General features: G+C 55.9%; 53 protein-coding genes and 6 tRNA genes (2 of these 59 running past the window's edge). 28 read left to right on the forward strand and 31 right to left on the reverse strand.

Annotation, left to right across the window (positions count from 1 at the left end; translation table 11 throughout):
- Window positions 1–1674: the 3' portion of a tRNA(Met) cytidine acetyltransferase TmcA gene (locus ACLIBF_RS06060; protein ID WP_425028361.1), read on the forward strand. Its footprint begins 294 nt before the window's first position; the window shows 1674 of its 1968 coding nt (coding positions 295–1968); its start codon lies beyond the left edge, outside the window; it ends in the stop codon at window positions 1672–1674.
- A gap of 73 nt (window positions 1675–1747) precedes the next feature.
- Complete coding sequence (gene ypfH, locus ACLIBF_RS06065; RefSeq protein WP_069728722.1) at window positions 1748–2428, forward strand: esterase; 681 nt, start codon at window positions 1748–1750, stop codon at window positions 2426–2428.
- Window positions 2429–2459: 31 nt separating this feature from the next.
- Here ypfH and ACLIBF_RS06070 read toward each other — a convergent pair whose 3' ends face one another.
- Genes ACLIBF_RS06070 through ACLIBF_RS06080 form a run of 3 tightly spaced genes read right to left on the reverse strand, consistent with a single transcriptional unit; the run spans window position 2460 to window position 4168 of the window.
- Window positions 2460–2648: a YpfN family protein gene (locus tag ACLIBF_RS06070; protein WP_031375834.1), complete on the reverse strand. Its 189-nt coding sequence runs from the start codon at window positions 2646–2648 to the stop codon at window positions 2460–2462.
- A gap of 22 nt (window positions 2649–2670) precedes the next feature.
- Window positions 2671–3798, reverse strand: coding sequence for a succinyl-diaminopimelate desuccinylase (dapE, locus tag ACLIBF_RS06075; protein ID WP_069728723.1), 1128 nt, complete (start codon window positions 3796–3798; stop codon window positions 2671–2673).
- Between the two features lies 1 nt (window position 3799).
- Complete coding sequence (locus ACLIBF_RS06080; protein ID WP_031375836.1) at window positions 3800–4168, reverse strand: ArsC family reductase; 369 nt, start codon at window positions 4166–4168, stop codon at window positions 3800–3802.
- Between the two features lie 402 nt (window positions 4169–4570).
- Here ACLIBF_RS06080 and ypfM point away from each other — a divergent pair, with 402 nt between their 5' ends.
- On the forward strand, window positions 4571–4633 hold the full coding sequence (gene ypfM / locus ACLIBF_RS06085) for a protein YpfM (RefSeq protein ID WP_139015967.1): 63 nt from the start codon (window positions 4571–4573) through the stop codon (window positions 4631–4633).
- A gap of 127 nt (window positions 4634–4760) precedes the next feature.
- Here the strand turns inward: ypfM and acrD are convergent, their stop codons facing one another.
- The 3 genes from acrD to narQ form a co-directional block, all read right to left on the reverse strand.
- Window positions 4761–7877 (reverse strand): multidrug efflux RND transporter permease AcrD, encoded by a 3117-nt coding sequence (gene acrD / locus ACLIBF_RS06090; protein ID WP_031375838.1) that lies wholly within the window; start codon window positions 7875–7877, stop codon window positions 4761–4763.
- Window positions 7878–8048: 171 nt separating this feature from the next.
- Window positions 8049–8681 (reverse strand): response regulator, encoded by a 633-nt coding sequence (locus tag ACLIBF_RS06095; RefSeq protein WP_031375839.1) that lies wholly within the window; start codon window positions 8679–8681, stop codon window positions 8049–8051.
- A 158-nt stretch (window positions 8682–8839) separates the two neighbouring features.
- Entirely contained in the window at window positions 8840–10528 is a 1689-nt protein-coding gene (gene narQ / locus ACLIBF_RS06100) for a nitrate/nitrite two-component system sensor histidine kinase NarQ (protein ID WP_046288179.1), read from the reverse strand.
- 254 nt (window positions 10529–10782) lie between these two features.
- Between narQ and ACLIBF_RS06105 the strand changes: the two genes are divergently transcribed.
- The 4 genes from ACLIBF_RS06105 (at window position 10783) to ACLIBF_RS06120 (ending at window position 14816) form a co-directional block, all read left to right on the forward strand.
- Entirely contained in the window at window positions 10783–11055 is a 273-nt protein-coding gene (locus ACLIBF_RS06105) for a YdgH/BhsA/McbA-like domain containing protein (RefSeq protein WP_031375840.1), read from the forward strand.
- A 281-nt stretch (window positions 11056–11336) separates the two neighbouring features.
- Window positions 11337–12833, forward strand: a complete 1497-nt coding sequence (ansP, locus tag ACLIBF_RS06110; RefSeq protein ID WP_031375841.1) for an L-asparagine permease — start codon at window positions 11337–11339, stop codon at window positions 12831–12833.
- A 143-nt stretch (window positions 12834–12976) separates the two neighbouring features.
- Complete coding sequence (gene nudK / locus ACLIBF_RS06115) at window positions 12977–13555, forward strand: GDP-mannose pyrophosphatase NudK (protein WP_031375842.1); 579 nt, start codon at window positions 12977–12979, stop codon at window positions 13553–13555.
- A 187-nt stretch (window positions 13556–13742) separates the two neighbouring features.
- Complete coding sequence (locus ACLIBF_RS06120; RefSeq protein WP_069728726.1) at window positions 13743–14816, forward strand: DUF1176 domain-containing protein; 1074 nt, start codon at window positions 13743–13745, stop codon at window positions 14814–14816.
- Here ACLIBF_RS06120 and ampH read toward each other — a convergent pair.
- The 3 genes from ampH to tal form a co-directional block, all read right to left on the reverse strand.
- Window positions 14813–15976, reverse strand: a complete 1164-nt coding sequence (ampH, locus tag ACLIBF_RS06125) for a D-alanyl-D-alanine-carboxypeptidase/endopeptidase AmpH (protein WP_031375844.1) — start codon at window positions 15974–15976, stop codon at window positions 14813–14815. The genes ACLIBF_RS06120 and ampH overlap by 4 nt on opposite strands.
- A 253-nt stretch (window positions 15977–16229) precedes the next feature.
- Window positions 16230–18230 carry a transketolase gene (gene tkt, locus ACLIBF_RS06130; protein WP_031375845.1) on the reverse strand — a complete coding sequence of 667 codons (2001 nt, stop codon included), beginning with the start codon at window positions 18228–18230 and terminating at the stop codon, window positions 16230–16232.
- A gap of 58 nt (window positions 18231–18288) precedes the next feature.
- On the reverse strand, window positions 18289–19239 hold the full coding sequence (gene tal, locus ACLIBF_RS06135; RefSeq protein WP_031375846.1) for a transaldolase: 951 nt from the start codon (window positions 19237–19239) through the stop codon (window positions 18289–18291).
- Between the two features lie 322 nt (window positions 19240–19561).
- Between tal and ACLIBF_RS06140 the strand changes: the two genes are divergently transcribed.
- Window positions 19562–19693: a hypothetical protein gene (locus tag ACLIBF_RS06140; protein ID WP_279809770.1), complete on the forward strand. Its 132-nt coding sequence runs from the start codon at window positions 19562–19564 to the stop codon at window positions 19691–19693.
- 130 nt (window positions 19694–19823) lie between these two features.
- On the opposite strand, the gene ACLIBF_RS06145 is transcribed toward ACLIBF_RS06140, so the two are convergent.
- The 3 genes from ACLIBF_RS06145 to amiA form a co-directional block, all read right to left on the reverse strand.
- Window positions 19824–20663 (reverse strand): class I SAM-dependent methyltransferase, encoded by an 840-nt coding sequence (locus ACLIBF_RS06145; RefSeq protein WP_279809769.1) that lies wholly within the window; start codon window positions 20661–20663, stop codon window positions 19824–19826.
- A gap of 212 nt (window positions 20664–20875) precedes the next feature.
- Entirely contained in the window at window positions 20876–21790 is a 915-nt protein-coding gene (gene hemF / locus ACLIBF_RS06150; RefSeq protein ID WP_279809768.1) for an oxygen-dependent coproporphyrinogen oxidase, read from the reverse strand.
- Between the two features lie 100 nt (window positions 21791–21890).
- The gene (gene amiA, locus ACLIBF_RS06155) at window positions 21891–22742 is read right to left on the reverse strand and encodes an N-acetylmuramoyl-L-alanine amidase AmiA (protein ID WP_031375848.1); all 852 of its coding nucleotides are present in this window, start codon (window positions 22740–22742) and stop codon (window positions 21891–21893) included.
- Window positions 22743–22949: 207 nt separating this feature from the next.
- Between amiA and ACLIBF_RS06160 the strand changes: the two genes are divergently transcribed.
- From ACLIBF_RS06160 to ACLIBF_RS06205, 10 genes are all read left to right on the forward strand, one after another.
- Window positions 22950–23375, forward strand: coding sequence for a GNAT family acetyltransferase (locus ACLIBF_RS06160; protein ID WP_031375849.1), 426 nt, complete (start codon window positions 22950–22952; stop codon window positions 23373–23375).
- On the forward strand, window positions 23365–23832 hold the full coding sequence (locus tag ACLIBF_RS06165) for a DUF2919 family protein (RefSeq protein WP_031375850.1): 468 nt from the start codon (window positions 23365–23367) through the stop codon (window positions 23830–23832). The genes ACLIBF_RS06160 and ACLIBF_RS06165 overlap by 11 nt, the downstream gene beginning before the upstream one ends.
- A 65-nt stretch (window positions 23833–23897) precedes the next feature.
- On the forward strand, window positions 23898–24518 hold the full coding sequence (locus tag ACLIBF_RS06170) for an RpoE-regulated lipoprotein (RefSeq protein ID WP_279809766.1): 621 nt from the start codon (window positions 23898–23900) through the stop codon (window positions 24516–24518).
- A 259-nt stretch (window positions 24519–24777) separates the two neighbouring features.
- The gene (locus tag ACLIBF_RS06175; protein ID WP_159223380.1) at window positions 24778–25794 is read left to right on the forward strand and encodes a sulfate ABC transporter substrate-binding protein; all 1017 of its coding nucleotides are present in this window, start codon (window positions 24778–24780) and stop codon (window positions 25792–25794) included.
- The gene (gene cysT / locus ACLIBF_RS06180) at window positions 25794–26627 is read left to right on the forward strand and encodes a sulfate/thiosulfate ABC transporter permease CysT (protein ID WP_031375853.1); all 834 of its coding nucleotides are present in this window, start codon (window positions 25794–25796) and stop codon (window positions 26625–26627) included. The genes ACLIBF_RS06175 and cysT overlap by 1 nt, the downstream gene beginning before the upstream one ends.
- Complete coding sequence (cysW, locus tag ACLIBF_RS06185) at window positions 26627–27502, forward strand: sulfate/thiosulfate ABC transporter permease CysW (RefSeq protein WP_069728733.1); 876 nt, start codon at window positions 26627–26629, stop codon at window positions 27500–27502. The genes cysT and cysW overlap by 1 nt, the downstream gene beginning before the upstream one ends.
- Window positions 27492–28580 carry a sulfate/thiosulfate ABC transporter ATP-binding protein CysA gene (gene cysA, locus ACLIBF_RS06190; RefSeq protein WP_046288180.1) on the forward strand — a complete coding sequence of 363 codons (1089 nt, stop codon included), beginning with the start codon at window positions 27492–27494 and terminating at the stop codon, window positions 28578–28580. Before cysW ends, cysA begins: the two co-directional genes overlap by 11 nt.
- An 84-nt stretch (window positions 28581–28664) precedes the next feature.
- Entirely contained in the window at window positions 28665–29546 is an 882-nt protein-coding gene (gene cysM, locus ACLIBF_RS06195; RefSeq protein ID WP_031375855.1) for a cysteine synthase CysM, read from the forward strand.
- A 170-nt stretch (window positions 29547–29716) separates the two neighbouring features.
- Entirely contained in the window at window positions 29717–30397 is a 681-nt protein-coding gene (locus tag ACLIBF_RS06200; RefSeq protein WP_031375856.1) for a response regulator transcription factor, read from the forward strand.
- Window positions 30394–31746, forward strand: a complete 1353-nt coding sequence (locus tag ACLIBF_RS06205) for an ATP-binding protein (protein WP_069728734.1) — start codon at window positions 30394–30396, stop codon at window positions 31744–31746. The genes ACLIBF_RS06200 and ACLIBF_RS06205 overlap by 4 nt, the downstream gene beginning before the upstream one ends.
- A gap of 64 nt (window positions 31747–31810) precedes the next feature.
- On the opposite strand, the gene crr is transcribed toward ACLIBF_RS06205, so the two are convergent.
- The 6 genes from crr to cysZ form a co-directional block, all read right to left on the reverse strand.
- The gene (gene crr / locus ACLIBF_RS06210; RefSeq protein ID WP_069728735.1) at window positions 31811–32311 is read right to left on the reverse strand and encodes a PTS glucose transporter subunit IIA; all 501 of its coding nucleotides are present in this window, start codon (window positions 32309–32311) and stop codon (window positions 31811–31813) included.
- Between the two features lie 42 nt (window positions 32312–32353).
- Window positions 32354–34081 (reverse strand): phosphoenolpyruvate-protein phosphotransferase PtsI, encoded by a 1728-nt coding sequence (gene ptsI, locus ACLIBF_RS06215; RefSeq protein ID WP_069728736.1) that lies wholly within the window; start codon window positions 34079–34081, stop codon window positions 32354–32356.
- A 161-nt stretch (window positions 34082–34242) separates the two neighbouring features.
- Entirely contained in the window at window positions 34243–34500 is a 258-nt protein-coding gene (gene ptsH, locus ACLIBF_RS06220; RefSeq protein ID WP_003848868.1) for a phosphocarrier protein Hpr, read from the reverse strand.
- Window positions 34501–34673: 173 nt separating this feature from the next.
- A complete protein-coding gene (locus tag ACLIBF_RS06225) occupies window positions 34674–34868 on the reverse strand; it encodes a hypothetical protein (RefSeq protein ID WP_069728737.1) in 195 nt (64 codons plus the stop codon).
- A 17-nt stretch (window positions 34869–34885) separates the two neighbouring features.
- Entirely contained in the window at window positions 34886–35857 is a 972-nt protein-coding gene (gene cysK, locus ACLIBF_RS06230) for a cysteine synthase A (RefSeq protein ID WP_448309482.1), read from the reverse strand.
- A 141-nt stretch (window positions 35858–35998) separates the two neighbouring features.
- On the reverse strand, window positions 35999–36766 hold the full coding sequence (gene cysZ / locus ACLIBF_RS06235) for a sulfate transporter CysZ (protein WP_031375860.1): 768 nt from the start codon (window positions 36764–36766) through the stop codon (window positions 35999–36001).
- Window positions 36767–36984: 218 nt separating this feature from the next.
- Between cysZ and zipA the strand changes: the two genes are divergently transcribed.
- The 3 genes from zipA (at window position 36985) to ACLIBF_RS06250 (ending at window position 40291) form a co-directional block, all read left to right on the forward strand.
- Entirely contained in the window at window positions 36985–37977 is a 993-nt protein-coding gene (zipA, locus tag ACLIBF_RS06240; RefSeq protein WP_031375861.1) for a cell division protein ZipA, read from the forward strand.
- Between the two features lie 75 nt (window positions 37978–38052).
- Window positions 38053–40071 carry an NAD-dependent DNA ligase LigA gene (gene ligA / locus ACLIBF_RS06245; protein ID WP_448309483.1) on the forward strand — a complete coding sequence of 673 codons (2019 nt, stop codon included), beginning with the start codon at window positions 38053–38055 and terminating at the stop codon, window positions 40069–40071.
- A gap of 1 nt (window position 40072) precedes the next feature.
- Complete coding sequence (locus ACLIBF_RS06250; RefSeq protein ID WP_031375863.1) at window positions 40073–40291, forward strand: DUF3820 family protein; 219 nt, start codon at window positions 40073–40075, stop codon at window positions 40289–40291.
- Between the two features lie 27 nt (window positions 40292–40318).
- Here ACLIBF_RS06250 and ACLIBF_RS06255 read toward each other — a convergent pair whose 3' ends face one another.
- Window positions 40319–41329 carry a bile acid:sodium symporter family protein gene (locus tag ACLIBF_RS06255; protein ID WP_031375864.1) on the reverse strand — a complete coding sequence of 337 codons (1011 nt, stop codon included), beginning with the start codon at window positions 41327–41329 and terminating at the stop codon, window positions 40319–40321.
- A gap of 96 nt (window positions 41330–41425) precedes the next feature.
- On the opposite strand from ACLIBF_RS06255, the gene ACLIBF_RS06260 reads away from it, so the two are divergent.
- Window positions 41426–42346, forward strand: a complete 921-nt coding sequence (locus tag ACLIBF_RS06260; RefSeq protein WP_279809763.1) for a LysR family transcriptional regulator — start codon at window positions 41426–41428, stop codon at window positions 42344–42346.
- Here the strand turns inward: ACLIBF_RS06260 and ACLIBF_RS06265 are convergent.
- The 5 genes from ACLIBF_RS06265 to ACLIBF_RS06285 all read right to left on the reverse strand — a co-directional run bounded on the left by ACLIBF_RS06265 (window position 42343) and on the right by ACLIBF_RS06285 (window position 43625).
- Complete coding sequence (locus tag ACLIBF_RS06265) at window positions 42343–42690, reverse strand: FlxA-like family protein (RefSeq protein ID WP_031375866.1); 348 nt, start codon at window positions 42688–42690, stop codon at window positions 42343–42345. The two genes, ACLIBF_RS06260 and ACLIBF_RS06265, sit on opposite strands and share 4 nt — an antisense overlap.
- A 548-nt stretch (window positions 42691–43238) precedes the next feature.
- Window positions 43239–43314, reverse strand: a tRNA-Lys gene (locus ACLIBF_RS06270).
- A gap of 4 nt (window positions 43315–43318) precedes the next feature.
- Window positions 43319–43394, reverse strand: a tRNA-Val gene (locus tag ACLIBF_RS06275).
- Between the two features lie 39 nt (window positions 43395–43433).
- Window positions 43434–43509: transfer RNA gene (locus tag ACLIBF_RS06280), tRNA-Val, on the reverse strand.
- Window positions 43510–43549: 40 nt separating this feature from the next.
- A tRNA-Val gene (locus ACLIBF_RS06285) sits at window positions 43550–43625 on the reverse strand.
- A gap of 269 nt (window positions 43626–43894) precedes the next feature.
- Between ACLIBF_RS06285 and gltX the strand changes: the two genes are divergently transcribed.
- Window positions 43895–45310, forward strand: coding sequence for a glutamate--tRNA ligase (gene gltX, locus ACLIBF_RS06290; protein ID WP_089561696.1), 1416 nt, complete (start codon window positions 43895–43897; stop codon window positions 45308–45310).
- Between the two features lie 36 nt (window positions 45311–45346).
- On the opposite strand, the gene ACLIBF_RS06295 is transcribed toward gltX, so the two are convergent.
- A complete protein-coding gene (locus tag ACLIBF_RS06295) occupies window positions 45347–45700 on the reverse strand; it encodes a YfeC-like transcriptional regulator (RefSeq protein WP_031375868.1) in 354 nt (117 codons plus the stop codon).
- Between the two features lie 112 nt (window positions 45701–45812).
- Window positions 45813–46601: a formate/nitrite transporter family protein gene (locus tag ACLIBF_RS06300; protein ID WP_279809762.1), complete on the reverse strand. Its 789-nt coding sequence runs from the start codon at window positions 46599–46601 to the stop codon at window positions 45813–45815.
- A 355-nt stretch (window positions 46602–46956) separates the two neighbouring features.
- Between ACLIBF_RS06300 and ACLIBF_RS06305 the strand changes: the two genes are divergently transcribed.
- Both ACLIBF_RS06305 and ACLIBF_RS06310 read left to right on the forward strand, forming a co-directional pair.
- A tRNA-Ala gene (locus ACLIBF_RS06305) sits at window positions 46957–47032 on the forward strand.
- A gap of 44 nt (window positions 47033–47076) precedes the next feature.
- Window positions 47077–47152 (forward strand) — tRNA-Ala (locus tag ACLIBF_RS06310).
- A gap of 352 nt (window positions 47153–47504) precedes the next feature.
- Here the strand turns inward: ACLIBF_RS06310 and ACLIBF_RS06315 are convergent.
- Entirely contained in the window at window positions 47505–48695 is a 1191-nt protein-coding gene (locus ACLIBF_RS06315; RefSeq protein ID WP_031375870.1) for a NupC/NupG family nucleoside CNT transporter, read from the reverse strand.
- Between the two features lie 370 nt (window positions 48696–49065).
- Here ACLIBF_RS06315 and ACLIBF_RS06320 point away from each other — a divergent pair, with 370 nt between their 5' ends.
- Window positions 49066–50307 (forward strand): Nramp family divalent metal transporter, encoded by a 1242-nt coding sequence (locus ACLIBF_RS06320; RefSeq protein WP_089561698.1) that lies wholly within the window; start codon window positions 49066–49068, stop codon window positions 50305–50307.
- Between the two features lie 46 nt (window positions 50308–50353).
- Here ACLIBF_RS06320 and ACLIBF_RS06325 read toward each other — a convergent pair whose 3' ends face one another.
- Together ACLIBF_RS06325 and mgrA are read right to left on the reverse strand one after the other, a co-directional pair.
- Window positions 50354–50725 (reverse strand): DUF2502 domain-containing protein, encoded by a 372-nt coding sequence (locus ACLIBF_RS06325; protein ID WP_279809761.1) that lies wholly within the window; start codon window positions 50723–50725, stop codon window positions 50354–50356.
- A 170-nt stretch (window positions 50726–50895) separates the two neighbouring features.
- Entirely contained in the window at window positions 50896–51885 is a 990-nt protein-coding gene (mgrA, locus tag ACLIBF_RS06330; protein ID WP_448309484.1) for an L-glyceraldehyde 3-phosphate reductase, read from the reverse strand.
- A gap of 219 nt (window positions 51886–52104) precedes the next feature.
- Between mgrA and ipdC the strand changes: the two genes are divergently transcribed.
- Together ipdC and glk are read left to right on the forward strand one after the other, a co-directional pair.
- The gene (ipdC, locus tag ACLIBF_RS06335; protein WP_279809759.1) at window positions 52105–53757 is read left to right on the forward strand and encodes an indolepyruvate decarboxylase; all 1653 of its coding nucleotides are present in this window, start codon (window positions 52105–52107) and stop codon (window positions 53755–53757) included.
- Window positions 53758–53916: 159 nt separating this feature from the next.
- On the forward strand, window positions 53917–54882 hold the full coding sequence (glk, locus tag ACLIBF_RS06340) for a glucokinase (protein WP_031375875.1): 966 nt from the start codon (window positions 53917–53919) through the stop codon (window positions 54880–54882).
- Between the two features lie 91 nt (window positions 54883–54973).
- Here glk and ACLIBF_RS06345 read toward each other — a convergent pair whose 3' ends face one another.
- Window positions 54974–55702, reverse strand: a complete 729-nt coding sequence (locus tag ACLIBF_RS06345) for a LytR/AlgR family response regulator transcription factor (RefSeq protein WP_031375876.1) — start codon at window positions 55700–55702, stop codon at window positions 54974–54976.
- Window positions 55699–57028, reverse strand: partial view of a sensor histidine kinase gene (locus tag ACLIBF_RS06350; protein ID WP_031375877.1) — the 3' portion only. The gene runs 341 nt beyond the window's last position; 1330 of the gene's 1671 nt are visible here — the last part of the coding sequence; its start codon lies off the right edge, out of view; its stop codon occupies window positions 55699–55701. Before ACLIBF_RS06350 ends, ACLIBF_RS06345 begins: the two co-directional genes overlap by 4 nt.

Below are 57028 nucleotides of genomic sequence, written 5' to 3' on the forward strand. Positions count from 1 at the left end.
CTGCTGCTGCTGGTCCCGCCCTGGGACCGGTGGCTGCAACAACCTGATGCTGATAGCCTGCGCTGGGCGGACGTCGCCGAGCCGATCGCCACGCCACGCTTCGTTGATCATCTGCAACAGCAGATTCTGAACGATGCAGAAGTGCTGCTGGAGCAGCAGCATCAGCCTTGTCGTTTTCCGCCGCACACAGACTGGCCACAGTGGCAGTGTCGGGCACCGCAACAGCAGCAGGCGGTGCTGGCGCAGTTGCTGGCGCTGCCGTCAGGCGTGGCGGTGCTGACTGCCGCCCGCGGACGCGGAAAGTCGGCACTGGCGGGCATGCTGGCGGGCCAGCAGGGAAACTGTCTGGTGACCGCGCCGGCCAGGGCGTCCACCGGGGTACTGGCCGCGTTTGCCGGCGTTCATTTTCATTTTATGGCCCCGGATGCGCTACTGGCGCTGATGCCGCCGCCGCCCGCTGCCTGGCTGATTATTGATGAAGCCGCCGCCATTCCCGCGCCGTTGTTGCAGGCGCTGATCAGTCGTTTTCCCCGGGTATTACTCACCACCACGGTGCAGGGTTACGAAGGCAGCGGACGCGGTTTTATCCTGAAATTTTGCGCCGGACTGCCGCAGGTTCGCTATTTCACCCTCGATGAACCACTCCGCTGGTCGCGCAGCGATCCGCTGGAACGCTGGCTCAACCAGGCGCTGCTGTTTGACGATGCTGCTGCCGTCGCGCCGTCATCCTCAGCCATTCCGCATCGGGCGTCGCGCAACGATTTTACGGCGTTGCAGGCGGCCTATCGGCTGCTGACCAGCGCCCATTACCGCACCTCTCCGCTTGATTTACGCCGTCTGCTGGATGCGCCCGGCATGCAGCTGTGGCTGGCGGGTGACGCGTTAGCGTTGCAGGGCGCGTTATGGCTGGTGGAAGAGGGCGGGCTTGATGCTTCCCTGGCAGAGGCGGTATGGGCCGGCACCCGTCGGCCGCGTGGCAATCTGGTGGCTCAGTCGCTGGCGGCGCACGCCGGATTCGCTGAAGCGGCAACGTTACGCTCACTGCGCATCAGCCGCATTGCCGTGGCGGCGGAGAGTCGTCGTCGTGGCATCGGTCAGCAGCTGGTGGCGGCAGCCCGTCACGCCGCCGCGGATTACGACTATCTTTCTGTCAGCTTCGGCTACACTGAATCTCTTTGGGCTTTCTGGCGCAGCTGTGGTTTTACCCTGGTGCGCATCGGCAGCCAGCGTGAAGCCAGTAGCGGCTGCTACGCCGCAATGGCAATGCTGGCCAGTTCTGATGCCGGTGAGACGTTACAGCGGCGGGCTGCACACCAGCTGGCCCGTGACTGGCCGGTGCTGCGTCAGCATATCGCGCTGGAGCCGGACATCACTGCGTGCCGTGTGGCAGGTTTCACGCCGCAGGATGCCCGACTGGCGGCCGGTTTTGCCTGGGCGCAGCGGCCACTGGAGGCCAGTTTGCCGGTGTTGCAGCGACTGGCTGGGGTCTCTGCTCAGCCGCTACCGCTGATCGAGGCTGCTATCGCTGCTCCTGATGCGCTGACTGCACTGGCGCGGCAGGCGGGGCTGAGCGGCCGTAAAGCGTTAATTGCCGCACTGCGTCAGCAAGCCGCTATCGCACTTGAAACGCTGCAGGACGTTGATGCCGACGTCTTACGTCAGTCGTTGAAATAATTCGACCGGCGGCTTCAAATATTCCTCATATCATTCCGCGCCCGGCGGCGTAGAGTGACAACAGGAGGTCAACATGACACTGAAATATGTAATCGTTCAACAGCCTGCTACGGCGGCCCAGCTGTTCCTGCTTTATCACGGCGTGGGCGACAATCCGGATTCAATGGGCGAGATCGGCAGCTGGTTTGCCCGCACTTTTCCTGAAGCGCTGGTGGTTTCGGTAGGATCGCCTGCCGCTGGTCGTCAGTGGTTTACTGAAGCGGAATTACACGACCAGACGGTCCAGCAGCGGGTAGATGCCGCCATGCCGCAGTTTGTCGAGTCGGTCCGTCACTGGCAGCAGCAGAGTGGTGTCCGGGCGGAAGCTACGGCGCTGATCGGCTTTTCGCAGGGTGGCAGCATGGTGCTGGAAGGGGTAAAAGCCCATGCCGACCTGGCGGGGCGCGCGGTGGTGTTTAATGGCCGTTTCGTTACCCTGCCAGAGAAAGCCAGCACCCGTACCACGGTGCATCTGATCCACGGCGATTATGATGAGCAGATCCCGCTGCATCATGCGCAACAGGCAGAGCAACGACTGACGGCATTAGGCGGTGATGTGACGCTGGATATTGTCGATGATTTAGCCCACGCGATTGACCATCGCAGCATGGAGCTGGCGCTTAATCATCTGCGCTATACGGTACCGAAACGCTACTTTGATGAAGCGTTAAGCGGGGCGAAACCCGGTGATGATGATGTGATTGTGATGATGTAAAAATGCCCTCGCACGGCGAGGGCATCCGCGATTACTTTTTTTTCGGCCAGTCGTCGTCATCGTCCCATTTATCGTTAAAATCACGATGCGGCGGCAGGTCCGGTTTGTTATCCATAAATTTTTTGTGATCGATGCGTTTCAGATCTTTATACACATTCATCAGCACGCCAACCATCAGCAGGATCACCAGGATCCACCAGTAGTCTTTAATAAACTCCATTTCCCGCTCCTTAATATCGCACTCAGGCGATCAGTTGTTCCATGATGCGTTGATACATCCGGCTCAGCATCTGCAGGTCGGAGGCTTTCACACACTCATTGATTTTATGAATGGTGGCATTCACCGGACCCAGTTCTACTACCTGCGCACCCATCCGGGCGATAAACCGGCCATCAGAGGTGCCGCCGGTCGTCAGCAGCTGCGGCTTAATCTCATTATAGTGCGCCACCGCTTTTACGACGGCATCGACCAGCTTACCGCGATCGGTCAGGAACGGCTGACCCGAGAGTTTCCACTCAATGGTGTAGCGCAGCTGATGACGATCCAGCAGTTCTGCAACCCGCTGACGGATCATCTCATCGGTCAGCTCAGTGCTGAAACGGAAGTTGAACTGCACGAACAGCTCGCCGGGGATGACGTTGTTGCTGCCGGTTCCGGCCTGTACGTTGGCAATCTGCATGCTGGTCGCCGGAAAGAAGGCATTGCCCTGGTCCCACTCGACGGCCACCAGTTCATTCAGCGCCGGCATCGCCCGATGCACCGGGTTATCGGCCAGATGGGGATAGGCGACATGACCCTGAACCCCATGCACCGTCAGATTCGCGGTGATCGAGCCGCGCCGGCCATTTTTCACTACGTCGCCCACCACTTCGGTACTGGACGGTTCGCCAACCAGGCAGTAATCAAGCCGTTCCTGGCGTGCCATCAGGCGCTCAACCACTTTAACGGTACCGTTAGCACCGCTGGCCTCTTCATCGGAAGTAATCAGAAACGCCAGCCGGCCTTTATGGTGAGGATGGACGGCGACAAAACGTTCGGCGGCCACCACCATCGCCGCCAGCGAGCCTTTCATATCGGCCGCGCCACGGCCAAACAGCATGCCGTCACGGATGGTGGGTTCAAAAGGAGGATTGATCCAGCGGCTGGCATCGCCCGCCGGGACCACATCGGTATGACCGGCAAACGCCAGCGTTTCGCCTTCACCACGGGTCGCCCAGAAATTCAGGGTGTCACCGATGTTCATGGTCTCGATGTGAAAGCCAATCGCCTGTAAGCGGGCGATCAGCAGAGCCTGACAGCCGGCATCATCGGGGCTGAGAGAGGGGCGACGAATAAGCTGTTGCGTCAGCTCAATGACCGGGCAAAACATATTATGACTTCTCCTGGATAGCATTCTGATAGGTCGTCTCACTAAAGCCGGCAAGCAAAGTGCCATCCGGAGTGCGTAACAGTGGGCGTTTAATCATCGCAGGCTGGGCCAGCATCAGCGCTTTGGCGCTGTCTGCATCGGTGACGGCCTCGCGCTCTGCCTCGGGCAATTTGCGCCAGGTGGTGCCGCGGGTGTTGAGCAGGGTGGTATAGCCCAGTGCATCAATAAATTCCTGCAGCTGCGCGTCACTCAGGCCATCAGCACGGTAGTCATGGAACCGATAGTCGATGCCAGCAGCCGTTAAAAAGCCCCGGGCTTTTTTTATCGTGTCGCAATTTTTAATCCCGTACATCACCCACTGCGCGCTCATTGCCTGATCCTTATTGTCCTGTGAAACGTTGAAGCTGAAAAAAGCAGCCAAAGCGCGAGTTTAGCATAGTGCGATCCGTTGCGGCATCTCACCAGGCGGGCCAGAGCTGTCAATAATCGTTACCGGCAGGCATCAGGTAAACGTTATCAATTTCAGCCGTAATCATTACCTGGCTTATCATTGGATAATTAAGAATTTCGCCATGTTGAGAAAATAAGCTACCGCTGGGGTTATCAATTAATAATTGCAGGCGGGTTAAGCAGTTGCTGAAATGTGCGTCAGCTACCAAATCCGATAAAACTCAGGTTTTATTCACCGCTGCCGATAGTGATAACAGGTGTAAACGTATTCACCTGATGAAAAAAAACGCGTAACATTGCCATCACAATAAGAGAGGGCATTATGATTGACACTGAAATGGGGAACTGGAAAGAATTTATCGAAGCGATGTTACGCAACAAGTAACACGTGACGAGAAAAGCAGGGCGCTTCCCCTCTTGCTGCAATTCTTACCACACACAGAAATAAGGCGGTCACTGATATCAGTGGCCGCTTTTTATTTCTGGCGCGACTCTCCGCTGAGTCAGCCTGCTTAATCGTGCGGTTTCTCTTTCAGCGGGAAACGACGGCGTACCAGCACGAAGAACAACGGTACGAAGAAGATCGCCAGCAGCGTGGCGGAGATCATGCCACCCATCACGCCGGTACCGACCGCATGCTGACTGCCGGAGCCGGCACCGCTGCTGATCGCCATCGGCAGTACCCCGAAGATAAAGGCCAGCGAGGTCATCAGAATCGGCCGCAGGCGCTGGCGGGCGGCCTCCAGCGTTGATGCCACCAGTTCGCCGCCTTTGCTGTTGATCTCATTGGCAAACTCAACAATCAGAATGGCGTTCTTGGCGGAGAGGCCCACCACCGTCAGCAACCCGACCTGGAAATAGACGTCATTCTCCAGCCCGCGCAGCCAGGTGGCAATCAGCGCGCCGACCACGCCGAGCGGGACCACCAGCATCACCGAGAACGGAATCGACCAGCTCTCATACAGCGCGGCGAGGCAGAGGAACACCACCAGCAGCGAAATAGCATACAGCGCCGGTGCCTGCGAGCCGGACAGACGCTCCTGGTACGAAGCGCCGCTCCACTGGAAGCCGACGCCCAGCGGTAAGGCGTTGACCAGTTTTTCCATCTCATCCATCGCGGTGCCGCTGCTGACGCCGTTGGCGGCTTCACCGACAATCTCCAGCGAGGAGTAACCGTTGTAGCGCTCAAGCCGGGGGGAACCGGTCTCCCAGTGGCTGGTGGCGAACGCGGAGAAGGGCACCATGCCGCCGCTGCTGTTGCGCACGTACCACTTATTGATATCGCCCGGCAGCATGCGGAATTCGGCTGCCGCCTGGACATAGACTTTTTTCACCCGGCCACGATCGAGGAAGTCATTCACATAGCTTGAGCCCCACGCGGTGGTCAGGGTGTCGTTGATGGTATCGAGCGAGACGCCCAGCGCCTGCGCTTTGCGCTCATCGACATCAATCTGTAACTGTGGGCTGTCATCGAGTCCGTTGTGGCGCACCCGCGATAACGATTTATCGCTGGCGGCCATCTCCAGTAGCTTATCGCGCATCGCCATTAACCGGGCATGGCCGAGCCCGGCATGATCCTGCAGCTGCAGGTCAAAGCCCGACGAACTGCCCATGCCAGTAATGGCCGGCGGACTGCTGGCGATCACCCGACCCTCTTTAATCTTCTGAAACGCTTTTGTGGCGCGATCGATAATCGCGAACGAGGTGCGATCGGCACCGGGACGATCTTCCCAGTTTTTCAGTCGGACAAACAGCCGCGCCACGTTCTGACCGTTACCGCCAGGCCCGGCGCCGATGGTCGAGAACACCGACAGCACATTGGCCTGTTCTTCGGTCAGATAGTAATTTTCGACTTTTGCCACCACGGCGGCAGTCTGCTCTAAGGTGGCACCGGCCGGAAGCTGGACCTGGGTCAGAAACACGCCGCGATCTTCCAGCGGCAGGAACGAAGTGGGCAGACGCAGAAACAGAAAGGCCATCAGGCCGATAAGCGCAAGATAGAGCAGCAGCCAGCGGCCGCCCTTACGCAGAATACCTGCCACGCCGTGCTGGTAGCGGTCCGCGTTTTTATTGAAGTGACGGTTGAACCAGCCGAAGAAGCCGCCACGCCCGTGCGACTCGCCGGGCTTCACCGGCTTGAGCAGCGTGGCGCACAGCGCGGGCGTCAGGATCATCGCCACCAGTACCGACAACACCATTGCCGACACAATGGTGATTGAGAACTGGCGATAAATGGCCCCGACCGTGCCGCCAAAAAAGGCCATCGGCACGAAGACTGCCGACAGCACCAGTGCGATACCGACCAGCGCGCCCTGAATCTGGCCCATCGATTTGCGTGTCGCGGCACGCGGCGACAATCCCTCTTCACTCATCAGGCGTTCAACGTTTTCCACCACCACGATGGCGTCATCCACCAGCAGGCCGATCGCCAGCACCATGGCGAACATCGTCAGGGTATTGATACTGAAACCGCAGGCGTAGAGCACGCTGAAGGTGCCAAACAGCACCACCGGGACGGCGATGGTGGGGATCAGCGTGGCGCGGAAGTTCTGCATAAACAGGTACATCACACCAAACACCAGCACAATCGCTTCCAGCAGCGTCTTCACCACATCGGTAATTGACGCTTTGACGAATGGCGAAGTTTCATAGGCGATTTTGGCTTCCAGCCCGTGCGGGAAATAGTGGGATAACTCCTCAATACGCGCCCGCACCAGCTTGTCGGTATTCATCTCATTGGCACCCGAGGCCAGTTTGACCCCCAGACCGGAAGCGGGCTGGCCATTATAGCGGCTGAGGTAGTCATATTTTTCGGCACCGAGCGCCACGCTGGCAACATCACCCAGCGTGACCACCGAGCCATCAGGATTGTTCTTCAGGGTAATCGCCCGGAACTGCTCCGGCGTCTGCAGCATCGACTGGGCATTCACCGTGGCGTTAAGCGCCTGCTTGTCTACCGATGGCAGGCCGCCAACCTGGCCGACGGCGACCTGGGCATTCTGCGATTCGATGGCGCTGACCACATCATCGGTGGTCAGGGAGTAGGCGATCAGCTTGTTGGGATCGAGCCAGATGCGCATCGCGTATTGTGAACCATAAGCATCTACCTGACCGACGCCATCAATGCGGCTTAGCGGATCCTGGATGTTACTGGCGACATAATCTGCAATATCCTGCTTATCCATGCTGCCGTCGGTCGAGACAAAGGCCACCATCAGAATGTTGCTGTCACCGGTTTTGTTGACCGTCACGCCCTGTGACTGCACTGCCTGGGGTAATTTACGCAGCGCGGATTGCAGCTGGTTTTGTACCTGCTGGCGCGCTTCATCCGGATCGGTGCCAGCGGTGAAGGTGAGGGTGATCTGCGCCTGGCCGGTGTTGCTGCTGTTGGATGACATGTACATCAGGTTATCGATGCCAGTCATATTCTGCTCGATCACCTGGGTAACGGTGTTCTCCAGCGTTTCGGCAGAGGCGCCAGGATAATTAGCGGTGATCCGCACGTTGGGCGGTGCCAGGTCGGGATACTGTTCAATAGGCAGCGAAATAATGGAAAGGGTGCCGCAAAGACACAGCAAAATCGCCAGAACCCATGCAAAGATGGGTCGGTCGATAAAGAAATTCGACATTAAATCGACACTCCTCAGTGCTTTTTTATCAGGAATGAGAGCCCAGGAAAGGGTGCACCGGCAGAGCAACCGGATGATCTCTTCCACGATTTCCTGCCGACACTTACTCTACGTGCGGTCAATTAGAGAATCGTGGAGAAATTGTGGAGAAAGTGTAAATTCTCCGATTATTTAGCGATGGCGGCTTTCAAGCCAGAGCACGGTCGCGGCAACGCGCGAGCGCACATCCAGTTTACGCAACAGGTTGCGGATATGCACTTTTACCGTCTCTTCTGAGATATGCAGAATGGTGCCAATCTCTTTATTCGACAGACCGCGCGCCACCTCCTGCAGCACATCACGCTCACGCTCAGTCAGCTGGCGTAAAGGATCGGCGCTGTGCTGGCGATTGGCAAGATAACGGGCGACGCCTTCGCTGAACACTTTTTCGCCCTGGGAAGCTTGCAGAATCTGTCCCAGCAGGATCTCCGGCTCGCTGTCTTTCAGCAGATACCCATCGGCACCGGCATCCACCATGGTGAAAATATCACTGTGGGCGTCAGAGACGGTCAGCACCAGAATGCGCGAACTGATGCCTTCGTGGCGCAGGGCTTTAAGGGTATCCAGTCCCGACATGCCTTTCATATTCAGGTCGAGCAGGATCACATCCGGCTCATGCTGGCGAGCCTCTGCCAGCGCTTCCGTGCCGTTGTTGGCTTCTGCGATCACGACCAGCCGGGGATCGAGCGCCAGTAGCTGACGAATCCCCCGGCGCATCAGCGGATGATCGTCAACAATCATCAAAGTTAATGTGGGCTGTTGCATGTTCTTTTCCTTTCCCCGAACTGTTTCAGGCTGTTATGCGTGAAAGATGTCACCTGCTGCTGACACAGAATTCTGCGCCGCAGCGGCTCTGCTGTCGCCATTCGCCTGAAGCAGGCTGGCGATCGCTTATCAATAATCTGTTAACCCGCACCGGCACGCTATTCGAACTGACGCGCCGGACGCGGTGGAAATCGCAGTGCGACCTGGGTGCCGCGTGGCTGGGCGCTGATGCTGAGCTTGCCGTCTAAGCGCTGCGCGCGCTCCGCCATAATGGTCAGTCCGTAGTGGCCTGGCGGTTCATCGGTGTTGCTGATGCCAACGCCGTCATCGGTAATCGTCAGTAAGTGCTCACCCTGTTCGGTGTGCTGATAATCAATGCTGATGCACTGCGCGCTGGCGTGACGAATCGCATTCAGCAACGCTTCGCGGGCGATCTGTAAAACATGGACCTGCTGCTGCGCTTCGAGACTCTCTAAGCCTGGCTGATAGTTGAAGAGAATCTGCGCGCCGGTCTGTTCCTGCAGCGAGGCGATCATCGCCTGCATCGCCGCCACCAGATCCGCCTGTTCGATGGTCAGGCGAAAGGTAGTCAGCAGTTCCCGTAACTGGCGATAGGCATCGGCCAGCGCCTGATCAAAGTCGGCAATGATGCCGTGGGCGGCGTGGTCAGATTTATCGACGGTCCGTCGCAGCAGCGTAAGCTGAATGCGCAAAAATGACAGCGACTGCGCCAGCGAATCGTGCAGTTCGCGAGCGATAGTGGTGCGTTCCTCAATCAGCAGCATCTGCTGATGCTGCTTCTGGGCCTGCCAGATCCAGATGGCGCGTCCCAGCATCGCCGCCAGGCTGCGCATTAACTCATCCGCCGGGGCAGGGGCGCGCGCCCGCCAGCGCAGTTCGCCAATCTGCTGGTCGCCCTGCTGCAACGGCAGTCGTTGCCAGTCCGTGGTGGCATCACATTCACCGGCATGAAAATGAAACTGGTCGCTGTCGAGCCGAATCGCCGTCAGTTTCTCGCGGGTCAGGACATTATTGAGCACCGCTTCAAACAGGGCCGGATGCAGCGGGCTGGCGGTCAGCATCTGTGAGCTGTCGTACAGCAGCGACAGTGTGCGGTTGGCCTGAGTAAGATCTTCGGTTTTGGCGCGCACCGTGCTTTCCAGCAGCTGATAGTGTGAATGCAGACGGGTCGCCATGCCGCTAAACGCTTGCGACAGCACCTTTAGTTCGTTCTGCTGCTCCACCCTGAGCGGCGGAAAATCAAAATTGCCGCTCTCAACATAGCGGCTGGCGGTGACCAGCGCATTGAGCGGGCGCACCACCTGCTGCCGGGTGAACCGAATAGTCAGCAGCGCCAGCGCCACAATGGCGATGACCCCGGCCAGGCTGCTGGCCGCTACCAGCCGCATTTTCAGTTCAGCATAGCGCTGCAAGCCCAGCACGAAACGGTCGATCTCGCCGACGTAAAGCGGTACCTGCTGTTGATAAGCCAGCGCATCACCCTGTTCCAGCCGCTGCTGCAATGACGGCCAGCCTGCGCGTAACCGCTGGTAGAGCAGCTTAACTTCGCGCGGCACCCAGGGGCGATCCAGCTTTTGCAGCACCGGAGCGTCGAGCGTCTGCCGGAACAGCACCAGATGTTGAGGCAGCTGCTGTGGCTGACTGCTGGCATCCCAGGCCATACGGTAACTTTGCATCCGCAGCGATCCCGCCAGATTGATCGCTTCGGCATCACGCTGGCTACTGAAGAGGGTGACCAGCGCCAGACCGGTGGTCAGCAGTGAAAGCAGCACGATGGCGCTTAACGCCTGCGCAATGCTGTGGGTAACGGAACGTTTAACAATCACATCAATAGCCCTGTAGGGAGTGCGGGATTATAAGAGAGCGGTGGCACAACGCAAAGTCCCAATACCCTGTTTATTACACAAGCCGTTACATAATGTACATAAAATGACCGCAACTGACCGTTCCCAGGAACGCACAGACAAAGGCGTTTAAAAAATAACCAGCTTTACGCCCGGCAGAGGTTGCCTTTCATTGCAGCGTTAATAATTCATCCAGTCATTAAAACACTCGCGGATCACATTTTAAGGAGCATCTGATGAAAAGACTGAATGCAGTTCTGGCTGGTGCCCTGCTGGCTACCGCCTCATTTTCAACCTTCGCTGCGCTGCCGGTTGACCGTGACCAGGCGCAGAGTATGCAGAGCATCGGCAACGTTTCCGTCTCTAATGTCCGTGGCTCACTGGATGATGCGAATCGCCAGCTGTCACAAAAAGCGGAAGAGATGGGCGCCAGCCACTATCGCGTTATCGGTGTCGACAACCCGGGTGACTCCAGCCTGTGGACCGGTACCGCAGAAATCTACCGCTAATCCCACCCTCCCGGTTTCCATCCCTGTAGCTTTTACCGGCCCGTTTGCGGCCGGTTTTTTTGTTTTTGTGCATCAGAACCGATTCTTACAAATCAACCCGTGCAGCCTCCCACTATATTTTGCTTCGTTCTTGCAGAACGGGTAGGATTCATCGCCGTTAATTCCCGCGCTGCTTTCGCTAACTCACAGGCAGACGCACAGAGGAAAATACCCCATTTCGCATGGCATAACGCAATCGTTTGGATGTACTGCGACTGATGGTCAGGACAAACAGGAAAGCTATGAAATCGAATAAAAAATCTGCGGCCGAGATGCGCGCTGCAAAAAGACGCTGGCTTAATTCGCACGACAGCGGCTATCAAAAGGCGATGGGCAACCGTCACGTACAGATGATTGCTATCGGCGGCGCCATCGGCACCGGTCTGTTCCTGGGGGCCGGTGGCCGTCTGCAGGCGGCCGGACCGGCGCTGGCTATCATCTATCTGGTGTGCGGCATCTTCTCCTTCTTTATCCTGCGTGCCCTGGGCGAACTGGTATTACATCGCCCCAGCAGCGGCAGCTTCGTCTCCTATGCCCGTGAATTCCTCGGTGAAAAAGCGTCATACGTCGCAGGCTGGATGTATTTCGTGAACTGGGCCATGACCGGTATCGTCGACATCACCGCCGTCGCGCTCTACATGCACTACTGGGGCGCGTTTGGCGATGTGCCACAGTGGGTCTTCGCGCTTGGCGCGCTGGCCATCGTAGGCACCATGAACATGATTGGCGTGAAGTGGTTCGCCGAGATGGAGTTCTGGTTCGCGCTGGTCAAAGTGCTGGCGATTGTGCTGTTTCTGGTGGTGGGCGTGGTGTTCCTCGGCACCGGCAAACCGCTGGATGGCAACAGTACCGGTTTCCATCTGATTAGTGACAACGGCGGCCTGTTCCCGCATGGCTTACTGCCGGCGCTGGTACTGATTCAGGGGGTGGTATTTGCCTTCGCCTCGATTGAGCTGGTCGGCACTGCGGCCGGCGAATGTAAAGACCCGAAAACCATGCTGCCAAAAGCGATCAATAGCGTGATCTGGCGTATCGGCCTGTTCTATGTCGGGTCGGTGGTGCTGCTGGTGATGCTGCTGCCGTGGAATGCCTATCAGGCAGGTCAGAGTCCGTTTGTGACCTTCTTCTCGAAGCTGGGCGTGCCTTACATTGGCAGCATCATGAATATCGTGGTACTGAGCGCGGCGCTCTCCAGCCTGAACTCCGGCCTTTACTCGACCGGACGTATTCTGCGTTCCATGTCGATGGGCGGATCGGCACCAAAATTCATGTCAAAGATGAACGGTCAGCAGGTGCCTTATGCCGGTATTCTGGTCACCATCGGCGTCTACGTGATTGGCGTGGTGCTTAACTACTATGTGCCTTCGCAGGTATTCGAGATTGTCCTGAACGTCGCTTCGCTGGGAATTATCTCTTCCTGGGCATTTATTGTGGTATGCCAGCTGCGCCTACGTAAGGCGATCAAAGAAGGCAAAGCGGATGACGTCAGCTTTAAGCTGCCAGGCGCGCCGTTTACCTCGTGGCTGACGCTGCTGTTCCTGTTCAGCGTGCTGGTGTTGATGGCGTTTGATTATCCGAACGGCACCTACACTATCGCCTCAATCCCGCTGATTGCGGTGATTCTGGTGCTGGGCTGGTTTGGGGTCCGTAAGCGCGTCAGCGCTATTGCGGAAACCGAACACGATCACCATGAAGAAGAGCCGAAGCCAGCCCGACTGGCAGATGAAAGCTCGCACTAATCTCAGCGCGTCGTGAATAAGCCAGCCTGCGGGCTGGCTTTTTATTGCCGTTTATCCAGCGCGGCGGCAGGCGAATTCAGATAGTTTTCCCGGCGGCTTCATCCTATGATGGCAGACTCCCTTTATGCTGTAGCGGAGCGCGCATGTCGTTTAAGATCAATGTCATCAAAGATAAGTTGCTGTCTGATAACTGGTTTGTGCTACGCAACTTCACCTATGAAATCACCGACCGGCGTGACAAAGTGATTCGCCACAAACGCGAAGTCTACGATCGCGGCAACGGGGCGACTATCCTGCTGTATAACCGCGAAAAGAACAACGTGGTGCTGACGCGTCAGTTCCGCATCGCCACCTACGTCAACGGTAACCACAGCGGCATGCTGATCGAAGCCTGCGCTGGCTTACTCGACGACGATTCACCCGAAGATTGCATTCGCAAAGAGGCGATTGAAGAGACCGGTTATGCGGTAGGCGAGGTAGAAAAACTCTATGCCTGCTACATGTCGCCGGGCGGAGTGACCGAGCTTATCCACTTTTTCGCTGCTGAGTATAATGAATCGCTGCGCGACAATGCGGGCGGCGGGGTTGAGGATGAATCGATCGAGGTGCTGGAGATCGCTTTTCCTGAGGCGCTGGCGATGGTCAAAGATGGCCGCATCTGCGACGGTAAAACCGTGATGTTGTTACAGCATGCGCAGTTAGCGGGCTGGTTAAAGCCGTAACGCGCGCAGCGAACCGATCCGATTTTATCCTGAGTAGCGGTGGCTGATGCGTTACTTTTCACTGAACCATGGCTGCTTTTTAAGCAGTTAATCGCGCTTTCTGGACGGGTTCACAGAATGCGGCCGCCGTCGGGCCCGTTGATGCGCTATCATCTCCACTCTGAGTATTCGGGGATCGATTTTCTTAATGTCGTATTGGATGAAATCGCTGTGGCTGTCGTCTTCGCTGTTGGTTGCCTCTGTGCAGGCCGAACCGTTGCAGAAGTCGTTTAACGACTGGCAAATGACCTGTAACAACGCGGCATTCTGCGTGGCACGCAATATTCCGGGCGACAAAGGATTAGTAATGACGATTTCGCGTCATGCGGGGGTCAATGACCGCCCGCTGCTGCGTATCGACTATGGCAGCGCCTACAGCGGTGAGCTGAAGGGCGGGCCGCTGCAGGATAATCTGTTGCTCGACCAGCGTCGCCTCAAACCCGATCTGAAACACTGGACGGTAGAACCCCATCATCTCGCCACCAGCAACGCCATCGCCATCGATGAATTCCTTGATTTGGTACTGGACGCAAAAACCGTGCAGCTCACCTACGATCCCAATGCCCTGATCTCGCTGCGCGGCATGAAAGCGGCACTGCTGCTGATGGATGATGTGCAGGGCAGGGTGAATGGCATGAGTGCCTGGGTTAAGCGCGGCGACCGGGCCAGCTGGGATGTGCCGCCGTCACCGACTCTGCCGCCATTACCGCCCGCGCCGCCTCAGCCTGCTGCGCTGACCCGCGAAGAGACCAGCGGACTGATCGATTACGGCACCTGGCGCATCAATACCGACTCCTGTTCGCTGGACCCGATGCGGCGCGAAGTGAGCGTGGCGCCGCTGACCGATCAGAAAGCGCTGCTGCTGGTGAGTTGCGAAATGGGCGCTTACAACGTGATCGATCTGGCGTTTGAAGTGACGCGCAGTCAGCCTTACGTGGCGAGAGGGGTGACGCTGACCCTGCCATTTACGCCACCGGGTACCAGCGAACGCCAGCTTGAGTTGATCAATGCGGATTACGATGCGGCTACCGGCCAGCTCTATACCTTTGGCAAAGGACGCGGATTAGGCGACTGCGGCAGAGCGACACGCTGGCAGTTTGACGGCACGCGTTTTGTGCTGGCGGAGTATGCTGAAGAATCGACCTGTGACGCCTGGCACAGCAGCGATGACTGGCCCACCCTGTGGGTAAGCCAGTCCGCCAGTACGGTGCAGCAACGTTAACGAATCGCCTGCACCATCATCGGTGATCCCAGCTGGTTACCGACCAGTTCAGCCAGCATGTTGTTCACGCCATCGCTCATCGGTGTAAAGCGGGTGAGCGGTGAGCGGGTGACGACCACAAACACTCCCACATTATGCTGCGGCACCATCGCCATATAGGTAATGAAGCCGCCGCCACCGCCGGTTTTCTGAATGATGCCAGGACGTCCGGATTTTGGTCCCATATAGACCCAGCCCATTCCCAGCGCGTCGGCTTTACCCGGCACATCCATGCCTTCAACTTTATGCAACTGCTCGCGGCGATAGATCAGCGTCTGCAGCCGATCGATCTGCGGCGTGCGCTGGTTGACCGATGAATTAAGGAACTGCTGCATCCAGCGACCCATATCATCCGGCGTGGAGTAGACGCCGCCGCTGCCAATCGCGGCCAGCGTATTGTTACAAGGGCTGGCGCCTTTCTCGGCCACCATTAACCGGCTGCACTGCTCTGGCGACGGGGTAAACGTGGTGTCTTTCATGCCGAGCGGTCGGGTAATCAGTTGCTGAAACAGCGCCGGATAAGGCGTACCCGCTGCCCGCGACAACGCATCGCTCAGCAGATCGTATCCCAGGTTGGAATAGGCGGCATCGCTGCCCGGTGCTGATTTAAGCGTGGCACCAGAGAGCCAGTCCCAGCGCTCAGCGCGTGTGGGCCAGACAAAGACCGGACGATGAGGTTTACCGCCGGGCTGCTCACGCGGCAGACCGCTGGTATGAGTCGACAGGTTAATCAGACGAATCGGCTGGCCGTTGTAGCCCGGTACCCGCGCGCCCGGCGGCGCATATTTACTGAGCGGATCGTCGAGGCGGATCTGGCCGCGCTCCGCCAGCTTTACCATCACTTCGCTGGTCATGAGCTTACTGAGTGAGGCGATGCGAATCAGCGAATCTTTTTGCGGACGCACATTGTTGCCTGGCCGGGTTTCACCAAAGCTGGCGAACACCCGCTGATTACCATCAATGGCCACCAGCGCCATGCCGGTCGCGCCGCTGCCGTAAAAGATATGTTCCGCATAGCGATCGACAATCTGTGACGCCAGCAATGGATCGGGCGCGACCTGCGCCATGCTTTTTAATGGAAGCAGAGAAACCATTAAGGCCAGTAAATATGATGTGCGCATGTTCAACGGAGAGGGCTTCGCTATTAAATCGGCGGAAAATGGCTGCCTTAATACTTCAGGAAGTCGCCGACAGCAAACCGCAACATTCCATCAGACAGGAAGAGGCGGGCGGCCAGCGGACAGGCAGCGTAAAATAGGACGAGTCTATAGTAATCAGTTTGCGCGAGGCGGGAAGAGGGGTAAGCAGATTTTTTTCTGTTTCAGGCTATGAGCAGAAATGGCCCTTCCCGATCGGCCGGGAAGGGCAAAACCATTAAACTGGCTTGAGTAATGCTTCAGCGTGGCTGACGATGTTTTCAATCGTGAAGCCAAACTCAGGGAACAACTTACCGGCCGGCGCTGATTCGCCAAAGGTGGTCATCCCGACAATCGCACCATCCAGTCCGACATACTTGAACCAGTAATCAGCGATACCGGCTTCAACCGCCACGCGCGCTTTCACGCCGCTCGGCAGTACCGATTCACGGTAAGCGGCATCCTGTGCATCAAACAGGTCAGTAGATGGCAGAGAAACCACCCGGACTTTATGGCCACCGGTGGTCAGTTTCTCCGCGGCGCCAAGGGTGATCTCAATCTCTGAACCGGTCGCGATCAGAATCACTTCTGGCGTACCGTCGCAGTCTTTCAGCACATAACCGCCGCGCTTGATGTTCTCAATCTGCTCTGGCGTGCGCTCCGGTTGCAGCAGGTTCTGACGTGACAGGATCAGCGCCGTCGGGCCGTGATGGCGTTCTACCGCCGCTTTCCATGCCACCGCCGTCTCAACCTGATCGCACGGACGCCAGACGCTCATGTTCGGCGTCAGGCGCAGGCTGGCGATCTGCTCAACCGGCTGGTGCGTCGGGCCATCTTCACCCAGACCAATCGAGTCATGGGTATAGACCAGAATCTGCCGCGCTTTCATCAGTGCCGCCATACGCGCCGCATTACGCGCGTACTCAACGAACATCAGGAAGGTCGCGGTGTAAGGCACGAAGCCACCATGGTGAGCGATACCGTTACCAATCGCTGTCATGCCGAATTCACGCACGCCGTAGTGGATGTAGTTACCGGCCGGATCGTCTTTAATCGACTTCGAGCCTGACCAGATGGTGAGGTTACTCGGGGCCAGGTCAGCCGATCCGCCGAGGAACTCGGGCAGTAATTTACCGTAGGCTTCCAGCGAGTTTTGCGACGCTTTACGGCTGGCAATTTTCTGTGGATTGGCCTGCAGATCGTTGATGAATTTGGTGGCTTCCGCTTCCCAGGTAGACGGCATTTCGCCATTCATCCGGCGCTCATATTCCAGAGCCAGCTCAGGATGGGCCTGCTTATAGGCGGCAAATTTAGCATCCCAGGCTTTTTCGCGTTCCGCACCGGCGGCTTTGGCATCCCACTGCTGGTAGATCTCTGCCGGAATTTCAAACGGCGGATAGTTCCAGCCGAGCTGCTTACGCGTCAGCGCCACTTCTTCCTCACCCAGCGCCGCACCGTGTGACTCTTCTTTACCGGCTTTGTTCGGCGAACCGAAACCGATAATAGTGCGGCAGATAATCAGTGACGGCTTGTCAGTCACGCTCTGCGCTTCTTTGATCGCCTGGCTGACTGCTTCCGGATCGTGTCCGTCAATGTCGCCAATCACATGCCAGTTGTAGGATTCAAAGCGTTTATGGGTGTCGTCGGTAAACCAGCCTTCGGTCTCGCCATCAATCGAAATACCATTGTGGTCGTAGAAGCCGATCAGTTTGCCGAGGCCCAACGTACCGGCCAGCGAACAGACTTCGTGCGAGATCCCTTCCATCAGACAGCCATCGCCCATGAAGACATAGGTGAAGTGGTCAACGATGTCGTGATCCGGGCGGTTAAACTGCGCCGCCAGGGTGCGTTCGGCAATGGCTAAGCCGACAGCATTCGCCAGTCCCTGACCCAGCGGGCCGGTGGTGGTTTCAACGCCAGGGGTGTAGCCGATCTCCGGGTGGCCCGGGGTTTTTGAATGCAGCTGACGGAAATTCTTGAGCTCTTCAATCGGCAGATCATAACCGGTCAGGTGCAGCAGGCTGTAAAGCAGCATTGAGCCGTGACCGTTGGAGAGAATAAACCGGTCGCGGTCGAGCCAGGCGGGATTGGTCGGATTGTGTTTGAGGAAGTCGCGCCATAAGACTTCAGCGATATCTGCCATGCCCATTGGCGCACCCGGGTGACCTGAGTTTGCTTTCTGTACCGCATCCATACTCAGTGCACGAATCGCGTTTGCCAACTCTCTGCGTGAGGACATAAAGTTCTCCCTTGTTAAGAATCAGGGCGGGAAATTCCCGCCCGACTAAAAATGAACACTACAGGCGTGCGGCGAGCACATCTTCCAGCTTCTGCTGGTCAACCGCGAACTGACGGATACCGTCAGAGAGTTTTTCCACCGCCATCGGATCCTGGTTATGCTCCCAGCGGAACTCAGCTTCAGAGAGCGGCGACGGCTGATGGAAGCCTTCGGTTGATGGCTCCAGTTTACGTTCCAGCGGCGCATCGCTGTTCTGTAACTCTTCCAGCAGGTTAGGCGAAATGGTCAGACGGTCGCAGCCGGCCAGTGCCACAATCTGCTCCACTTTACGGAAGCTGGCACCCATGATGATGGTGCTGTAGCGATGCTTTTTGTAGTAGTCGTAGATGCGACGAACGGATTTCACGCCCGGATCTTCATCGACCACATAAGGGTCCATCGGTTTGCGGCTGTTGTACCAGTCATAAATACGGCCAACAAATGGCGAGATCAGGAACACGCCCGCCTCGGCACAGGCTCGCGCCTGGGCAAAGGAGAACAGCAGCGTCAGGTTACAGTTGATGCCATTTTTCTCCAGCTCTTCTGCCGCGCGGATGCCTTCCCAGGTTGAGGCCAGCTTGATCAGAATACGTGAGCGGTCGATACCATGCTCTTCGTACAGGCGAACCAGTTTCTCTGCTTTAGTCACACACATGCCACGATCGAAAGAGAGGCGCGCATCCACTTCGGTCGAGACACGGCCCGGTACGCTTTTCAGAATCTCCATACCGAGGTTAATCGCCACTTTGTCGCTGGCGTTGATGATCTGCGTCTCTTTGCTGCCGCCCTGTTTTTTGGCGTAGTCGATCGCATCATCAATCAGGTGTTTATAGGCATCAAGACTGGAGGCTTTGAGGATCAGTGACGGGTTGGTGGTGGCGTCTTCCGGATGGTAATTGCGAATTGATTCGATATCACCACTGTCCGCCACCACGGTGGTGAACTGTTTTAGGGCTTCTAGCTGGTTCATTTCTAAACTCCTTGAAAAGAAAACATGAAAGCGAAAAGGGAGCACCTCAGGCCTCGTAGCCAATCTGTGGCGTGCTCTGCTACCGGGAACGCGAACCCATAACATTGCAACAGACACTTTCCGATGAAAATGCGGTTTCTCTGATTGTTGCGCTGCGAGGCGGTGCGAAGGAGCCGTCATGCGGTGTTAACCGTGGGGTGCGCCATATTCCACCTCTAAGCATAGCAGCCAGGATAAATGACGCAGGCAACACTGTAGCAATCCGTGCCGTATCAGCGACACTGGCAGCGTCAGCGGGTGGCGCACGACGGTTGAGGCGGGAGTGGCACGCGTAAGCATTGCCGTCAGTCAGGCGGCAATAAAGGAAGCGTCGGCGAAGGGCGACAGCAGCGGCTGGTCCGCTAAGTTGATCTGTAATCGGGACCGGGGTTTTGATGTGGTGAGTGCAGAGTAAGTGCGTTGTGGAAAGACGGCGGGAAATCGGCCTCTTCCCCGGAGGGGAATAGCCGATAACCGTTGAGTGGCGTGTTATATCATCAGGATGAATACGGGCTGCCAGGGAAACTTATTGAATCGGAGCGCAGTTAAACACTTTCAAAAAATTCTGAGAACCCGATTTTTGGATGAGGATAGTGAAACTTGTTATGGCTCAGTGGAATATACATTCCTTCAGGCTCGCCGGGCATGAAGTAATTACCTTGCCATTTATTAGGTTCGCAAAGTCGGCTGTCATTATAAACGCTGCCGATAGGCGCGTAGGTGACATCCCGTCCGAAAATGGAATACACTGCCGCATCAACAAAATTAAAATACTTAGGTACGCCGCGCAAATGGGTATCCTGAATCAGGATGCTGTGCAGTTTATCTTTTAAATAATAGAGGCTGCCGAGATCACGAATCACCTGTTCAAACGAGTGTGAACCATCATGATGAATAATGATTTTGACATTCTCTTCGCCCATCAGCACATCTCTGACATATTCCGGCAGCGTACCGTGAAACATTCTGACCCGGCTTTCAACGGCTTCAGGGTAGCTTCTTCTGGCGCGCTCGTGGGCAAACTGTAAAAAATTACGGTTGATATCGATTAAGTCGAGTTCAATACCCAGATAATGGGCACACCCCGCTAAAATTGAGGTACTTCCGCCCATGAATACCCCGACTTCAACGATTCTGTTTGCTTCGCCCAGAGACGATTTAATCGTATTGAAAATGTCATAGTAATATTTTGCTGAACATTGATCTTCATAATGGTCGTTACTGTGATCTCTTTTAGCAACGATATCGTCGAAGAGAATATTTTTACCCAGCCACGGGGTCAGGTTGGGTTTAAAACCACTTTTTAATGCAATATTGAGTTGCTCAGCAACGTCAGTAAAGCTAAGTGATTTAAGTGTTTCATCTGGATCAATAAAAAGGGCCATTGCCGTTATCCTTGTCGCGGGGCTTTTATTATATCAATCAAACGAGAAGCGCAAACGGATGAGCATCAAACGGAAGTGAAGGCTATTTTGGTTTTATTCGGACAGGAGAACCGGTAACAGGATGGCTTTATTGTTGGTCGCGGTAAAACAGCGTATTCAACGCTGCAACGGTGATTTAACCGCAGCGCAGGCCGCGCTGCGGAGTCATGCGATCAGGCGGGAAGATTCAGCCAGTTCTTTACCGGCAGGAAATCGCGGTAGAGCGCGGCTTCAGGCGAATCCTTAGCCGGCTGGTAAGCATATTCCCAGCGCACCAGCGGCGGCATCGACATCAGGATCGATTCGGTACGGCCGCCGGTCTGCAGACCAAACAGCGTGCCGCGATCCCACACCAGATTGAACTCCACATAGCGGCCGCGACGATAGAGCTGGAACTGTCGTTCACGGTCGCCCCACGGATGATCTTTACGTCGTGCCACAATCGGTAGATAGGCATCAATAAAGCCGCGGCCCACCGCCTGCATAAAGCTGAAGCAGTGCTCAAAGTCAGGGGTATTAAGATCGTCAAAAAACAGGCCGCCAATGCCGCGCTGCTCATCGCGATGTTTGAGATAGAAGTAGTCGTCGCACCACTTTTTATAACGTGGATAGATATCGTCGCCAAACGGCTGGCAAATATCGAAGGCGGTCTGATGCCAGTGCAGCGCATCCTCTTCAAAGCCGTAAAACGGCGTCAGGTCAAAACCGCCGCCAAACCACCACACCGGATCGGCTCCCGGTTTCTCAGCAATAAAGAAACGGACGTTAGCATGGCTGGTGGGCACGTAAGGATTATGTGGGTGAATCACCAGCGAGACGCCCATCGCTTCAAAGCTGCGACCCGCCAGCTCTGGCCGGTGCGCGGTTGCCGAGGCCGGCATTTGATCGCCATGCACATGCGAAAAGTTGACGCCCGCCTGTTCAAATACCGCCCCGTTGCGCAGCACACGGCTCTGCCCGCCGCCGCCGCCGGGACGCTGCCAGCTATCTTCGGCAAACTGTGCGCCGCCATCTTCTGCCGCCAGGCGGCTACAAATCTCATCCTGCAGGGATAGCAGGAATGCTTTTACGCGGGAAATATCAGCCATCTCTTCGCTTATTGTTGGTCAAAGTCTGCCGCGATTATACGCAAAATCTGGCGTCTTGCATGGCTGCGGCGGTGTTAGTGCGCTGAACAGCTGGCCACAATCAGGCGTTGTGGCGATCGAATTCATCGAAGTAGTTGACGATACCGCTGGCAATGGCAGCGGCAATCTTCTGGCGGAACGCGCTGGTGCCGAGCAACTGTTCTTCACGCGGATTGGTAATAAACGAGGTTTCGACCAGCACCGAAGGAATCGACGGCGACTTCAGTACCGCAAACGCCGCCTGTTCGGTGTGCTGGCTGTGCAGATGGTGCACCGGCCGGATCTGGTCCAGCACGTGCTTACCGAGCGTCAGGCTGTTTTTGATGGTGTCGGTCTGCACCAGATCGAACAGAATTTGCTGCAGATAGTGATCCTGTTGCTGCACCTTCACGCCGCCCAGTTTGTCGGCATCGTTTTCCCGCTGCGACAGATAGCGTGCCATTGAACTGCTGGCGCCGCGATTGGAGAGCGCAAACACCGAAGCGCCATTAGCGTCCGGGCTGGTGAACCCATCGGCATGGATCGACATAAACAGATGCGCGCCGTGCTGATGGGCAATCTCGACCCGCTGATACAGCGGAATGAAATGGTCGCTGTCGCGCGTCAGCCGTACTTCAATGCGCGGATGGCTCTGTAACTGACGCTGCACATTGCCGGCGATCTCCAGCACGATGTGCTTCTCTTCCGATCCCTCTTCGCCCACCGCGCCAGAGTCAACGCCGCCGTGGCCGGGATCAAGCATGACGATGTGCTTGCCATTTTTGGCTGGTGGAGCAGGGCGCGGATGACGCGTACTGTTCTGCAGCCCAGCAGACGCCTCTTTGGCCTGAACGGCACGCGGCGATAAAATGGCCAGCGCCAGCCCGGAAAGCAGTAACTGGCGACGGTGGATCAAACGTTTAAGCAAATGCATGTGCGGGTCCGTTCAGAAGAATGTTGCCGATGTTATAGCGTAACGCTATGCCGGCTGCGATCTCTGAAACATTTCAGGGCATTACTTTGTATTTCAGTCCGCGAACAGAAAATTTGCGTTTTTTGTTTGTCGCCAGCGTGGCGAGGGTTGCGTGTGTCGAAGAATGCGTGATAATCAGCAAATTGTGGTTAGTTGCAGGTAAAGAAGATGGAAATCCGCGCCTTCCGCCAGGAAGATTTTGAAGAAGTGATCACCTTATGGGAACGTTGCGATTTGTTACGGCCATGGAACGATCCGGAGCTGGATATCGAACGTAAGATGCATCACGACCCCGATCTTTTTCTGGTCGCTGAAGTGGGCGGTGTGGTAGTGGGCACGCTGATGGGGGGCTACGATGGCCACCGCGGTGCCGCTTACTATCTGGCGGTCCATCCAGATTATCAGGGCCGCGGCTTTGCCAATGCCCTGATGAACCGGCTGGAGAAGAAGCTGATTGCCCGCGGCTGTCCGAAACTGCATCTGATGATCCGGGAAGAGAACGATCAGGTGGTAGCGTTTTACGAGAAGCTCGATTACGAGCCGGTTGATGCGCTGCTGTACGGCAAGCGTCTGATTGAAGATCGTGAATATTAATCCGTCACCCGACTATCTGCCGGATGAATATGATGGCAAAGGGCAGCTGCGGCTGCCATTTCTTTTTTGGTTGATCCTGCTGCTACAGGCACGCACCTGGCTGCTGCTGGTGATGGCCGGGGCTTCACGTCAGCAGGGCAACGATCTGCTCGCGCTGTTCTATCCTGACCAGCAGGCGTTCTGGATCGGTCTCGCGCTCGGGTTACCGGCGCTGGCGGGGCTGCTGCTGACCGGCTACCGGACGCGCTGGCCGCGTCTGTGGCAACACTGGCGCAGCGTGCTGGCGCTTTCACTGCTGGTGAATTTACTCTGGCAGGGCGTGCAGTTTATTCAGGGCGATCTGCTCAGCTCGCCGCTGCCGCTGTTACTGACGCTGTTTGACCTGCTGGCGTTGATCTGGCTGCAAAGTAACCGGCGTCTGCGCGACTGCTTTCTGCCCGAACACCATCTTAAATAAACTTTTTGCCGCTTTGCGACTCCAATCAGTTCCGCCTTTCCGGCATCGCATTAACAGGAGTTTTCATGAAAGCTGTTCGTTCCACGCTACTGATGGCCGCCGTTGTGTTGAGCGGCTGCGCCAGCAACGCCGGTTCCGGCGCTGACAGCAGCCAGCAGGTAAGCTGGTGGAATCCGCTGAGTTATCACTGGTCATCAACGCTGCCGTGGAACTGGTTTGGTTCTTCGCTGACCGTGACCGAGCAGGGCGTGGGCGGCTTAAGCGCCTCAACTGCCATGAGCGAAAGCGCCATTAATGACGGACTGAACGGCGACTATAGCCTGCGTCAGGGGATGCGCAGTCAGAACGGCCAGGTGGTTTCTTTCTGGCAGGCGCTGAAGGATGGCGAGGTTAAAGTGGTGGTGTACGGTCAGTCACAGCCAGAACGCATTGAAGTGATGGACAGCAATATTGTCAGCGCTGACGGCAGCAAAGTTGGCGATCTGTTCAGCAATAAATTCACGAAAGCCTTCGATAACTGCGCGCTGGCCAGCGGAACCGATACCCGCGACGTCGCCTGCCGCGTGCCCGGCAGTCAGCATCTGACTTACGTTTACCACGGCGACTGGCACGGTCCGGAAGGGTTAATGCCTTCTGACGACACGCTGAAAAACTGGAAAATCAGCAAGATAGTCTGGCAGCGTTAAGACTGTCAGCGGCGCGTGCGGCGGGCTGTCCGGCAAGCCCGCCGTTGTCCCGTACGTCTCTCTCAATCACGCAGCGGACGCGACCTGCCGTCCGCCTCGTCTTTTGCTGAAAACAGCATAAACTTCGCCGCCGTCTTATGCTTTTTTCGACTTTGAAATCATCAAACGATATATAAAACCGTTACTGGTTTTCACACAGTTATAAATAAACTGGTGCCTCAGCGGGTGAGATCCGCATCAAACTTTTTCAGGGTGCCAAATGACATTACAAGCGATGAAAAAAATCGTGAGCGGTATCGCCTTGTCGCTGAGCGTGGCCGGCGCAGTCCATGCTACTGAATTACTTAATAGCTCCTACGATGTGTCGCGTGAGCTGTTTGTTGCCCTGAATGCACCGTTTATTAAACAGTGGGATGCCAGCCATCCGGCCGATCCCCTGACCATTAAGATGTCACATGCCGGCTCTTCGAAGCAGGCACTGGCGATTCTGCAGGGGCTGCGCGCGGATGTGGTCACCTACAATCAGGTGACTGACGTGCAGGTGCTGCATGATAAAGGCAACCTGATTGCGGCGGACTGGAAAAACCGACTGCCTAACAACAGTTCGCCGTTTTACTCCACCATGGCGTTCCTGGTGCGTAAGGGCAATCCAAAGCAGATTCATGACTGGTCAGATCTGGCCCGCAACGACGTGAAGCTGATTTTCCCCAATCCAAAAACCTCCGGTAATGGCCGTTACACTTATCTGGCTGCCTGGGGCGCTGCGGACAAAGCCGATGGCGGCGATCAGGCCAAAACCCGCGCCTTTATGACCCGGTTTTTGAAAAATGTTGAAGTGTTCGATACCGGCGGCCGCGGCGCAACTACCACCTTTGCTGAGCGTGGCCTCGGCGATGTGCTAATCAGCTTTGAGTCGGAAGTTAACAACATCCGCAATCAGTACGGTAAAGACCAGTATGAAGTGGTGGTGCCAAAGACCGACATTCTGGCGGAGTTTCCGGTGGCGTGGGTGGATAAAAATGTCGCCCACAACAACACCACTGACGCGGCCAGCGCTTACCTCAATTATCTCTATACCCCGGCTGCTCAGGCGATCATTACCCATTACTACTACCGGGTGAATAATCCGCAACTGATGGCGGAGCAGAAAGATCGCTTCCCGCAAACCACGCTGTTCCGGGTTGAAGACGCCTTTGGCGGCTGGGATAAAGTGATGCAGACCCATTTCGTCAGCGGCGGTGAGCTCGACAAATTGTTAGCGGCGGGGCGTGGATAATGTTTGCAGCCAGCCAGAAACGCGTATTGCCCGGCTTTGGTATCAGCCTTGGCACCAGTCTGCTGTTTACCTGTTTAATTCTGCTGCTGCCAATCAGTGCAGTGCTCATGCAGCTGTCGCAGATGACGCTGCAACAGTACTGGGATGTGATCACCAATCCGCAGCTGATTGCCGCCTATAAGGTGACGCTGCTCTCTGCGGGCGTGGCTTCGCTGTTTAACGCGGTGTTCGGCATGCTGATGGCGTGGATCCTTACCCGTTACCGTTTTCCTGGTCGTACATTGCTGGATGGCCTGATGGATCTGCCGTTCGCCCTGCCGACGGCCGTGGCGGGCTTGACGCTGGCCGGTCTGTTTTCAGTCAACGGCTGGTATGGACAGTGGTTTGCCCATTTTGATATCAAAATTTCCTACACCTGGATCGGCATTGCCATCGCGATGGCGTTCACCAGTATCCCGTTTGTGGTGCGAACCGTACAGCCGGTGCTGGAGGAGTTAGGCCCGGAGTATGAAGAAGCCGCCGAAACGCTGGGTGCCACGCCTTGGCAGAGTTTCCGCCGCGTGGTGCTGCCGGAAGTCGCGCCCGCGCTGCTGGCAGGCACCGCCTTGTCGTTTACCCGCAGCCTGGGTGAGTTTGGTGCGGTGATCTTCATTGCCGGCAACATCGCCTGGAAAACCGAAGTGACTTCACTGATGATTTTCGTCCGGCTGCAGGAGTTTGATTATCCGGCTGCCAGCGCTATCGCCTCGGTGATTCTGGCCGCCTCGTTGATTCTGTTGTTCGCGATTAACACATTACAGAGCCGCTTTGGCCGTCGTCTGGGAGGCCACTAATGGCAGAGGTTTCGCAACTTAATCATGCTGCCCGCCAGCCGGTAAACTGGGGCAAATGGCTGCTGATTGGTATCGGGGCGCTGGTGTCGGTCCTGCTGCTGGTGGTGCCGATGGCCTCGATCTTCTGGGAAGCACTGAACCAGGGATTAGGCGTGGCGCTCGGCAATCTGGCGGATGGCGACATGCTGCATGCGATCTGGCTGACGGTGCTGGTCGCGCTGATCACTGTGCCGGTCAACCTGGTGTTCGGTACGCTGCTCGCCTGGCTGGTGACGCGTTTTACCTTCCCGGGACGACAGCTGCTGCTGACGCTGTTTGATATTCCGTTTGCCGTCTCGCCGGTGGTGGCCGGTCTGATGTATCTGCTGTTCTGGGGCGTTAACGGCCCGGCTGGCGGCTGGCTGGATGCACATAACATCCAGATTATGTTTGCCTGGCCCGGCATGGTGCTGGCGACGGTGTTTGTTACCTGTCCGTTTGTCGTCCGTGAACTGGTGCCGGTGATGCTGAGCCAGGGCAGTCACGAAGATGAAGCGGCGGTTCTGCTGGGCGCTTCTGGCTGGCAGATGTTCCGTCGGGTCACGCTGCCGAATATCCGCTGGGCGCTGCTGTACGGCGTGGTGCTGACCAACGCCCGCGCGATTGGTGAATTTGGTGCGGTCTCGGTGGTATCGGGATCGATTCGCGGTGAGACCTATACCTTACCGCTTCAGGTTGAATTACTGCATCAGGATTACAACACCGTTGGCGCGTTTACCGCCGCTGCGCTGTTGACGCTGATGGCAATTGTCACGCTGTTTCTGAAGAGCATTGTGCAATGGCGCTTAGCGCATCAGCACAACCGCTTGCAACAGGAGGGAAATCATGAGCATTGAGATTAACAAGATCAACAAATCCTTTGGTCGCACGTCGGTGCTGAACGATATCTCTCTTGATATTGCCTCGGGCGAAATGGTGGCGCTGCTGGGCCCGTCTGGCTCGGGAAAAACCACGCTGCTGCGTATTATTGCCGGACTGGAGCATCAGAACAGCGGTCAGATTCGGTTTCATAACCATGACGTCAGTCGCCTGCACGCCCGCGACCGTCAGGTAGGGTTTGTGTTTCAGCACTATGCGCTGTTCCGTCATATGACGGTATTCGACAACATCGCCTTTGGCCTGACGGTGCTGCCGCGTCGTGAGCGTCCGTCCACGGCGGAAATTAAACAGCGCGTGACCCGCCTGCTGGAGATGGTGCAGCTGGCGCACCTGGCGAATCGTTTTCCGGCGCAGCTGTCGGGCGGACAGAAACAGCGTGTGGCGCTGGCGCGTGCTTTAGCGGTTGAACCGCAAATCCTGCTGCTGGATGAGCCGTTTGGCGCGCTGGATGCGCAGGTGCGTAAAGAGCTGCGCCGCTGGCTGCGTCAGCTGCATGAAGAGCTGAAGTTTACCAGCGTATTCGTCACCCACGACCAGGAAGAGGCGATGGAAGTGGCCGATCGCGTTGTGGTAATGAGTCAGGGCAATATCGAACAGGTTGGTACGCCAGATGACGTCTGGCGCGATCCGGCGACCCGCTTCGTGCTGGAGTTCCTTGGTGAAGTAAACCGCTTTGACGGCGAAATCCAGGGTTCACAGTTCCATGTAGGTGCACATCACTGGCCGCTGGGCTACACCTCGGCGCATCAGGGCGCGGTGGAACTGTTCCTGCGCCCGTGGGAGATTGATGTTTCGCGCCGAAGCAGCCTGGAAACGCCGCTGCCGGTTCAGGTGCTGGAGATCAGTCCGCGCGGACATTTCTGGCAGCTGGTGGTGCAGCCTGCCGGCTGGCAGAGCGAGCCGTTCTCGCTGGTGTTTGAAGGCGAGCAGACCGCACCGATTCGCGGCGAACGCCTGTTTGTCGGCCTGCAGCAGGCGCGTCTCTATCAGGGCGACACCCCGCTGCGCGCAGTTGCCTTTGCGCAGAGCGCCTGATATTTTCTCATCAACACCGGGCGGGAGTGTGACTCCCGCCTTTTTTTTGCCATTTTTCTTTTGCACTACGCCAGGAACGACACCGTGACGACTCTCGAAGATACCATCGGCAATACCCCGCTGATTAAGCTGCAGCGCCTGACGCCCGCCAACGGCAGTGAGGTGTGGCTCAAGCTGGAAGGCAATAATCCGGCGGGTTCGGTCAAGGATCGCGCGGCCTGGTCGATGATCCATCAGGCAGAGTTGCGCGGCGAAATCACTCCCGGCGATCAGCTGATTGAAGCCACCAGTGGCAATACCGGCATTGCGCTGGCGATGATCGCCGCGCTGAAAGGCTACCGGATGCGTCTGCTGATGCCCGATAACATGAGTCAGGAGCGGCAGGATGCGATGCGCGCTTACGGCGCGGAACTGGTGCTGGTGTCGCGCGATCAGGGAATGGAGGGTGCCCGCGACCTGGCGCAGGCGATGGCAGCGCGTGGCGAAGGCCGGGTACTCGACCAGTTCAATAATCCGGATAATCCGCTGGGCCATTATCAGACCACCGGCCCCGAGTTATGGCAGCAGTCAAACCAGCGGATGACCCATTTTGTCTCCAGTATGGGCACCACCGGTACCATTACCGGCGTCGGGCGTTACCTGAAAGAGCACAATACCGGGGTGCAGGTGATCGGTTTGCAGCCCAGTGAGGGCAGCAGCATTCCGGGGATCCGTCGCTGGCCGCTGGCCTATCTGCCGGGCATTTACCGACCCAATCTGGTCGATGACGTGATTGATATGTCACAACAGGAAGCGGAAGAGACGATGCGCGCGCTGGCGCGACGTGAAGGGATTTTCTGCGGCGTAAGCTCCGGTGGCGCGGTGGCGGGCGCCTTGCGGATCGCCGCTGCCCATCCCGGCAGCGTAGTGGTGGCGATCGCCTGCGATCGCGGCGATCGTTATCTCTCGACCGGCCTCTATCAGTAACTTCATCTCCGCCTGAACCGGCCTGCGTGCGCGTTATTGCTGCCCGCAGGCTTTTTTTTTGCGTGGCCTTATGCCGTCGGCAGTGCTAAATCTGTAAGGATCGCGTAAATCAGGCTGCGCCCTGGTGCGGCTCAGGACAAAATAGCGGCAATTTTGTACGAGAGATAAAAATGAAAATCCTGCTTGTTGATGATGATGTTGAATTAGGCACCATGTTAAGCCAGTACCTGATCGCTGAAGGGTTCGATGCGCAGCTGGTGTTAACCGGTAGCGCCGGGATTCAGGGGGCGCTGTCCGGACAATACACCGCAATGATTCTGGATATCATGCTGCCCGATATGAGCGGTATTGATGTGCTGCGTCAGGTGCGGCAGAACAGCCGTTTGCCGGTGATTATGCTGACCGCGAAAGGCGACAATATTGATCGGGTCATCGGACTGGAGATGGGCGCGGATGATTACATGCCAAAACCCTGCTATCCACGTGAACTGGTGGCCCGTCTGCGTGCGGTGCTGCGCCGGTTTGAAGAGCAGGCGCCGCAGCCGGATACCAAAGAGCCGCTGCGCTGGCGCGAGCTGACGCTCAATCCTGCCACCCGCATTACCGAATGGCAGGGCAAAGCATTTGATCTGACCGCCTCGGAATTTAACCTGCTGGATCTGCTGCTGCGCGCGCCGGATCGGGTGGTATCGAAAGATGAGCTGTCAGAAAAGGGGCTCGGTCGTCCTCGCGAAGCCTATGATCGCAGCGTCGATGTCCACATCAGTAATATCCGCCAGAAGTTAAGCGCCTTAACCGCTGACAGTGTGAATATCGAAACCGTGCGCAGCATTGGTTACCGTATTCGATGAAGCAAAGCTACCGTGGACGGATGTTCTGGAAGATTCTGATCGGCTTCTGGATAGTGTTCGTCATCATGAGCCAGTTACTCTGGCTGGGCTTTTCGCTCTCCGGTAAACGCCATGAGCCGCCTGAAATCGTCGCCATCCGGCGGACCGTCGATTTGCAAATGGCCTCTGCGGTGTCGGTGCTGGAGCGGGGCGGTCCGGCGGCGCTGGAGGATATGATGGCGGGCTGGGAGCCTAACGATCGCCAGTTTTTTACCGTGATACAGCATGCGCGGCCGGCCGGTCAGCCCAGTCTGCCCGAGCGGCTAAATTCACCGTTTGAAGGCCGGATCCCCGACCAGATTGTGCGCTGGGTGCGCGGCGCAGATAACAAAGAGTATGAGCTGCGCTACAACATTAAAGGCATGCGGGAAGACAGCAGCATGAACATGATGCCGCGCAAATTTCTCAATATTCCCGAGCCGATGTTCGTGTTTGCCGGATCGGTCGGCCTGTTGTTCAGCCTGTTGCTGGCCTGGAATCTGACTCGGCCGATGCGTCAGTTACGCGAAGGCTTTTCCCGGGTCGCCGAGGGCGATTTAAGCGTGCGGCTGTTTCCAATGATGCGTAAACGCCACGATGAGATTTCCAACGTGGCGGAAGCCTTTGACGCGATGGTTGAACGGCTGGAAACGCTGGTGCGGGCGCGCGAAGAGCTGCTGCACGATATCTCCCATGAGCTGCGCTCCCCGCTGGCGCGGCTGCAGCTGGCCACCGGACTGGCGCGCCAGACGCCGGAAAGCGTCGGCAGTTCACTCGATCGGATTGATGAAGAGGCGCGCCGGCTGGACAAAATGATCGGCGAATTGTTAACCCTGTCGCGCGCCGAACATGAAAGCATTCCGGATGAGCAATATTTTGACCTGACCGGATTACTTGAGGCGGTGGTCACCGATGTCCGCTATGAAGCGCAGATCCCCGGCGTCAGGGTTGAGTTTCTGGTGGATCAACAGGCCGACTACACGGTGCGCGGTAATGCGGAGCTGATACGGCGTGGCGTCGAGAACGTGCTGCGCAATGCGCTGCGCTTTTCGCTGCCCGGTCAGCAGATTGAGGTACGCTTAAGTGTGGAACAGCAGTGGCTGGCGATTCGGGTGCGGGATCAGGGGCCGGGTGTCGATGAAGAGAAGTTATCCAGCATCTTTGACCCGTTTGTGCGGGTCAATTCGCCGCTGATGGGCAAAGGCTATGGCCTTGGGTTGGCTATCGTGCGCAAAGTAGTGCTGGCGCATCATGGCGAGGTCAAAGCGATCAACCGTCCTGATGGTGGGCTTGAGCTGACGCTGCGTTTACCGCGCTGGCAGCAGCCCTGAGCCTTGCCGGCTGGCAGAAACAATAACGGCACCCGAAGGTGCCGTTATGTTTAATCATTGACGCTTACTTTTTGATGCGAATCACCGGCGTTTCGCCGACGGTCACCTGGCCAGACAGCTTGATCAATTCCTTGATTTCATCCATGTTGGAGATGACAACCGGTGTCAGGGTTGATTTTGCTTTCTCTTCCAGCAGCGGCAGATCGAACTCGATGACCACGTCGCCTTTTTTGACCTTCTGGCCTTCTTCAGCGATGCGTTTGAAGCCTTCACCTTTCAGTTCAACCGTATCGATGCCGAAGTGGACAAACAGCTCAATGCCGTTATCAGACTCGATTGAAAAAGCGTGGTTGGTTTCAAAAATCTTGCCGATAGTGCCATCAACAGGCGCGACCATTTTGTTGCCGCTCGGTTTGATCGCAATACCGTCGCCCACGATTTTTTCTGCAAACACCACATCTGGTACGTCTTCAATATTCACGATTTCGCCTGACAGAGGCGCTACGATGTCAATTGTCCCAGCGCTATCTGTTTTTTCGCCAAAAAGTTTAGAAAACAAACCCATGATCTTCTCCTAAGCAGTAATTTGGGGCCAGCATCTCGCAGATTAGCAGAGCGTTTTTTCTTTGATGAACTTGTTAACCAGATTCATCAAATCATCCGCTGTCGGTTGAGCCAGTGCCTGCTCCGCCAATGCCTTCGCATCTTCGAAATTAGTATTACGAATGATTTTCTTGATGCCAGGGATAGAAATGGCACTCATGCTGAACTCGTCCAGCCCCATTCCCAGTAACAGTAGTGTAGCACGTTCATCACCTGCCAGCTCACCACACATGCCGGTCCATTTGCCTTCAGCGTGAGATGCATCAATGACTTGCTTGATTAAATTCAGCACTGATGGCGTCATTGGGTTGTACAGGTGCGAGATCAAATCATTACCACGATCGACCGCCAGAGTATACTGCGTCAGGTCGTTGGTCCCAATACTGAAGAAGTCGACTTCCTTCGCCAGATGGTGCGCGATGACGGCAGAAGCTGGGGTTTCCACCATGATGCCGACTTCAATGCTCTCATCAAACGCTTTACCTTCTTCGCGCAGCTGGGCTTTTAGCAGCTCCAGTTCCGCTTTCAGGCTGCGCACTTCTTCAACCGAAATAATCATCGGGAACATGATGCGCAGTTTGCCGAATGATGAGGCACGCAGGATGGCACGCAGCTGGGCATGCAGGATCTCTTTGCGGTCCATGGCGATACGAATCGCGCGCCAGCCGAGGAACGGGTTCTCTTCTTTCGGCAGGTTCATGTACGGCAGATCTTTGTCGCCGCCAATGTCCATGGTACGCACGATTACAGCCTGCGAACCCATCGCTTCAGCGACGGCTTTATAAGCCTGGAACTGCTCTTCTTCGCTTGGCAGCGAATCACGGTCCATGAACAGGAATTCAGTACGGTAGAGGCCTACGCCTTCAGCGCCGTTGCGCTCAGCGCCGGCGATATCACGCACGGTACCGATGTTAGCGCACACTTCTACCTGATGACCGTCCAGCGTCACCGCCGGCAGATCTTTCAGCTTGGCTAATTCATGTTTTTCAGACAGATACTGTGTCTGTACGGCTTTCAGCTCTTCCTGAATCGCTTCAGAAGGATTGACGTAAATGGTGTTGTTAACGCCATCCAGAATCAGGAAGTCGCCATTTTTGATAGTGGCGGTGACGTTACCGGTTCCGACAATTGCCGGGATCTCAAGGGAACGCGCCATGATTGAGGTGTGCGAGGTGCGCCCGCCTAAATCGGTAATAAAGCCCAGCACCTTTTTCAGGTTCAGCTGTGCGGTTTCTGACGGCGTTAAGTCTTTGGCCACCAGAATGGATTCGTCCTGAATTGCGCTCAGGTCAACGATATGCAGACCTAAAATGTTCTGCAGCAGACGTTTACCGATGTCACGTACGTCAGCCGCACGCTCTTTCAGGTATTCGTCATCTAACTCTTCCAGCGCTTTCGCCTGGCCATCGATAACAGAGTAGGCAGCGGCGTCAGCAGAGGCGTGATCTTTTTTGATCAGGTCGATGATTTCCTGCTCCAGCTCTTCATCTTCCAGCAACATGATGTGGCCTTCGAAGATGGCGGCTTTCTCTTCACCGAGGGTTTCACCCGCTTTGACGCGAATCGCTTCCAGTTGTACTGCCGCCTTACTGCGGCCATCGAGGAAGCGCTGAACTTCCTGCTCAACCTGGTCATCAGAAATTTTCTTGCGGTTGATGACGATCTCGTCTTCTTTCAGCAGCAGTGCTTTGCCGAAAGCGATACCTGGTGATGCTAAAATGCCTGAAATCATAACCTTACCTTTTAATCACGATGGCTGATTGGACTCTTTGCGGTGCCATTGTCGCGGGACACGTACTTTACGAAAGCAATAACGCGGACAGATTGTCCGCGATCAAGATGTTTGCACTCAATGGCGCAGAGGAGTCGATTTGCTGGAAAGCTGAGCGGAAATTACTCCAGTTCAGCCATCAGTTTGACCAGATGCTCAACTGCTTTTTGCTCGTCTTCACCTTCCGCGGAAAGGGTCACGACAGTCCCCTGGGTTAAACCCAGCGTCTGCAGTTTGAACAGGCTTTTTGCGCTCGCTGATTTACCGTTAGAGGTCACGGTAATTTCTGACTGGAAAGCTTTGGCTTCTTTTACGAATTGCGCAGCTGGGCGAGTGTGCAGACCGTTTGGTGCGGTAATGGTAACTTCTTGCTGGAACATTCTATTTCCCCAACGTTATCAGGATGAGTGTTTTGGATCTAAAGTCTAGCCTGGAGCCGTCACTTTAGCCTGTGTAGGTGCGCGGGTATAGCATCATGCTGGCTAACGACGCGCATGAATGAATTTTTCAATTCCGTTGCGTGTCAAAAACGATTCTACACGTCACCGGGTAATTATGCCGTTAATCGCCGTTTCGCCAAATCCGTAAATCGATTCAGCTTGATCCACTTCAAAGAGGGATTAATTTCAGGCATCGAAATAATTGGCAGTCTAAATACCAGAGCCGCGTCACTGAAATCAATCTGCAGGGTGGTGAAAGTGAGATCTGCACCACAAAAAAGCACCCAATCGGGTGCTTTTTTCGACATTTTCAGACTTTCAGCCGTTACTGCTGCAGCTCTTTTTCAGTGAACAGGTCGGCAAAAAGGGCGGTACTGAGATAGCGCTCACCGGAAGAGGGAAGGATCACCACAATGTTCTTATTGGCGAAGGCTTCATCTTCCTGCAGCTTCAGCGCTGCAGCGACCGCGGCACCGGATGAGATACCGGCCAGGATACCTTCTTCTTCCATCAGCTGACGGGCAGTGCTGATGGCTTCTTCATTGCTGATGGCAATGACCCGGTCAATCAGATTCAGATCAAGGTTGCCTGGAATAAAGCCGGCACCGATACCCTGAATCTTATGCGGGCCTGGCTTGATTTCATCGCCAGCCAGCGCCTGGGCAATCACCGGTGAATCAGTCGGCTCAACGGCGACCGAAATCAAATCTTTCTTGCCTTTGGTGTTCTTGATATAGCGACTTACGCCGGTCAGCGTACCGCCAGTGCCGACGCCAGCAATAAACACGTCTACTTCACCGTCGGTATCTTCCCAGATTTCCGGACCGGTGGTTTTTTCGTGGATTTCCGGGTTGGCCGGGTTGCTGAACTGCTGTAACAGCACATATTTATCCGGGTTACTGGCGACAATCTCTTCCGCTTTCACGATAGCGCCTTTCATGCCTTTGGCGCCTTCGGTCAGTACCAGCTGTGCGCCCAGCGCTTTTAGCAGCTTACGACGCTCAACCGACATGGTCTCCGGCATGGTCAGCGTCAGTTTGTAACCGCGCGCTGCCGCCACATAGGCCAGCGCGATACCGGTATTACCGCTGGTTGGTTCAACCAGCTCAACGCCCGGCTTCAGAATGCCGCGTTTCTCTGCGTCCCAAATCATATTGGCACCGATACGGCATTTCACGCTGAAGCTCGGGTTACGGGATTCAACTTTCGCAAGGATGCGGCCGTTACCGATGCGGTTCAGTCGAACCAGTGGCGTATGACCAATTGTCAAAGAGTTGTCTTCATAGATCTTACTCATAGCCTGCCCTTAACTGTATGAATTATTGGGAACCCTCTGAGCATACCTGTTCTGCCTGGGTGCGGAAGGAAAGAAATCGCATATCTATATGTCAGCCGGCAATAAGCCTCGTTAAAAAGAGCATAAGGCTGGCTGATGGTTCTAACGCAGCTCGGTACGCGCCAGGTTCTGTCGATAGCGATCGACCCACATCGCCGTGGCACCGCAAACAGCAACCGGCATGATGGCAAGGTTCAGAATCGGAATCATGGTGAACAGACTAATCAGTGCGCCAAACTGCATGTTAGCGGTTTTGTGCTGTCGCAGGGCGTTGCGCATCTGCTGAAAAGGGACTTTATGGTTATCAAACGGGTAGTCGCAATACTGCACCGACAGCATCCAGGCGCTGAACAGGAACCACAGCACCGGCGCGACGGTCTGGCCAAAGCCGGGAATAAAGTAGAGCAGCAGCAGCCCGATGGCGCGCGGCAGATAGTAACCCAGCTTTTGCAGCTCACGCTTCATGATGCGCGGCACATCCTTAATCAACCCCATCCAACCGCTGTCGGGCAAGGGCTTGCCGGTCAGACGACCTTCGAGCTGCTCGGCCAGCAGTCCGCAGAAGGGCGCGGCGATCCAGTTCGCCAGCGTGGAGAAGAAGTAGCTAAACACCAGCACAATCGCTATCACCGACAGCGGCCACAGCAGATAGCTCAGCCACTGCAGCCAGTCCGGGATATGGGCCAGCAGGCGGGGGATCCAGTCGCCCAGCCGGTAAAACAGCCAGATAAATGCGCCGCCCAGCATCACGATGTTAATCAGCAGTGGCATCACCACAAAACGCCGGATGCCCGGCAAACGCACCAGTTTCCAGCCCTGGCTGAAATAGTGCACACCGTTAAAATTTGAGACGGATTTCTCAAGGGCCATAAAGCCAATTCTCCTGAAGATGTTGAGCCGCGCCCACTATAACCTGGCTTTTTCCACTGACCAGCTGCCGTTTGGGTAAAAAAACAGCGAAAAAGCGTGGGTCGCCTATCTTATTTGTCAGAAAATAGTGCACAGACTTGCACTTGTGTAGCAGGGCAAATACAGTTAGAGGATAAAGTTTGCCGCGGTGGCAAGGTATTGGAACAACAGAGAATACAATGATGCAGGATTTGCGTCTGATATTAATCGTTGTTGGCGCGATCGCCATTATAGCGCTCCTTCTTCACGGGCTGTGGACCAGCCGAAAAGAGCGCTCGTCAGTGTTCCGCGATCGCCCGCACAAACGTCTTAAACAACGTGATGAACATGATGAGCAGGACCTGATTGACGACGAGGACGACGGCGTCGGTGAGGTTCGTGTACGCCCTGAGCGTCATACTCATCAGGAACCGCGTTTCGATGAAGTTCGCGATCCACAGCCACAAGCGCCGCGTCAACCCGCGACCGCTGAGCCTGTGCGTCAGCCCGCGCCGCGACCTGCACCGCAGTCAGAACCTGAAAGCGATCCGCTGTTCGACACGGCCCCACAGCCTAAGCCGCAGCCGCGTTCTGAGCCGGTCCGTCAGCAGCAACCTGCGCCGACGTTTGTCGCGCCGCCGGTGCAGGCCGATCCGCTGCTCGATTTAGATCCGCTCGAGTCGGTACAGCCGGAACCGCAGTATCAGGCTGAGCCTGAACCGCAGTCTGAGGTGATTACCGCACCTGCGCCTGAAGCCAAAGCGCCAGCAGAGAAGCCGAAAGAGGCGGTGCTGGTACTGCATGTGGCCGCGCACTCCGGTGGCGAGCTGAATGGTGAAGCGCTGCTGCAGGGGATTCTGCAGGCGGGCTTCCAGTTTGGCGAAATGAACATTTTCCACCGTCATCTCAGCCCGGCAGGCAGCGGTCCGGTGTTGTTTAGCCTGGCCAATATGGTTAAGCCGGGTTCATTCAATCCTGACCTGATGACTGACTTCAGCACGCCTGGCATCTCTATCTTTATGATGGTGCCTTCCTACGGTGATGCGAATCAGAACTTCAAGCTGATGTTACAGTCGGCGCAGCGTATCGCGGATGATGTCGGCGGTGTGGTGCTGGATGATGAGCGCCGCATGATGACACCACAGAAGCTGGAAACCTACAAAGCGCGCATTCGCGATGTGGTCGGCGTCTGAGACCTGCGCTAACGGTTATCTGAATTGTTAAAACAAACCCCCGCCTGTCGGGGGTTTTTTATCTGATGGGGCTTTATGAAATCCGTTCAGGATCAAATCACCGAACTGCGCACAACGTTGCGTCATCATGAATATCTCTACCACGTTATGGATGCGCCGGAAGTCCCCGACGCCGAATATGATCGTCTGATGCGTGAGCTGCGTGAGATGGAAGCGGCACATCCCGAGCTGATCACCCCGGACTCGCCTACTCAGCGTGTCGGTGCTGCGCCGCTGACGGTTTTCGAGCAGGTGCGTCATGAAGTCCCGATGCTGTCGCTGGATAACGCTTTTGATGAAGCCACCTTTCTGGCCTTCAACAAGCGGGTGCAGGATCGGCTGAAAAACAGTGAAGACATCACCTACTGCTGCGAACTGAAACTGGATGGCCTGGCGGTCAGCCTGCTGTACGAAAACGGCCTGCTGGTGCGGGCGGCGACCCGTGGTGACGGCACCACCGGCGAGAACATTACCGCCAATGTCCGCACCATTCGTGCCATTCCGCTGCGGCTGAAGGGTGACAACATTCCGGCGCGACTGGAAGTGCGCGGCGAAGTGTTTATGACCCAGCGCGGCTTTGAAAAACTGAATGAGGAAGCGCGGCGTACCGACGGCAAGGTGTTTGCCAATCCGCGCAATGCGGCGGCCGGTTCGCTGCGTCAGCTTGATCCCCGCATCACCGCTAAGCGTCCGCTGACCTTTTTCTGCTACGGTTTCGGCCTGCTGGAAGGCGGCGAGATCCCACACAGCCACATGGCGCGACTGCAACAGTTCAAAGCCTGGGGACTGCCGGTCAGCGATCGGATCCGTCTGGCGCATAATGCGGAAGAGGCGCTGGCTTTTTATCGTGAGATTGAGCAGCAGCGTCCCACGCTCGGTTTTGATATCGACGGTGTGGTAATCAAAGTCGATTCACAGGCGCTGCAGGAGCAGCTGGGCTTCGTGGCTCGCGCACCACGCTGGGCTATCGCCTTTAAATTCCCGGCTCAGGAGCAGATGACCTGGGTGCGCGACGTCGAGTTTCAGGTCGGACGCACCGGCGCGATTACACCGGTGGCGCGGCTCGAACCGGTTCAGGTGGCCGGCGTTATCGTCAGCAATGCCACGCTGCACAATGCCGATGAAATTGAGCGCCTCGGCTTGCGCATCGGCGATCGGGTAGTGATTCGCCGTGCGGGCGATGTCATTCCGCAGGTGGTCAATGTCGTAACGACAGAGCGCCCCGATGACGCCCGTGAAGTGGTGTTTCCGCAACATTGTCCGGTCTGTGGTTCGGATGTTGAGCGGGTGGAAGGGGAATCGGTTACGCGCTGCACCGGCGGGCTGATCTGTGGTGCTCAGCGCAAAGAAGCGCTGAAGCACTTTGTGTCGCGCCGGGCGATGGATGTGGACGGCATGGGCGATAAGATTATCGACCAGCTGGTGGAAAAAGAGTATGTCAAAACCCCGGCTGACCTGTTCCGCCTGACCGCCGGTGTGCTGACCGGCCTCGATCGTATGGGGCCGAAATCGGCGCAAAACGTGGTGGATGCGCTGCAAAAGGCGAAATCAACCACCCTGGCGCGCTTTCTCTATGCGCTCGGCATTCGCGAAGTCGGTGAAGCGACCGCCGCTAATCTGGCTAACCATTTTGGTGAACTGGAAAAAGTGATGGATGCCGATCTGGAGGCGCTGATTGCGGTGCCGGATGTCGGCAAGGTGGTGGCGACTCACGTGCGTAACTTCATGGAAGAGGAGAGTAACCGCGAGGTTATCCGTCAGCTGGTTGAGGAGATCGGCATTCACTGGCCAGCGGTGGTGGTGGTGAGAGCCGAGGAGATCGACAGTCCGTTTGCGGGTAAAACGGTGGTGCTGACCGGTTCGCTGTCGCAGATGAACCGTGATGATGCCAAAGCGCAGTTAATTGCGCTGGGCGCAAAGGTAAGCGGCAGCGTTTCGAAGAAAACCGATCTGCTGATTGCTGGTGAAGCGGCCGGTTCCAAGCTGGCAAAAGCGCAGGAGCTGGGGATTGAGGTGATCGATGAAGCGGAAATGATCCGTCTGCTGGGTGCCTGAGATGGAGAAACATCAGCTGGTAGCGATCGCCAATACCGCGATGCCCTTTGGTAAGTACAAAGGGCGGATGCTGATCGATCTGCCCGAGCCTTACCTGCTGTGGTTTGCCCGCAGCGGGGATTTTCCGTCAGGCCAGCTGGGTGATCTGATGCAACTGACGCTGGCAATCAAAATTGAAGGCCTTGAAGGGTTGGTTAAACCGCTTAAGGCCGGCAATTAATTCTGCCCGCGCTGGCGGGCAGTATCTCTACTTTTGCGACTCCATCACCGGCGCTTTAACCTGCTGCGCCTGCAGCTTCTCGCCACTCTTTTTGTAGCGCCCGGCGATAAATGAACAAACCATCAGCTGAACCTGATGGAAGATCATTAAGGGCAGCACAATCATCCCTACACTGCTGGCGGGAAACAGAATATTCGCCATCGGCACGCCGTTCGCCAGGCTCTTCTTCGAGCCACAAAAAAGCACCACAATTTCATCGGCACGTTTAAAGCGGAACAGACGTGATGCCAGCAGGTTGATCAGCAACACTGCGGTCAGCAGCAGTACGCATCCTGCCAGAATCCATAACAGCGTATCGACGCCCACGCGATGCCAGATGCCGTTGATGACCGCTTCACTGAAGGCGGAATAAACCACCAGCAGAATGGAAGTCTGATCGGTTTTGCCAATCAGACTGCGATGTTTCTCCACCCAGGCACCAATCCAGCGGCGGGAGAGATGACCCAGCACAAAAGGCACCAGCAGCTGCAGCATAATCTTACCGATTTGCTCCAGGCCATCTGATGGCGCATTGCTGTGCACATCCATCACCAGATTAACCAGCAGTGGGGAGATAAATACCCCCAACAGGCTCGACGCTGAGGCGCTACAGACCGCCGCTGCGACGTTACCGCCCGCCATTGAGGTGAAGGCGATGGCTGATTGCACCGTCGCAGGCAGAATGCAGAGGTAGATAAAGCCGGTATAGATTTCGGGGCCGACATTCACCGGATGCCACCAGACCAGCAGCAGACCGAGCAGCGGGAACAGCACAAAGGTACTGAACATAATCCACAGATGCAGCTGCCAGTGACTGCTGCCGGCGATGATCTTTTCACGTGATAACTTGGCACCGTGCATGAAAAACAGCAGGGCGATGGCGGCCGTGGTCAGATAGCTAAAGATATCGACGAAAATGCCTTTTGCAGGCAGGAAAGACGCCAGCAACACGGTGATGATGAGTTTGACCATCATCGGATCGAGCCGTAAAAATCCCATTGTTAAAATCCGGTTAAATATTGAATAGCAATGATTGTGCGCGAAGCGGGTTTAGAAATAAAATTGATTTATTGAATTAATCTATGAGCTGAATCGATGAATTATACCCTACGACAGTTGCGAACCTTTATCGCGGTGGCGCATTACGGCGGATTCAGTCAGGCCGGGCAGGCGATCGGTCTGAGTCAGTCGGCGGTCAGCCACAGCATAAAAGAGCTGGAGGCGGAGACCGGCGTACGCCTGCTGGACCGTACCACGCGGGAAGTGATGCTGACTGAAGCCGGACAGCAACTGGCGTCGCGCATGGAGCGATTGCTGGAAGAGATCAACACCACGTTGCTGGATATCCGCAGTTACGGCGAGCAGCGCAGCGGTACGGTGCGGCTGGCAGCCAGCCAGACTATTTCAGCCCATCTGATGCCACAATGCCTGGCGGCTAGTCAGAACCATTTTCCCGACATTAAAGTCATCCTCCACGATCGCGCCCAGCAGTGGGTACTGCAAAGCGTGCGCAACGCCGAGGTCGATTTCGGTATCATCATCGGTCCGCTCAGCGATACCGATTTCGATTGTCTCGCCATTCTGGATGAGCCATTTCTTCTATTGTGCCGCGATGACGATCCGCTGGCGCAGGTGGAACAGGCGCAGTGGTCGATGCTGGCGGGGCGTACCATGGTGCTACAGGATTACGCTTCAGGTAGTCGGGTGTTGATTGATGCGGCGATGCAGCAGCAGCAGATTCAGGTCGACGTGGTGCAGGATATCGGGCATCCCGCCACGCTGTTCCCGATGGTGGATGCGGGGATTGGCATCAGCATTTTGCCGGCGCTGGCCTTGCCGCTGCCGGCCGGGCGAGCGCTCACGGTGAGGCGCTTATATCCGGAGATAAATCGCAGCCTGATGCTGATTAAGCGCAAAAATCGCTCGCTGACGCCAGCCGCCGAAGCGATCTGGCAGGAGGTGCGCCAGCAGGCCGCGCTGCTGGCGCAACAACGCGCGGTCAGTCCACCGTTTTAGATATAGACATCAAGCTGGTTCGTGTCGGTTGGACGGTTGACGCCGTCCGCTTTGATTTCGCCTGGCAGTTTGCTGTCGTCATTTTTCTGCTCAGCCTGTTCAGCCTGCTTCTGCTCTAACTGGGCAATCTGCGCTTCCAGCATGGTGATTTGCGACTCATACATCTGCTGCATCTCAGCTTTTTGTTTGTCCGTCAGATCTGCATTGCTGGACAACTCTTTAAGCTGGGTTGTGATGTTCTGAATCTGTTTGCTTAGCGCGGCCACCTGCGACGCAACACTGCCGCCGCCGCTGCTGTCACCGCTACTGACTGCACTGCTTAAAATTCCGGATATAGATGACATCATTTTCTCCCTGCAAATAGTCATTAACGATTATCGGCCTGCGGAAAAATCACTTGAGAAGAAAAATGTTAAGAAGGCGAAAAGAGCGGTGAGGGCAAAATGGCCCGAATGATGAAGTGCGGAGGTGGGGGAGGAGGAAGGGGGGGCAGCAGAAACGAAAAAAGCGCCTTAAAGGCGCTTTATTCTGAATGGGTGGGTCGTGCAGGCTAAGCCGCGGCCCGTCCGGGGCCACGCCCTGCGGGTGATGCTGGCGCATCAGCCTGAACCGCTCCCGGCGCTTCAGTCGAACCTGCGCAGTTTCTCATCCGGCACGTTCAACTCAGTGCAGCAGAAACGAAAAAAGCGCCTTAAAGGCGCTTTATTCTGAATGGGTGGGTCGTGCAGGATAAGCCGCGGCCCGTCCGGGGCCACGCCCTGCGGGTGATGCTGGCGCATCAGCCTGAACCGCTCCCGGCGCTTCAGTCGAACCTGCGCAGGTTCTCATCCGGCACGTTCAGCTCTGTGCAGCAGAAACGAAAAAAGCGCCTTTAAGGCGCTTTATTCTGAATTGGTGGGTCGTGCAGGATTCGAACCTGCGACCAATTGATTAAAAGTCAACTGCTCTACCAACTGAGCTAACGACCCGAAGTGGTGGGTGATGACGGGTTCGAACCGCCGACCCCCTCCTTGTAAGGGAGATGCTCTACCAACTGAGCTAATCACCCACTTCGTACTGCTTAACAGGTGTGTATCACACTAAGATATGGTGGGTGATGACGGGCTCGAACCGCCGACCCCCTCCTTGTAAGGGAGATGCTCTACCAACTGAGCTAATCACCCATATCTTATAACCTGTTCACTGCGGGCCACCGGATTAGAGTGGTGGGTGATGACGGGTTCGAACCGCCGACCCCCTCCTTGTAAGGGAGATGCTCTACCAACTGAGCTAATCACCCCCGCTGTGTGGAGTCGCATTATAGGGATAGTTGATTTTGAGTCAACGCTTTTTAAAACATAAATGTGCGTTCGGTTTATTTTTAAACATCCTGTGGCGCTTTTAGCCAATGTGCTGGTTTTACTGGCAGAAAAGGCCCTTTTCCTCGGGCGCAGCCAGCGGGCACGCATTGAGGATTCACCACCAGATGCTAGAATGTGGCCACTATTTCGCGTCTAACCTGTTTTTTGTCATCCAGACAGAGAACCCGCGCATCTAAGGCAATACTGAATGAAAATCAAAACTCGCTTCGCGCCCAGTCCTACCGGCTATTTACATGTGGGCGGCGCCCGTACCGCACTCTATTCCTGGCTCTTCGCCCGCCACAATCAGGGCGAGTTCGTGCTGCGTATTGAAGACACCGATCTGGAGCGCTCAACGCCAGAAGCCATCGAAGCTATTATGGATGGCATGAACTGGCTGAGCCTCGACTGGAATGAAGGCCCTTACTACCAGACTAAACGTTTCGATCGCTATAACGCGGTGATTGATGAAATGCTGGCGGCGGGCACAGCCTATAAATGCTACTGCTCGAAAGAACGTCTCGAAGCCCTGCGTGAACAGCAGATGGCGGATGGCGAAAAGCCACGTTACGACGGTCGCTGCCGTGACAGCCACGATCATCACGCAGCGGATGAGCCTTGCGTGGTGCGTTTTCGCAACCCACAGGACGGCTCGGTCATTTTTGATGACCAGATCCGCGGTCCGATCGAATTCAGCAACCAGGAGCTGGATGATTTGATCATCCGCCGCACCGACGGTTCACCGACTTATAACTTCTGCGTAGTGGTTGATGACTGGGATATGGGTATTACGCACGTCATTCGTGGTGAAGACCATATCAACAACACCCCGCGCCAGATCAACATCCTGAAAGCGATTGGCGCACAGGTGCCGGTCTATGCCCATGTGTCGATGATCCTCGGCGATGATGGCAAGAAGCTGTCCAAGCGTCACGGTGCCGTTGGCGTTATGCAGTATCGTGATGATGGTTATCTGCCGGAAGCGCTGCTGAACTACCTGGTTCGCCTCGGCTGGTCACATGGCGATCAGGAGATCTTTAGCGTTGCTGAGATGACTGAGCTGTTTACGCTGGATGCGGTCAGCAAGTCTGCCAGTGCCTTCAATACCGAAAAATTGCAGTGGCTGAATCACCATTATATTAATGCCCTGCCGCCAGAATATGTTGCGACGCATCTGCAATGGCATATTGAAGAGCAAAAAATTGATACCCGTACCGGTCCGGAACTGGCGAAGCTGGTTGGTCTGCTGGGGGAACGTTGTAAGACGCTGAAAGAGATGGCGGCTTCCTGCCGTTATTTCTATGAAGACTTTAATGAGTTTGACGCCGATGCTGCGAAGAAACATCTTCGTCCGGTCGCGCGTCAGCCGCTGGAAGTGGTGCGTGATAAGCTGGCGGCAATCAGCGACTGGACTGCGGAAAACGTTCATCAGGCGATTCAGAGCACTGCAGATGAGCTGGAAGTCGGAATGGGCAAAGTCGGTATGCCGCTGCGTGTGGCGGTGACCGGTGCCGGTCAGTCACCCGGTCTGGACGTGACTGTTGAAGCGATTGGTCGCAGCCGCAGCGTCGCGCGCATCGATCAGGCGCTGGCCTTCATCAGTGAGCGCGAAGCGCAGGCCTAAATAAATCTGCCGGAAGCAGCACGCTTCCGGTTTTTTTTACTCTTCATTAATCCCCAGCCGCTGCAATACGCCTTTAATCCCTTCACGTAATATTAATGCCGTGAACTGATCCTGCTCGGCCTGACTCATTTGCTGCACGGAACTAATTAATAACGCAGGCAATGAATGAGGGGCTGTACCGTAGGTCGCTGAGGGTTCATTCAGGTTGCGCGTTGACTGGATGAAATTTTTAACACGCTCATCAATATGGATCAGGCGAGCCTTACCGCCTTGTACACCGGGCTTTGGCGTGGTGGTCCAGTTTTCCCGTTTGATCCACTTGTTCACCGTTTGTCGACTGTAACCCGTTTCTGCTGCCAACTCTTCGGGAGTGAGCCATTCCTTTTTCACAATGCTGTCCCTGTTAAATACATTAGCACTACATATTACAGCAAAACGTAACGGGTGAAAGTAACTGAAGGTGAAATTGCCTTTTGCCACTCGACAAAAGGCAAGAAATCATTTATTGCACGCTGCTGGCAGGTTCAACAGCCGGACGGAAGGCGAGGAAGTAGGCCAGACCGACGAAAACTGCACCACCGACGCCGTTACCTAAAAATACCGCGATAAAGTTAGGGAAGTATTCTGCCCAGCTCATCTGACCGGCGAAGATGGCGGCCGGAATGATAAACATATTGGCCACTACGTGCTGGAAGCCGATAGCGACGAAGGCCATGACCGGGAACCACATGCCGAAAATTTTGCCCACCACATCTTTACTGGCAAACGCCAGCCACACCGCCAGACAGACCAGCCAGTTACAGCCTACGCCGGAAATAAAGGCGTGCAGGAAATCGGCGTGTACTTTCGCTGAGGCGATGGCGACAGTCTTCTTCAGGTAATCCCCTTCGGTCATGCCCAGCATGTGGCCAAAGAACCAGGCCACCGCCACGCTGCCGAGGAAGTTAGCCAGCGTCACCCAAAACCAGTTACGCGCGACGCTGAAAAACGAGATACGACGGGCAAACCACGCCACCGGTAAGGTCATCATATTGCCGGTCAGCAGCTCTCCGCCCGCCAGAACCGTCAGAATTAATCCGACCGGGAAGACCGCCGCACCCAACAGGCCGCCGAATGAGCCCCAGTCAGCAGGCAGGGAATTGATAACGTGCAGATCCAGCAGGAAGCCGGTGGCAATAAAGGCTCCTGCCATAAACCCGAGGATCAGAAGAATGCTGACCGGCGCACGGCTTTTGGCCACGCCCGCCTGGATCGCCAGTTGGGCGATTTCTTTTGGTGTATGCAGCGACATAGTTTCTCAATATTTTTTTGATTAATGGGACGGTAAACGCCTGGTGGACGCGTGGCTGGCGGGAGAGGGTCCCGCTGACCACTTAATTAGCGCGCTAAGTTTTGCATGCGGAAAAGACGAAGACAAGAAAATTCCTATAACATATTTAACCGTGATTTAACCTGGCCGCAGTCTGAATAACAGAAAAAACCGCTCAGGCTTTTACAGCCGCTTTTCTGAGGTTGCCATGCTGCTGAAACCGCTCAGGTTGCCGCCTTTTTCAGCGATCAGACGCAGAATGTGATTTTGCCGTTGACACCCTGGAGGGGGTTTCATATTATGCCGTCCGTCGCTTAACACGACAGTTTTTCGGTTCGGGGCTATAGCTCAGCTGGGAGAGCGCCTGCATGGCATGCAGGAGGTCAGCGGTTCGATCCCGCTTAGCTCCACCAAACTTCTTCCCAAAAGTTTGGCACTGAAAAACGATTCCAGATGTGGGGGTATAGCTCAGCTGGGAGAGCGCTTGCATGGCATGCAAGAGGTCAGCGGTTCGATCCCGCTTATCTCCACCATTTTCTGACAATTTCTGTCAAACTCGCCTTTCTGATTGTGACTTCTCGTTTAACCGCGCGAATGCGTGATTTCTGCCGTTTATCACCCGATCGGCCTGTATCTGAACCTTCTGTTGTATCCACCTGTGCTTATCACGCTCAGAACGCTGCTGTGCGGCGATACCGCCATTCTTTGTCTGCCAGACGACTATTCTGCCCCGGCACGCTGCTGAGATGATTGCGCTGTGCTTAGCGATCGGTGATGCGCAGCGTCAGCATGTTGCTGAGCCGTGATGACAGGAAGCAGAAGAGGGATGAAGCAGAAAGGGCAAAGAGACAGAAGAGAAGGGCGAGACCTGCTCGCCCTTTTAAATCAGAACGCCAGCACCAGACCGGCAATCGCGGCTGAAAGCACGCTGACCAGGGTTGAGCCGTACAGCAGTTTCAGACCAAAGCGGGAAACGACGTTGCCTTGCTCTTCGTTCAGACCTTTGATAGCGCCTGCCACAATACCGATAGAAGAGAAGTTAGCGAACGAAACCAGGAACACCGACAGGATGCCTTCGGCGTGCGGTGACAGCTGACCGGCGAGTTTCTGCAGATCCATCATCGCAACGAACTCATTCGACACCAGCTTGGTGGCCATAATACTGCCAACCTGTAACGCTTCACCTGCCGGCACGCCCATCACCCAGGCAAACGGATAGAAGACATAACCCAGCACGCCCTGGAAGGTGATACCGAAAATCACGTCAAACAGTGCATTCAGGCCGGAAATCAGCGCGATAAAACCGATCAGCATCGCGGCCACAATGATGGCAACGCGGAAACCGGCCAGGATATACTCGCCCAGCATTTCAAAGAAGCTCTGGCCTTTATGCAGATCCTGCAGTTGCAGATCTTCTTCGCTGTCGACGCGGTAAGGGTTGATCAGTGACAGCACGATAAAGGTGCTGAACATGTTCAGTACCAGCGCCGCGACCACATATTTAGGCTGCAGCATAGTCATGTAAGCGCCGACAATCGACATCGAAACGGTCGACATCGCGGTGGCCGCCATGGTGTACATCCGGCGCTGTGACATCTGGCCGAGGATATCTTTATAGGCAATGAAGTTTTCTGACTGTCCCAGTATCAGAGAACTCACGGCGTTAAACGATTCCAGCTTGCCCATGCCATTCACTTTTGACAGCACGGTGCCGATGCCACGGATAACCCACGGCAGAATGCGGAAGTGCTGCAGGATACCGATCAGCGCAGAGATAAAGACGATCGGGCACAGTACGTTGAGGAAGAAGAAGGCGAGGCCTTTATCATTCATATTGCCGAAGACGAAGTTGGTACCCTCAGCCGCATATTTCAGCAGATGGTCAAACACGCCGGCAAAGCCTTTGACGAATCCGAGTCCCGCTTCGGAGTTCAGGAAGAACCAGGCGAGCACAATTTCAATCACCAGAAGCTGTATAATGTAGCGAATGCGAATACTTTTTCGGTCGTGACTGACCAGCAAGGCCAACACGCCGACCACCACCAGTGCTAAAAGAAACTGCAAAATATGGGACATGGTTGCTCCAAATTTGAGGAGGGTTGTATTTTGCTGCGTATTCTATGTAACGCGTTACTTAAAAACGAGATCTGAACCACAATATAAGTATTCGCTATCACCTTATTTTCCAGAAAACTCTCAGCGATCACGTCTCGTTTACAAAACGTTCACAGTAGATAACCACAAATTTATTGTCTATATTTTGCACCGGGCGTAGAGTGACATCGTTGCTCACATTTTTAGCACTCACTTCCTTTACTGTAAGATATAGCAATGGCTATACTTTATAGCAGCATCTATTTCATCAATAACAATAACCGAATTTCACTTGCAACCGCTTCCTCCTAAGCTTGCCGGGGTAGGCACATGTTCAGACAGGGTACCGTATATGTTTGAAAGTCGTACCGCCGAGCGCGCCGCTCGCGGAGTAAGAAAAGTCAAACTCGCACTGTTGGGACCCGCGTTTATTGCCGCTATCGGCTATATCGATCCGGGCAACTTTGCGACAAATATTCAGGCGGGCGCGGCGTACGGCTATAAATTGCTGTGGGTGGTGGTGTGGGCCAACATCATGGCGATGCTGATCCAGCTGATGTCGGCCAAACTGGGTATCGCCACCGGCAAAAACCTCGCTGAACATATTCGTGACCGCTTCCCCCGGCCGGCGGTGTGGTTCTATTGGGTGCAGGCGGAAATTATCGCTATGGCCACCGATCTGGCGGAATTTATCGGCGCGGCGCTGGGCTTCAAATTGCTGCTGGGCATCTCGTTGATGCAGGGCGCGGTGCTGACCGGCATCGCTACCTTCCTGATCCTGATGTTACAGAGTCGCGGACAAAAGCCGCTGGAACTGGTGATTGGCGGGCTGCTGCTGTTTGTCGCCGCCGCCTATATCGTTGAGCTGTTCTTCTCCCAACCCAAGGTCAGTGAACTGGTGATCGGCATGGCGCTGCCCTCTTTGCCGACCTCAGATGCGGTGTTCCTCGCCGCCGGGGTGCTGGGCGCGACCATTATGCCGCACGTGATCTATCTGCACTCCGCACTGACCCAGGGCAAAAGCAGCGACAGCAAAGGTCAGCGTTACTCGTCGACCAAACTGGACGTGGCGATTGCAATGACCATTGCCGGATTCGTTAACCTGGCGATGATGGCAACCGCAGCCGCGGCCTTCCACTTTAGTGGACACAGTAAAATTGCCGAACTCGATCAGGCCTACCTGACGCTGCAACCGTTACTGGGCGAAGCCGCTGCCATCGTGTTTGGCCTGAGCCTGGTGGCCGCCGGTTTATCGTCGACGGTGGTTGGTACACTGGCGGGACAGGTGGTGATGCAGGGCTTTATCCGTTTCCATATCCCGCTCTGGGTGCGCCGCACGGTGACCATGCTGCCCTCCTTTATTGTCATCTGGGCAGGCTGGGATCCGACCCGTATTCTGGTGATGAGTCAGGTGCTGCTCAGCTTTGGTATTGCGCTGGCATTAATTCCGCTGCTGGCGTTCACCGGCAACCGTGAACTGATGGGCGATGAGATGGTGAATTCTCGCCTGATGCAGCTGACCGGCTGGGTCATTGTGGCGCTGGTGATTACGCTGAATATCTATCTGCTGGTGGGACAAGCGCTGGGACTATAACGGCGGCAGGCAACGAGAAACGCCCGGTTTTGCCGGGCGTTTTGCATTAATGGTGATCGTGTCCATGATGGTCGCGGTCATGGTGATCGTGACGGTCATGATGGTCGCGACGATACTGATGTTCCCAGCGGCGGTCCCGATCACGCTTGTGCCAGCGGCGTTCACGCTCCCACTCCTGATGACGCCGCCACTCTTCATGACGCCACCAGCGGCGCTCATTCCAGGAATAGCGATCGTTCCACCAGCGCGGTTCGCGCCAGTGGCCGCCATCCCAGTAGTAGCCACGACGGTCGCGGTCACCCAGTTGCAAAGTCACGCCGGGAGCCAGCGTTATGGAGGCACTGGACGCGTGTGCGGTGTGTATTGCCAGCGGTGATAACATTGCCAGCAAGGCGGCAAACAAAACGGCTCTTTTCATTTTTTTCTCCTCATCAACAGTCTGATGCTGTTGCGGCGCAGCGATTATGCCTGCGTATTGCTGTTGTTACCGCATCATTGTGTCGGAAGATTGTGAGGAAATTGGGGAGAAAACGGGGATTGAGACTATTCTGGCGCAGAAAATGCCCGGCCTGCGCCGGGCGAAAAAAGTTACTGCAGGGCAGCCTCAATTGCGGCTAACTCTGCCTGATCAAACTGACGGCTGGCGAGCATCGCCACTGCATCATCAATCTGGGCGGTTTTGCTGGCCCCGATCAATACTGAGGTCACCCGATCGTCGCGCAACACCCAGGCCAGCGCCATCTGCGCCAGTTTTTGTCCACGCTGCAGGGCAATCTCATTCAGCTTGCGGACTTTTTCCATCTTCTCGTCGGTCAGCTGATTCTCGCTAAGGAATTTACTGCCGCTTGCTACCCGTGAATCCTCCGGAATGCCTTGCAGATAGCGGTCAGTCAGCACGCCGCCCGCCAGCGGTGAAAAGGCGATACAGCCGACCCCCGCGTCACCCAGCGTCTGAATCAGACCCTGCTCCGGAGTACGTTCGAACATTGAATAGCGCGGCTGGTGGATCAGACACGGCGTGCCGAGATCGCGCAGAATGGCAATCGCCTCGGCTGCGCGATCGGCCGGATAATTCGAAATGGCGGCGTATAACGCTTTACCCTGACGCACCAACTGATCCAGTGCGCGCATAGTCTCTTCCAGCGGCGTCTCCGGATCCGGACGGTGATGATAAAAGATATCGACATACTCCAGCCCCATACGCTTCAGGCTTTGATCGAGACTGGCCACCAGATATTTACGCGATCCCCAGTCACCATACGGACCGTCCCACATGGTGTAGCCCGCTTTGGTCGAGATAATCAGTTCATCGCGATGAGCACGAAAATCTTCGCGCAGAATACGGCCAAAGTTTTCTTCTGCCGAGCCCGGCGGCGGACCGTAGTTATTGGCTAAGTCGAAGTGGGTTATGCCGTGGTCAAACGCATGACGCAGCAGGGCGCGGCTGTTATCCACCCGGGTGTTGTCACCAAAGTTATGCCACAGGCCAAGTGAGATTGCGGGAAGTTTAATGCCACTGCGGCCGCTACGGCGGTATTCCATCTGCTGATATCGATCGGGACGGGGGAAAGACGACATTCAACGCTCCTGGGTCAAAAACGGGGATTTGTGCCAAAAGGATAGCAGTGTATACGGTTACACTCAGTGACAACGCGCCGCAGATCGCATATTTACAGAGTAATCCGCCGCCGTAACGGCGGCTTGCCAGCCATTGTGGCTGGCACCTGCGACTCTTTTCTCGCCAATTTTGCAGGCTGTCAGATACTTAAGCCGACTCTCCTATAAAAGGAATCTGCTATGTCCGCTTTTACTGTTGGTGACTACCTGTTGGCGCGTCTGCAGGAGATTGGCGTGCAGCATCTGTTCGGTGTGCCGGGTGACTACAATCTGCAATTTCTGGATCGGGTTATCGACCATCCGGTAATCCATTGGGTCGGCTGTGCTAACGAGCTGAATGCCGCCTACGCCGCAGACGGTTATGCCCGCTGCCGCGGGTCAGCGGCGCTGCTGACGACGTTTGGCGTGGGCGAACTGAGTGCCATCAACGGCATTGCCGGCAGTTATGCCGAACATCTGCCGGTGATCCACATTGTCGGCGCACCCGCGACCCAGGCCCAGCAGCAGGGTGACTGCGTGCATCATTCACTGGGTGATGGTGATTTTCGTCATTTCATCCGCATGGCTGAAGAGGTGAGTGCCGCAACCGCGCTGTTAACCGCGGAAAATGCCAGCGCGGAGATCGACCGGGTGATTGTCAGCGCGCTACAGATGCGCCAGCCCGGCTATCTGTCGCTGGCGGTGGACGTAGCCGCCTGTGACGCTGAGCCACCAACACAGCCCTTAAACCTGATCCACGCTTCATCACACCAGGTGCGCGAAGCCTTCAGGCAGGCCGCCGAACGGTTGCTGGCACCGGCAGCGCGGGTTTCGTTACTGGCGGACTTTCTGGCATTGCGCTGGCAGCAGCAACCGGCACTGGCCGCGCTGCGCCAGCATCGTGCAATCCCCTGCGCCAGTTTACTGATGGGCAAAGGGGTGCTGGATGAACAGCAACCGGGATTTGCCGGCACCTACGCGGGCGAGGGCAGCGCCGGCCAGGTCCGTGAGCAGATCGAACAGGTCGATGTCACCCTCTGCGTGGGCGTACGCTTTACCGACACCATTACCGCCGGCTTTACCCAGCAGTTTGCTGCTGAACGTCTGATTGATCTGCAACCACACTGCGCCACTGTGGCCGGGGAAACGTTTTCACCGCTATCGATGGCTGACGCGCTCAGCGAACTTGATGGATTATTTGCCCGCTATGGTCAGCAATGGCAGCTCGGGCCGCAAGCGACCGCCGCCGCGCCGGTTGAGGCGGCGGCGACCATCAGCCAGCAGGCTTTCTGGCAGGCGATGCAGGAATTTCTGCAGCCAGGCGATATTATTCTGGCTGAGCAGGGCACCGCGGCCTTTGGTGCGGCAGCGTTGCGCTTGCCGACACAGGCGCAGCTACTGGTTCAGCCATTATGGGGATCGATCGGCTATACTCTACCGGCAGCGTTTGGCGCGCAGACCGTCAATCCCGCTCGCCGGGTGATCCTGATTATTGGCGACGGTTCGGCACAGCTGACCATCCAGGAACTGGGGTCAATGTTGCGCGACCAGCAGCAGCCAATCATCTTTCTACTGAATAATGAAGGATATACGGTTGAGCGGGCCATTCACGGCGCAACACAACGTTACAATGATATCGCCCAGTGGAACTGGACGGCGTTGCCGCAAGCCCTTAGCCTGCACGGCCAGGCACAGAGCTGGCGCATCAGTGAAACGGTCCAGTTACAGGAAGTGATGGCGCGACTTTCTCAACCTCAACGTCTGACGCTGGTTGAGGTGGTGATGCAGAAAGAGGACTTGCCTCCGCTGCTGCGAAAAGTCACTGCCTGCCTGAATCAACGCAACGGTGGATAGATTCAGATAGTTGCCGCTGTGCAGGTCAGGCTATCGCGGTTAGGCTGTAGCGCACCTGAGTAGACGCTCACCAATCGCACCGGTGAGCGTTGTTGTTTTATGGGCAGGATTTTATAGTGTCCTCCAACTCTTTAAGACCCCAAGCGGAGCAACAGAAGAATGACAACCTATGCCTTGGTCGGCGATGTCGGCGGCACCAACGCCCGTCTCGCCCTGTGTGAGGTGGAAAGCGGCAGCATCTCCCAGGCCAAAACATTCTCAACATCAGAGTACGACAGCCTCGAAGCCGTCATCCGCCATTATCTTGATGAACAACAGCAGGATATTAAAGATGGCTGTATTGCCATCGCCTGCCCGATTACCGATGACTGGGTTGAAATGACCAACCACGATTGGGCGTTTTCGACGCGCAAGCTGAAAGAGAACATCGGTTTTGAACACCTGGAAATCATTAACGACTTCACCGCGGTTTCGATGGCGATCCCGATGCTGACTGCCGATAACGTTATTCAGTTCGGCGGCGGCGAGCCGGTTAAAGATAAACCTATCGCTATTTACGGCGCCGGTACCGGGCTGGGCGTCAGCCATCTGGTTCACGTCGATAAGCGCTGGGTGAGCCTGCCGGGCGAGGGCGGTCACGTCGACTTCGCCGCCAACAGCGAAGAAGAAGATCAGATTCTGGAAGTGCTGCGCGAAGAGCTGGGCCACGTCTCCGCAGAACGCGTGCTCTCCGGTGCCGGGCTGGTTAACCTCTATCGCGCCATCGTTAAAGTGGATAATCGCGTGCCGGAAAACCTGAAGCCGAAAGATGTCAGTGAACGGGCGCTGGATGACAGCTGCACCGATTGCCGTCGTGCACTTTCGCTGTTCTGCGTCATCATGGGACGCTTCGGCGGCAACCTGGCGCTGAACCTCGGCACCTTTGGTGGCGTTTATATTGCGGGTGGCATCGTGCCACGCTTCCTGGAATTCTTTAAAGCCTCGGGTTTCCGTGCTGCGTTTGAAGATAAAGGCCGTTTCCGCGATTATGTTGCCAGCATCCCGGTTTATATGATCACCCACGATCAGCCTGGCCTGCTGGGTGCCGGTGCGCATCTGCGTCAGACGCTGGGCCGCGAAATCTGATTTGCACCTCATCCGCTATACCGCTTCCCGACCAGGCTGCCGATCAGGCAGATCGGTCGGGAAGTGGGTTTCTGCCATCCCCTGTCGGTAATTACAAACGCATCAGCTGACGAAACAGCTTCACTTTGCTGCGGCTGACCGGCACCTGAAAGTCCAGATCGCGCAGTTTCAGCAGGTAGGTGTTGTTGAACCACGGTTCGATTTCGCGAATTTTATTCAGATTAACGCAGTAAGAGCGATGGCAGCGGAAGAACAGCTGTTCCGGCAGGCGTGAACAGAACTCGCTGATATTCATCGACATCACATAGGCTTCACGTCGGGTATAGACAAACGTCAGCTTCTCGTGGGCCTCCACGTAGTAAATATCATTCACGTCGGTGACGATGATGCGTTCATCTTTCAGCAGATTTACCGTCTGCGGTGCTGCTGCAACGGCAGGATTGCTGATGGCCTGCTGGCTCTGGGCGGTGGCTTCAAGCTTGTTGAGCATGGTAACAATGCGTGACTCATGGTAAGGCTTGAGAATATAGTCGAACGCCTCCAGTTCAAACGCCTCGACCGCATGCTCTTTCCACGCGGTAATGAACACAATCAACGGCTTGTGGGCAAACTGATTAATATTCTGTGCCAGCAGCATGCCATCCAGCGAGGGAATATTGATGTCGAGGAAAATCACGTCGACCCGATGCTGCTGCAGATATTTCAGCACGTCGAGACCGTCATCAAAGCAGGCTTCAATCTGGATAGTGCTGTGCTGCTGAATCATCCAGCTCAGCTCCTGCTGGGCTAAAAACTCGTCTTCGACAATAATCGCTTTCATAACAGATTCTCCGCCAGTCGCTGGCCGTTTTTACTCAGCATGAACGCAATCTCGGTGCCGGGCTGATGGCGTACGATAGACAATCCCTGGCCCGATAACAGTTTGACCCGATGATGCACATTCAGCAGGCCGATCTTATTGCCGGGCATCTCGTTGCGGGCAACGCGCGCCATCACCTCATCGCTGATCCCCTGGCCGGTATCGCGCACCGCGATCCGCACCCGATCGCCCAGATCCCGCACGCTTAACGTCACCACGCCTTTGCCCTTACAGGGCTGGATACCGTGCACAATGGCGTTCTCCACCAGCGGCTGAATCAGCAGGCTGGGCAGTAAAAAGTGCAGATCTTCATCGACGTCATAAATCATCGTCAGCTTATCGCCAAAACGCGCCTGCTCAATGGCGATGTAATCTTTCACCTGCCACAGCTCTTTGCGGATGTCGATCAGCTCATCATCATTCAGCTCCAGGTTGTAGCGCAGATAACGCGACAGATTGATCACCAGCTGGCGGGCGGTATCGGGATTGAGGCGGATGGAGGAGGAGATCGCATTCAGCGCATTAAACAGGAAATGAGGATTTATTTTACTTTGCAGCGCGCGCAGTTCCGCTTTATTGGCCATCTCGCGCAGTTGCTCGGCGCGGGAGACTTCAAGCTGGGTGGAGATAATCTGTGACAGCCCAATCGCCATCTCTTTTAGCGAACCGGTTATGCGGTGCGCCCGGCGGTAGTAGATCTTCAGCGTGCCGGTTACCTGGCCTTTTTCCCACAGCGGAATGACGATCATCGAGTGAATATCTTTGGTCCGGTGCGCTTCATCATTGTTTCTGATGATGATTTTACCGCTGGCCAGTGCCTGGGCGGTGGTCGGGCTGATGTCATCATCGCCATGCTGATAGTTCTGTTCGCCATAACCCACGTAGGCGAGGATCTGTTTTTTATTGGTCATCGCCACCGCGTCGGCTTTGATTTCGCGCCGGATAATGTCACAGATATTGCGCAGCGAATCGCTGTTGACCTGACGGAACAGCGGCAGGGTTTTATTGGCAATTTCCAGCGCCAGCTTGGCCTGACGGGCAGCAATCGCCTCTTTTTCGCCTTCTACGCTCTGCACCAGCAGCACAATCAGGCCGATGCTGGAGGCACCGAGAATCATCGGCAGCGCAATTTCCGATACGATTGCCAGCCCGAGTGAGGTCGGGCGCGCCCAGAGGACAATCAGCAGCATGGTCAGGCTTTCACACAGCATGCCGGCGATGATGCCCACCCGCCAGCGATGCTCTTTCAGCACCCGCCGGTTAATGCCGCCCGCCACAAGACCGGCA

Source organism: Pantoea sp. PGP6 (assembly GCF_053474785.1).

Bases quoted from the DNA above. Each gene is read 5' to 3' on its own strand.
- cysT (WP_031375853.1), top strand. From the start codon at position 25,794: ATGTTTGCAGCCAGCCAGAAACGCGTATTGCCCGGCTTTGGTATCAGC.
- ACLIBF_RS06170 (WP_279809766.1), top strand. From the start codon at position 23,898: ATGAAAGCTGTTCGTTCCACGCTACTGATGGCCGCCGTTGTGTTGAGC.
- dapE (WP_069728723.1), bottom strand. From the start codon at position 3,798: ATGTTTTGCCCGGTCATTGAGCTGACGCAACAGCTTATTCGTCGCCCC.
- acrD (WP_031375838.1), bottom strand. From the start codon at position 7,877: ATGTCGAATTTCTTTATCGACCGACCCATCTTTGCATGGGTTCTGGCG.
- ampH (WP_031375844.1), bottom strand. From the start codon at position 15,976: ATGCGCACATCATATTTACTGGCCTTAATGGTTTCTCTGCTTCCATTA.
- ACLIBF_RS06105 (WP_031375840.1), top strand. From the start codon at position 10,783: ATGAAAAGACTGAATGCAGTTCTGGCTGGTGCCCTGCTGGCTACCGCC.
- ypfH (WP_069728722.1), top strand. From the start codon at position 1,748: ATGACACTGAAATATGTAATCGTTCAACAGCCTGCTACGGCGGCCCAG.
- cysW (WP_069728733.1), top strand. From the start codon at position 26,627: ATGGCAGAGGTTTCGCAACTTAATCATGCTGCCCGCCAGCCGGTAAAC.
- ACLIBF_RS06205 (WP_069728734.1), top strand. From the start codon at position 30,394: ATGAAGCAAAGCTACCGTGGACGGATGTTCTGGAAGATTCTGATCGGC.
- ACLIBF_RS06095 (WP_031375839.1), bottom strand. From the start codon at position 8,681: ATGCAACAGCCCACATTAACTTTGATGATTGTTGACGATCATCCGCTG.
- ACLIBF_RS06225 (WP_069728737.1), bottom strand. From the start codon at position 34,868: ATGTCGAAAAAAGCACCCGATTGGGTGCTTTTTTGTGGTGCAGATCTC.
- ligA (WP_448309483.1), top strand. From the start codon at position 38,053: ATGAAATCCGTTCAGGATCAAATCACCGAACTGCGCACAACGTTGCGT.
- ACLIBF_RS06300 (WP_279809762.1), bottom strand. From the start codon at position 46,601: ATGTCGCTGCATACACCAAAAGAAATCGCCCAACTGGCGATCCAGGCG.
- tal (WP_031375846.1), bottom strand. From the start codon at position 19,239: ATGAACCAGCTAGAAGCCCTAAAACAGTTCACCACCGTGGTGGCGGAC.
- cysK (WP_448309482.1), bottom strand. From the start codon at position 35,857: ATGAGTAAGATCTATGAAGACAACTCTTTGACAATTGGTCATACGCCA.
- crr (WP_069728735.1), bottom strand. From the start codon at position 32,311: ATGGGTTTGTTTTCTAAACTTTTTGGCGAAAAAACAGATAGCGCTGGG.
- cysA (WP_046288180.1), top strand. From the start codon at position 27,492: ATGAGCATTGAGATTAACAAGATCAACAAATCCTTTGGTCGCACGTCG.
- ACLIBF_RS06160 (WP_031375849.1), top strand. From the start codon at position 22,950: ATGGAAATCCGCGCCTTCCGCCAGGAAGATTTTGAAGAAGTGATCACC.
- ansP (WP_031375841.1), top strand. From the start codon at position 11,337: ATGAAATCGAATAAAAAATCTGCGGCCGAGATGCGCGCTGCAAAAAGA.
- ipdC (WP_279809759.1), top strand. From the start codon at position 52,105: ATGTCCGCTTTTACTGTTGGTGACTACCTGTTGGCGCGTCTGCAGGAG.
- glk (WP_031375875.1), top strand. From the start codon at position 53,917: ATGACAACCTATGCCTTGGTCGGCGATGTCGGCGGCACCAACGCCCGT.
- ACLIBF_RS06315 (WP_031375870.1), bottom strand. From the start codon at position 48,695: ATGTCCCATATTTTGCAGTTTCTTTTAGCACTGGTGGTGGTCGGCGTG.
- ACLIBF_RS06070 (WP_031375834.1), bottom strand. From the start codon at position 2,648: ATGGAGTTTATTAAAGACTACTGGTGGATCCTGGTGATCCTGCTGATG.
- zipA (WP_031375861.1), top strand. From the start codon at position 36,985: ATGATGCAGGATTTGCGTCTGATATTAATCGTTGTTGGCGCGATCGCC.
- ptsI (WP_069728736.1), bottom strand. From the start codon at position 34,081: ATGATTTCAGGCATTTTAGCATCACCAGGTATCGCTTTCGGCAAAGCA.
- mgrA (WP_448309484.1), bottom strand. From the start codon at position 51,885: ATGTCGTCTTTCCCCCGTCCCGATCGATATCAGCAGATGGAATACCGC.
- ACLIBF_RS06320 (WP_089561698.1), top strand. From the start codon at position 49,066: ATGTTTGAAAGTCGTACCGCCGAGCGCGCCGCTCGCGGAGTAAGAAAA.
- hemF (WP_279809768.1), bottom strand. From the start codon at position 21,790: ATGGCTGATATTTCCCGCGTAAAAGCATTCCTGCTATCCCTGCAGGAT.
- ACLIBF_RS06145 (WP_279809769.1), bottom strand. From the start codon at position 20,663: ATGGCCCTTTTTATTGATCCAGATGAAACACTTAAATCACTTAGCTTT.
- ACLIBF_RS06325 (WP_279809761.1), bottom strand. From the start codon at position 50,725: ATGAAAAGAGCCGTTTTGTTTGCCGCCTTGCTGGCAATGTTATCACCG.
- amiA (WP_031375848.1), bottom strand. From the start codon at position 22,742: ATGCATTTGCTTAAACGTTTGATCCACCGTCGCCAGTTACTGCTTTCC.
- gltX (WP_089561696.1), top strand. From the start codon at position 43,895: ATGAAAATCAAAACTCGCTTCGCGCCCAGTCCTACCGGCTATTTACAT.
- ACLIBF_RS06120 (WP_069728726.1), top strand. From the start codon at position 13,743: ATGTCGTATTGGATGAAATCGCTGTGGCTGTCGTCTTCGCTGTTGGTT.
- ACLIBF_RS06255 (WP_031375864.1), bottom strand. From the start codon at position 41,329: ATGGGATTTTTACGGCTCGATCCGATGATGGTCAAACTCATCATCACC.
- ACLIBF_RS06345 (WP_031375876.1), bottom strand. From the start codon at position 55,702: ATGAAAGCGATTATTGTCGAAGACGAGTTTTTAGCCCAGCAGGAGCTG.
- ACLIBF_RS06175 (WP_159223380.1), top strand. From the start codon at position 24,778: ATGACATTACAAGCGATGAAAAAAATCGTGAGCGGTATCGCCTTGTCG.
- ACLIBF_RS06260 (WP_279809763.1), top strand. From the start codon at position 41,426: ATGAATTATACCCTACGACAGTTGCGAACCTTTATCGCGGTGGCGCAT.
- cysZ (WP_031375860.1), bottom strand. From the start codon at position 36,766: ATGGCCCTTGAGAAATCCGTCTCAAATTTTAACGGTGTGCACTATTTC.
- ACLIBF_RS06080 (WP_031375836.1), bottom strand. From the start codon at position 4,168: ATGAGCGCGCAGTGGGTGATGTACGGGATTAAAAATTGCGACACGATA.
- tkt (WP_031375845.1), bottom strand. From the start codon at position 18,230: ATGTCCTCACGCAGAGAGTTGGCAAACGCGATTCGTGCACTGAGTATG.
- nudK (WP_031375842.1), top strand. From the start codon at position 12,977: ATGTCGTTTAAGATCAATGTCATCAAAGATAAGTTGCTGTCTGATAAC.
- ACLIBF_RS06265 (WP_031375866.1), bottom strand. From the start codon at position 42,690: ATGTCATCTATATCCGGAATTTTAAGCAGTGCAGTCAGTAGCGGTGAC.
- ACLIBF_RS06200 (WP_031375856.1), top strand. From the start codon at position 29,717: ATGAAAATCCTGCTTGTTGATGATGATGTTGAATTAGGCACCATGTTA.
- ptsH (WP_003848868.1), bottom strand. From the start codon at position 34,500: ATGTTCCAGCAAGAAGTTACCATTACCGCACCAAACGGTCTGCACACT.
- ACLIBF_RS06250 (WP_031375863.1), top strand. From the start codon at position 40,073: ATGGAGAAACATCAGCTGGTAGCGATCGCCAATACCGCGATGCCCTTT.